This window comes from Pseudomonas sp. V98_8, assembly GCF_029967975.1.
Classification (GTDB): Bacteria; Pseudomonadota; Gammaproteobacteria; order Pseudomonadales; family Pseudomonadaceae; genus Aquipseudomonas; species Aquipseudomonas umsongensis.
Genome location: NZ_JASCAE010000041.1, coordinates 1 through 55,519, shown reverse-complemented (window position 1 = coordinate 55,519; position 55,519 = coordinate 1). Strand labels below are relative to the sequence as shown.

At 60.2% G+C, this 55,519-nt stretch carries 57 protein-coding genes and 2 pseudogenes (1 of these 59 cut by a window edge); 28 read left to right on the top strand and 31 right to left on the bottom strand.

The window, feature by feature from the left end; translation table 11 throughout:
• On the bottom strand, positions 1 to 73 hold the start of the coding sequence (locus QLG10_RS11995) for a saccharopine dehydrogenase family protein (protein ID WP_020801089.1). The gene continues 1,172 nt to the left of window position 1, outside the view; the window shows 73 of its 1,245 coding nt (coding positions 1–73); its start codon is at positions 71 to 73; its stop codon lies off the left edge, out of view.
• A 27-nt stretch (positions 74 to 100) separates the two neighbouring features.
• On the bottom strand, positions 101 to 1,198 hold the full coding sequence (locus QLG10_RS11990) for a carboxynorspermidine decarboxylase (protein WP_033044664.1): 1,098 nt from the start codon (positions 1,196 to 1,198) through the stop codon (positions 101 to 103).
• Between the two features lie 270 nt (positions 1,199 to 1,468).
• On the opposite strand from QLG10_RS11990, the gene QLG10_RS11985 reads away from it, so the two are divergent.
• Together QLG10_RS11985 and QLG10_RS11980 are read left to right on the top strand one after the other, a co-directional pair.
• The gene (locus QLG10_RS11985) at positions 1,469 to 2,215 is read left to right on the top strand and encodes a hypothetical protein (RefSeq protein ID WP_110751304.1); all 747 of its coding nucleotides are present in this window, start codon (positions 1,469 to 1,471) and stop codon (positions 2,213 to 2,215) included.
• Between the two features lie 180 nt (positions 2,216 to 2,395).
• Positions 2,396 to 2,602 carry a hypothetical protein gene (locus tag QLG10_RS11980; protein ID WP_110751303.1) on the top strand — a complete coding sequence of 69 codons (207 nt, stop codon included), beginning with the start codon at positions 2,396 to 2,398 and terminating at the stop codon, positions 2,600 to 2,602.
• A 424-nt stretch (positions 2,603 to 3,026) separates the two neighbouring features.
• Here the strand turns inward: QLG10_RS11980 and QLG10_RS11975 are convergent.
• The 5 genes and pseudogenes from QLG10_RS11975 to QLG10_RS11955 form a co-directional block, all read right to left on the bottom strand.
• Positions 3,027 to 3,314, bottom strand: a pseudogene (locus tag QLG10_RS11975) (nucleotidyltransferase family protein); the annotation flags it as partial.
• 24 nt (positions 3,315 to 3,338) lie between these two features.
• Complete coding sequence (locus QLG10_RS11970) at positions 3,339 to 4,388, bottom strand: nitronate monooxygenase (protein ID WP_282487392.1); 1,050 nt, start codon at positions 4,386 to 4,388, stop codon at positions 3,339 to 3,341.
• Between the two features lie 34 nt (positions 4,389 to 4,422).
• Positions 4,423 to 4,812: a tautomerase family protein gene (locus QLG10_RS11965; protein ID WP_282487391.1), complete on the bottom strand. Its 390-nt coding sequence runs from the start codon at positions 4,810 to 4,812 to the stop codon at positions 4,423 to 4,425.
• A gap of 128 nt (positions 4,813 to 4,940) precedes the next feature.
• Positions 4,941 to 6,458 (bottom strand): CoA-acylating methylmalonate-semialdehyde dehydrogenase, encoded by a 1,518-nt coding sequence (locus QLG10_RS11960; RefSeq protein ID WP_110751295.1) that lies wholly within the window; start codon positions 6,456 to 6,458, stop codon positions 4,941 to 4,943.
• 133 nt (positions 6,459 to 6,591) lie between these two features.
• On the bottom strand, positions 6,592 to 7,257 hold the full coding sequence (locus QLG10_RS11955) for an MOSC domain-containing protein (RefSeq protein ID WP_248677172.1): 666 nt from the start codon (positions 7,255 to 7,257) through the stop codon (positions 6,592 to 6,594).
• A 115-nt stretch (positions 7,258 to 7,372) separates the two neighbouring features.
• Between QLG10_RS11955 and QLG10_RS11950 the strand changes: the two genes are divergently transcribed.
• Positions 7,373 to 8,260, top strand: a complete 888-nt coding sequence (locus QLG10_RS11950; RefSeq protein ID WP_033043782.1) for a LysR family transcriptional regulator — start codon at positions 7,373 to 7,375, stop codon at positions 8,258 to 8,260.
• 111 nt (positions 8,261 to 8,371) lie between these two features.
• Here QLG10_RS11950 and QLG10_RS11945 read toward each other — a convergent pair whose 3' ends face one another.
• The 5 genes from QLG10_RS11945 to QLG10_RS11925 form a co-directional block, all read right to left on the bottom strand.
• Entirely contained in the window at positions 8,372 to 9,391 is a 1,020-nt protein-coding gene (locus tag QLG10_RS11945; RefSeq protein WP_248677173.1) for a nitronate monooxygenase, read from the bottom strand.
• Positions 9,392 to 9,394: 3 nt separating this feature from the next.
• Positions 9,395 to 9,949 carry a cytochrome b/b6 domain-containing protein gene (locus tag QLG10_RS11940; protein ID WP_110751289.1) on the bottom strand — a complete coding sequence of 185 codons (555 nt, stop codon included), beginning with the start codon at positions 9,947 to 9,949 and terminating at the stop codon, positions 9,395 to 9,397.
• Positions 9,950 to 10,003: 54 nt separating this feature from the next.
• Positions 10,004 to 11,677: a cation acetate symporter gene (locus tag QLG10_RS11935; RefSeq protein WP_188264040.1), complete on the bottom strand. Its 1,674-nt coding sequence runs from the start codon at positions 11,675 to 11,677 to the stop codon at positions 10,004 to 10,006.
• Positions 11,674 to 11,988 carry a DUF485 domain-containing protein gene (locus tag QLG10_RS11930; RefSeq protein WP_110751285.1) on the bottom strand — a complete coding sequence of 105 codons (315 nt, stop codon included), beginning with the start codon at positions 11,986 to 11,988 and terminating at the stop codon, positions 11,674 to 11,676. Before QLG10_RS11930 ends, QLG10_RS11935 begins: the two co-directional genes overlap by 4 nt.
• Before the next feature lie 129 nt (positions 11,989 to 12,117).
• Positions 12,118 to 13,368: an MFS transporter gene (locus QLG10_RS11925; protein ID WP_282487389.1), complete on the bottom strand. Its 1,251-nt coding sequence runs from the start codon at positions 13,366 to 13,368 to the stop codon at positions 12,118 to 12,120.
• A 217-nt stretch (positions 13,369 to 13,585) separates the two neighbouring features.
• Between QLG10_RS11925 and QLG10_RS11920 the strand changes: the two genes are divergently transcribed.
• Positions 13,586 to 14,614 (top strand): D-cysteine desulfhydrase family protein, encoded by a 1,029-nt coding sequence (locus QLG10_RS11920; RefSeq protein WP_282487388.1) that lies wholly within the window; start codon positions 13,586 to 13,588, stop codon positions 14,612 to 14,614.
• 218 nt (positions 14,615 to 14,832) lie between these two features.
• On the opposite strand, the gene QLG10_RS11915 is transcribed toward QLG10_RS11920, so the two are convergent.
• Complete coding sequence (locus QLG10_RS11915) at positions 14,833 to 15,294, bottom strand: hypothetical protein (protein WP_282487387.1); 462 nt, start codon at positions 15,292 to 15,294, stop codon at positions 14,833 to 14,835.
• A gap of 308 nt (positions 15,295 to 15,602) precedes the next feature.
• Between QLG10_RS11915 and QLG10_RS11910 the strand changes: the two genes are divergently transcribed.
• The 7 genes from QLG10_RS11910 (at position 15,603) to QLG10_RS11880 (ending at position 20,335) form a co-directional block, all read left to right on the top strand.
• Positions 15,603 to 16,283: a DUF3313 domain-containing protein gene (locus tag QLG10_RS11910; protein WP_188264042.1), complete on the top strand. Its 681-nt coding sequence runs from the start codon at positions 15,603 to 15,605 to the stop codon at positions 16,281 to 16,283.
• A gap of 322 nt (positions 16,284 to 16,605) precedes the next feature.
• The gene (locus tag QLG10_RS11905; RefSeq protein WP_282487386.1) at positions 16,606 to 17,421 is read left to right on the top strand and encodes a winged helix-turn-helix domain-containing protein; all 816 of its coding nucleotides are present in this window, start codon (positions 16,606 to 16,608) and stop codon (positions 17,419 to 17,421) included.
• Positions 17,418 to 17,900, top strand: coding sequence for a hypothetical protein (locus QLG10_RS11900; RefSeq protein WP_282487385.1), 483 nt, complete (start codon positions 17,418 to 17,420; stop codon positions 17,898 to 17,900). The genes QLG10_RS11905 and QLG10_RS11900 overlap by 4 nt, the downstream gene beginning before the upstream one ends.
• Before the next feature lie 109 nt (positions 17,901 to 18,009).
• Positions 18,010 to 18,270 carry a hypothetical protein gene (locus QLG10_RS11895; protein ID WP_282487384.1) on the top strand — a complete coding sequence of 87 codons (261 nt, stop codon included), beginning with the start codon at positions 18,010 to 18,012 and terminating at the stop codon, positions 18,268 to 18,270.
• Positions 18,271 to 18,393: 123 nt separating this feature from the next.
• The gene (locus QLG10_RS11890) at positions 18,394 to 18,729 is read left to right on the top strand and encodes a hypothetical protein (RefSeq protein WP_110751269.1); all 336 of its coding nucleotides are present in this window, start codon (positions 18,394 to 18,396) and stop codon (positions 18,727 to 18,729) included.
• Positions 18,726 to 19,544 carry a helix-turn-helix domain-containing protein gene (locus tag QLG10_RS11885; protein WP_282487382.1) on the top strand — a complete coding sequence of 273 codons (819 nt, stop codon included), beginning with the start codon at positions 18,726 to 18,728 and terminating at the stop codon, positions 19,542 to 19,544. The genes QLG10_RS11890 and QLG10_RS11885 overlap by 4 nt, the downstream gene beginning before the upstream one ends.
• A gap of 290 nt (positions 19,545 to 19,834) precedes the next feature.
• Positions 19,835 to 20,335 carry a porin family protein gene (locus QLG10_RS11880; protein WP_282487381.1) on the top strand — a complete coding sequence of 167 codons (501 nt, stop codon included), beginning with the start codon at positions 19,835 to 19,837 and terminating at the stop codon, positions 20,333 to 20,335.
• Positions 20,336 to 20,433: 98 nt separating this feature from the next.
• Here QLG10_RS11880 and QLG10_RS11875 read toward each other — a convergent pair whose 3' ends face one another.
• Both QLG10_RS11875 and QLG10_RS11870 read right to left on the bottom strand, forming a co-directional pair.
• A complete protein-coding gene (locus tag QLG10_RS11875) occupies positions 20,434 to 20,772 on the bottom strand; it encodes a hypothetical protein (protein WP_110751263.1) in 339 nt (112 codons plus the stop codon).
• Positions 20,773 to 20,888: 116 nt separating this feature from the next.
• Positions 20,889 to 21,407 carry a helix-turn-helix domain-containing protein gene (locus tag QLG10_RS11870; RefSeq protein WP_110751261.1) on the bottom strand — a complete coding sequence of 173 codons (519 nt, stop codon included), beginning with the start codon at positions 21,405 to 21,407 and terminating at the stop codon, positions 20,889 to 20,891.
• 99 nt (positions 21,408 to 21,506) lie between these two features.
• Here QLG10_RS11870 and QLG10_RS11865 point away from each other — a divergent pair, with 99 nt between their 5' ends.
• Both QLG10_RS11865 and QLG10_RS11860 read left to right on the top strand, forming a co-directional pair.
• Positions 21,507 to 22,130 carry an isochorismatase family cysteine hydrolase gene (locus tag QLG10_RS11865; RefSeq protein WP_110751259.1) on the top strand — a complete coding sequence of 208 codons (624 nt, stop codon included), beginning with the start codon at positions 21,507 to 21,509 and terminating at the stop codon, positions 22,128 to 22,130.
• Positions 22,131 to 22,138: 8 nt separating this feature from the next.
• Entirely contained in the window at positions 22,139 to 23,704 is a 1,566-nt protein-coding gene (locus tag QLG10_RS11860) for an aldehyde dehydrogenase (NADP(+)) (RefSeq protein ID WP_248677179.1), read from the top strand.
• Positions 23,705 to 23,711: 7 nt separating this feature from the next.
• On the opposite strand, the gene QLG10_RS11855 is transcribed toward QLG10_RS11860, so the two are convergent.
• On the bottom strand, positions 23,712 to 24,779 hold the full coding sequence (locus tag QLG10_RS11855; protein WP_110751465.1) for a GGDEF domain-containing protein: 1,068 nt from the start codon (positions 24,777 to 24,779) through the stop codon (positions 23,712 to 23,714).
• A 349-nt stretch (positions 24,780 to 25,128) separates the two neighbouring features.
• Between QLG10_RS11855 and QLG10_RS11850 the strand changes: the two genes are divergently transcribed.
• The gene (locus tag QLG10_RS11850) at positions 25,129 to 26,754 is read left to right on the top strand and encodes a methyl-accepting chemotaxis protein (protein WP_282487380.1); all 1,626 of its coding nucleotides are present in this window, start codon (positions 25,129 to 25,131) and stop codon (positions 26,752 to 26,754) included.
• A 254-nt stretch (positions 26,755 to 27,008) separates the two neighbouring features.
• Positions 27,009 to 27,095, top strand: a pseudogene (locus QLG10_RS29620) (helix-turn-helix domain-containing protein); the annotation flags it as partial.
• 84 nt (positions 27,096 to 27,179) lie between these two features.
• Here QLG10_RS29620 and QLG10_RS11845 read toward each other — a convergent pair.
• Both QLG10_RS11845 and QLG10_RS11840 read right to left on the bottom strand, forming a co-directional pair.
• Positions 27,180 to 27,377 (bottom strand): YbdD/YjiX family protein, encoded by a 198-nt coding sequence (locus tag QLG10_RS11845; RefSeq protein ID WP_046042517.1) that lies wholly within the window; start codon positions 27,375 to 27,377, stop codon positions 27,180 to 27,182.
• Positions 27,367 to 29,436, bottom strand: coding sequence for a carbon starvation CstA family protein (locus QLG10_RS11840; RefSeq protein WP_282487379.1), 2,070 nt, complete (start codon positions 29,434 to 29,436; stop codon positions 27,367 to 27,369). Before QLG10_RS11840 ends, QLG10_RS11845 begins: the two co-directional genes overlap by 11 nt.
• A gap of 386 nt (positions 29,437 to 29,822) precedes the next feature.
• Between QLG10_RS11840 and QLG10_RS11835 the strand changes: the two genes are divergently transcribed.
• The 3 genes from QLG10_RS11835 (at position 29,823) to QLG10_RS11825 (ending at position 32,324) form a co-directional block, all read left to right on the top strand.
• Positions 29,823 to 31,190: a cache domain-containing protein gene (locus QLG10_RS11835; protein ID WP_110751251.1), complete on the top strand. Its 1,368-nt coding sequence runs from the start codon at positions 29,823 to 29,825 to the stop codon at positions 31,188 to 31,190.
• A gap of 28 nt (positions 31,191 to 31,218) precedes the next feature.
• Positions 31,219 to 31,851, top strand: a complete 633-nt coding sequence (locus QLG10_RS11830; RefSeq protein WP_020801265.1) for a response regulator transcription factor — start codon at positions 31,219 to 31,221, stop codon at positions 31,849 to 31,851.
• A gap of 110 nt (positions 31,852 to 31,961) precedes the next feature.
• Positions 31,962 to 32,324, top strand: a complete 363-nt coding sequence (locus tag QLG10_RS11825; RefSeq protein WP_282487378.1) for a hypothetical protein — start codon at positions 31,962 to 31,964, stop codon at positions 32,322 to 32,324.
• A gap of 71 nt (positions 32,325 to 32,395) precedes the next feature.
• Here QLG10_RS11825 and QLG10_RS11820 read toward each other — a convergent pair whose 3' ends face one another.
• From QLG10_RS11820 to QLG10_RS11805, 4 genes are all read right to left on the bottom strand, one after another.
• Positions 32,396 to 32,611, bottom strand: coding sequence for a TOBE domain-containing protein (locus QLG10_RS11820; RefSeq protein WP_007904463.1), 216 nt, complete (start codon positions 32,609 to 32,611; stop codon positions 32,396 to 32,398).
• A 482-nt stretch (positions 32,612 to 33,093) separates the two neighbouring features.
• Positions 33,094 to 34,440, bottom strand: a complete 1,347-nt coding sequence (locus QLG10_RS11815) for a glutamine synthetase family protein (protein WP_282487377.1) — start codon at positions 34,438 to 34,440, stop codon at positions 33,094 to 33,096.
• Between the two features lie 23 nt (positions 34,441 to 34,463).
• A complete protein-coding gene (locus QLG10_RS11810; protein WP_020800970.1) occupies positions 34,464 to 35,018 on the bottom strand; it encodes an XRE family transcriptional regulator in 555 nt (184 codons plus the stop codon).
• Positions 35,019 to 35,043: 25 nt separating this feature from the next.
• Positions 35,044 to 36,333, bottom strand: a complete 1,290-nt coding sequence (locus QLG10_RS11805; protein ID WP_282487376.1) for an FAD-binding oxidoreductase — start codon at positions 36,331 to 36,333, stop codon at positions 35,044 to 35,046.
• Between the two features lie 353 nt (positions 36,334 to 36,686).
• Here QLG10_RS11805 and purU point away from each other — a divergent pair, with 353 nt between their 5' ends.
• Genes purU through QLG10_RS11775 form a run of 6 tightly spaced genes read left to right on the top strand, consistent with a single transcriptional unit; the run spans position 36,687 to position 43,446 of the window.
• Complete coding sequence (gene purU / locus QLG10_RS11800; RefSeq protein WP_110751243.1) at positions 36,687 to 37,553, top strand: formyltetrahydrofolate deformylase; 867 nt, start codon at positions 36,687 to 36,689, stop codon at positions 37,551 to 37,553.
• A complete protein-coding gene (folD, locus tag QLG10_RS11795; protein WP_188264049.1) occupies positions 37,550 to 38,446 on the top strand; it encodes a bifunctional methylenetetrahydrofolate dehydrogenase/methenyltetrahydrofolate cyclohydrolase FolD in 897 nt (298 codons plus the stop codon). Before purU ends, folD begins: the two co-directional genes overlap by 4 nt.
• Positions 38,428 to 39,669, top strand: a complete 1,242-nt coding sequence (locus QLG10_RS11790; protein ID WP_110751239.1) for an FAD-dependent oxidoreductase — start codon at positions 38,428 to 38,430, stop codon at positions 39,667 to 39,669. Before folD ends, QLG10_RS11790 begins: the two co-directional genes overlap by 19 nt.
• A gap of 13 nt (positions 39,670 to 39,682) precedes the next feature.
• Complete coding sequence (locus QLG10_RS11785; protein ID WP_110751237.1) at positions 39,683 to 39,982, top strand: sarcosine oxidase subunit delta; 300 nt, start codon at positions 39,683 to 39,685, stop codon at positions 39,980 to 39,982.
• Positions 39,979 to 42,876: a 2Fe-2S iron-sulfur cluster-binding protein gene (locus QLG10_RS11780; protein ID WP_282487375.1), complete on the top strand. Its 2,898-nt coding sequence runs from the start codon at positions 39,979 to 39,981 to the stop codon at positions 42,874 to 42,876. The genes QLG10_RS11785 and QLG10_RS11780 overlap by 4 nt, the downstream gene beginning before the upstream one ends.
• A 3-nt stretch (positions 42,877 to 42,879) precedes the next feature.
• On the top strand, positions 42,880 to 43,446 hold the full coding sequence (locus QLG10_RS11775) for a sarcosine oxidase (RefSeq protein ID WP_282487374.1): 567 nt from the start codon (positions 42,880 to 42,882) through the stop codon (positions 43,444 to 43,446).
• A 221-nt stretch (positions 43,447 to 43,667) separates the two neighbouring features.
• Here the strand turns inward: QLG10_RS11775 and QLG10_RS11770 are convergent, their stop codons facing one another.
• Positions 43,668 to 44,489 (bottom strand): helix-turn-helix transcriptional regulator, encoded by an 822-nt coding sequence (locus QLG10_RS11770; protein WP_282487426.1) that lies wholly within the window; start codon positions 44,487 to 44,489, stop codon positions 43,668 to 43,670.
• Positions 44,490 to 44,584: 95 nt separating this feature from the next.
• On the opposite strand from QLG10_RS11770, the gene QLG10_RS11765 reads away from it, so the two are divergent.
• Positions 44,585 to 45,802 (top strand): MFS transporter, encoded by a 1,218-nt coding sequence (locus QLG10_RS11765; RefSeq protein ID WP_110751229.1) that lies wholly within the window; start codon positions 44,585 to 44,587, stop codon positions 45,800 to 45,802.
• Here the strand turns inward: QLG10_RS11765 and QLG10_RS11760 are convergent.
• Positions 45,799 to 46,536: a DUF72 domain-containing protein gene (locus QLG10_RS11760; RefSeq protein WP_282487373.1), complete on the bottom strand. Its 738-nt coding sequence runs from the start codon at positions 46,534 to 46,536 to the stop codon at positions 45,799 to 45,801. The genes QLG10_RS11765 and QLG10_RS11760 overlap by 4 nt on opposite strands.
• A gap of 192 nt (positions 46,537 to 46,728) precedes the next feature.
• On the opposite strand from QLG10_RS11760, the gene QLG10_RS11755 reads away from it, so the two are divergent.
• Positions 46,729 to 47,379 (top strand): glycosyltransferase family A protein, encoded by a 651-nt coding sequence (locus tag QLG10_RS11755; protein WP_188264054.1) that lies wholly within the window; start codon positions 46,729 to 46,731, stop codon positions 47,377 to 47,379.
• On the opposite strand, the gene QLG10_RS11750 is transcribed toward QLG10_RS11755, so the two are convergent.
• From QLG10_RS11750 to QLG10_RS11740, 3 genes are read right to left on the bottom strand one after another with little or no spacing between them, the layout of a single operon-like run.
• Positions 47,365 to 47,979: an SAM-dependent methyltransferase gene (locus tag QLG10_RS11750; RefSeq protein WP_282487372.1), complete on the bottom strand. Its 615-nt coding sequence runs from the start codon at positions 47,977 to 47,979 to the stop codon at positions 47,365 to 47,367. The two genes, QLG10_RS11755 and QLG10_RS11750, sit on opposite strands and share 15 nt — an antisense overlap.
• Positions 47,976 to 48,746 (bottom strand): PIG-L deacetylase family protein, encoded by a 771-nt coding sequence (locus QLG10_RS11745; protein ID WP_282487371.1) that lies wholly within the window; start codon positions 48,744 to 48,746, stop codon positions 47,976 to 47,978. Before QLG10_RS11745 ends, QLG10_RS11750 begins: the two co-directional genes overlap by 4 nt.
• Positions 48,743 to 49,771, bottom strand: coding sequence for an acyl-CoA dehydrogenase (locus QLG10_RS11740; protein ID WP_282487370.1), 1,029 nt, complete (start codon positions 49,769 to 49,771; stop codon positions 48,743 to 48,745). The genes QLG10_RS11745 and QLG10_RS11740 overlap by 4 nt, the downstream gene beginning before the upstream one ends.
• Positions 49,772 to 49,979: 208 nt before the next feature.
• On the opposite strand from QLG10_RS11740, the gene QLG10_RS11735 reads away from it, so the two are divergent.
• Complete coding sequence (locus tag QLG10_RS11735; protein ID WP_110751219.1) at positions 49,980 to 50,504, top strand: cupin; 525 nt, start codon at positions 49,980 to 49,982, stop codon at positions 50,502 to 50,504.
• 82 nt (positions 50,505 to 50,586) lie between these two features.
• On the top strand, positions 50,587 to 50,742 hold the full coding sequence (locus tag QLG10_RS11730) for a hypothetical protein (protein WP_282487369.1): 156 nt from the start codon (positions 50,587 to 50,589) through the stop codon (positions 50,740 to 50,742).
• Positions 50,743 to 50,754: 12 nt separating this feature from the next.
• Here the strand turns inward: QLG10_RS11730 and QLG10_RS11725 are convergent, their stop codons facing one another.
• The 4 genes from QLG10_RS11725 to QLG10_RS11710 form a co-directional block, all read right to left on the bottom strand.
• Positions 50,755 to 51,699: a class I SAM-dependent methyltransferase gene (locus QLG10_RS11725; RefSeq protein WP_282487368.1), complete on the bottom strand. Its 945-nt coding sequence runs from the start codon at positions 51,697 to 51,699 to the stop codon at positions 50,755 to 50,757.
• A gap of 17 nt (positions 51,700 to 51,716) precedes the next feature.
• A complete protein-coding gene (locus QLG10_RS11720) occupies positions 51,717 to 53,099 on the bottom strand; it encodes an iron-containing redox enzyme family protein (protein WP_282487367.1) in 1,383 nt (460 codons plus the stop codon).
• A gap of 48 nt (positions 53,100 to 53,147) precedes the next feature.
• Positions 53,148 to 53,357, bottom strand: coding sequence for a hypothetical protein (locus QLG10_RS11715; RefSeq protein WP_248677195.1), 210 nt, complete (start codon positions 53,355 to 53,357; stop codon positions 53,148 to 53,150).
• Between the two features lie 177 nt (positions 53,358 to 53,534).
• A complete protein-coding gene (locus QLG10_RS11710; RefSeq protein ID WP_282487366.1) occupies positions 53,535 to 55,211 on the bottom strand; it encodes an MFS transporter in 1,677 nt (558 codons plus the stop codon).
• Positions 55,212 to 55,519 lie beyond the last annotated feature (308 nt).

Here is a 55,519-nt window from a genome sequence, read left to right as displayed (position 1 = left end):
TGTGCTGCGCGCACTTGTGGGCCACCACCTTGGCGACACCTCCTGCACCAATGATAAGTACGTTCTTCTTCAATTTTTCTCTCTCTCCTTCTCAGCCAGCTTACGAGAGGCTGGACATATAGTCGTTGTAACCGAATTCACGAACCACCTCGACAGTACCGTCGAGTTGTTTCACTACGATGGACGGCATTTTCAGGCCGTTGAACCAGTTTTTCTTGACCATGGTGTAGCCCGCGGCGTCGACGAACGACAGGCGGTCGCCGATGGCCAGCGGACGATCGAACTGGTACTCACCGAAAATATCGCCGGCCAGGCAGGATTTGCCGCACACCATGTAGGTGTGCTCACCCGCGCTCGGGGCCAGCTTGGCGTTCAGGCGGTAGATCAGCAGGTCGAGCATGTGGGCTTCGATAGAGCTGTCCACGACCGCCAGGTGCTTGCCGTTGTAGAGCGTGTCAAGCACGGTGACTTCCAGCGACGCACTCTGGGTGATCGCCGCTTCGCCCGGTTCCAGGTAGACCTGCACGCCGTACTTTTGCGAGAACGCCTTGAGGCGCGCGCAGAACTCATCCAGCGCGTAGCCTTCGCCGGTGAAGTGAATACCGCCACCGAGGCTGACCCACTCGACCTTGTGCAGCAGATGACCGAAACGCTCTTCGATGGTGCACAGCATGTCGTCGAACAGGCCGAAGTCACCGTTCTCGCAGTTGTTGTGGAACATGAAGCCGGAAATCTGCTCGATGACCTGCTCGATCTTCACCGGGTCCCACTCACCCAGGCGGCTGAACGGCCGTGCCGGGTCGGCCAACAGGTAATCGGAGCTGCTCACCTGCGGATTGACCCGCAGGCCACGGACCTTGCCTTCAGACGCTTGCGTGTAGCGCTGCAACTGGCCGATGGAGTTGAAGATGATCTTGTCGCAGTTGTCGAGCATCTCCTCGATTTCGTCATCGGCCCAGGCGACGCTGTAGGCGTGAGTCTCGCCAGCGAACTTCTGCCGACCGAGCTTGAGTTCGTAGAGCGACGACGACGTAGTGCCATCCATGTATTGCTGCATCAGGTCAAACACCGACCAGGTGGCGAAGCACTTGAGTGCCAGCAGGGCCTTGGCCCCGGACTGCTCGCGCACGTAGGCAATCTTTTCCATGTTGCCCAGCAGCTTTTGCTTATCGATGAGGTAGTACGGCGTTTTGATCATTTCGAGGCCTCCGGCAAGGCCAGCCAAAAAAAGGATGCGCATTGTGCCCGCACTGGCCACATATCGAAAGAGCAGAAGTGCAGTTCGTCGGACAAGGATCCGCACCGCAACCCCGCAAAGTCGCACTCACGTACGACAAAAAGATGACACCAAGGCCAATTGCCATCTTTTTCGAGAACTCGCCGACGACCGGTCTTACGTTGTACCAAAACCGACTATTGTTGTTAGTGACAGGTCCGTCACGGACCCTGGTGCGCTGATGGAGTTCTCATGAATAGAACCAGTCTTGCTGCTGTTGTCACCTCCCTCCTGGCGGGCGCCGCCCCGTCATTCGCTAGCGCAACACCTTCTGAAAACCCTGTTTTTTCCGCCGGCCTGCTGGGAAGCTACAGCGAGCTGGAGTTTACAGGCCGCAGGACCAGCAGTTCCGAGCATATCCCCGAAGCAGGACTGTTCCTCAACTTCGGCAACAAGATGACGGGCCGGGGCGGCCTTGTGTATCAGGCAGAAATCACCGGGCAGTACTCCGAAGAAAAGCATCAACGCGTCACCGATGGCCAGGCCGACCTGGACCTGGGGTGGAGAATCGCCCTGGATGCCGACAATTTTTTCGACGTTTTGATCGGAGCAGGCTATAAGTGGAACCGTTATGACCCGGATTTTCACAAGTACGACATCAATCTCACCAGTCGCACTCCCTTCGCTAAAGTCGCAGCCGGCTACAACCACGCCTTCAGTACCTCAACCTTGCGCCTGGAAGCCGGCGTTCGCAAGGTCGTCAACGGAAATGCGCAGCTGGAAATCCACAACGTGGACAGCGAGGAACAGGACCTCAAGGACACCACCAATCCATTTGTCGAATTGAGCTGGCTGTTCAACCAGGAGGGATCGATTCCGGTGATTGCCAGCCTTTACTACAACCGCTTCAAATACGACCTGGACGGTCAATTTCAGCTAACCGACTTCGACAAGCAGACCCGGGACGAGTACGGCGTAAAGCTCGGCATCGTGTTTTAACCGAGGCCCATAACCTTTCGTCGTAAATGAAATCGCCACAGGTAATCCTGGCCTTCTCTGGCGTGGGGATTGCACCGGCCCGCGTTAGCCATCGCGAACGACATAAAACTGACGCGATGGCCATCCAATCAACGCTAAAGGACTCCAGCAAAACGCTTGGTCAGTCACCGGAGATGTAACGTGTCAACTCTCAACGAAATCGCAGCGAACCACGCGAGAATGGCTAAGGAAAAGGAACAAGAGTCGACCGGACTGAGCGAGCGACAAGCGCATATTGTGGGAAGCATTGAAATCTCCTCCCCCGTCGAGCAACCGCATGTGCCTTTGCACCTTGTCGCGGCAGCCCAGGACAATAACCTCGTCCAGGTATCGGCCTTTTTAGCCTGACGGCACTCGATGGGAGAAACCACCCAGGCTATTTTTGCTGGATTCTTTTGGCGTACATATCCATTGCTGCGGTAACGGCTGCTTATGGTTTCGCGGTTTCTGCAGGAGCGAGCTCGCTCGCGAAAAACCTGAGGGCTCCCCGGGGTGTCAGGCTTCCCGCGTCATCGTTGACCTCCATCGCGACGGTGCGACGATTCGACATGCTCGCTCCTACAGGGGTCGTCGCGATGGGCCATCGTGGTTTAACGGGGCGCTCGCGATCAAAAGCAAAGCGAGGCGGCCTGATTTCAAGCGAACACGTTGATCGTTCCCACGCTCCGCCAGGGACGCCCCGCGTTCCGCTGACGACGCATGACCTGAGCAGTGCGCAACAGTGACGCAGAGCGTGGGAACCATCATCGATCACAACGCGGACAGGCACGCCTTACACAACCTTCAACCATGGCCAGCGAACCTGATAACTCTTCGCCTTCTGCTCGAACAAGTCAGGCCTGGGGTTTGCCGGATTGATGCGCAACACACCATCGTCCAAGTCCTCCAGGCCGTAGGGGGCGTAGACCTCGCCGGTGACAACATCCAGATCAATACAAGTACCCGCCACCAGGTAGCGATCAATCCCGTCCCTGGCCGATTCAAGCCTGAAATAAGTCCCGCCAAAGCGCTGACTGTACCAAAGGTGCACGCGCCCCTGGTTCTTGAACTCGACGTTGACCCCAAAACCATGACAAGCCCGCACTCAGGATTGCATCTCGGCCGCGAGCAGCTTCACCAACGCTGCGGCCGGCAACTCCCGAGCCAATGGTGCCCCCTGTCCAGCCCATTGCACGGCAAAATCGCTATTGGTCCGGGCCGCCGCCGCGGCGTTGAGCGCCTTGTTGGCGTCATAGGTGAGTGGGTAGTCCGGCAATTCGATGCCTGCCCCTTCGAGGCTGGTGAAGTTGCGATTGACCATGCCCCGGGCCGGGCGGCCGGAAATGACGCTGGTGACGTGCGTCTGATGCGCGCGCGGGCCTTTGAGCGCTTCGCGATAGGCAGCGTTCGCCGACGATTCCGTGCAGAGAATGAATGCAGTGCCCAACTGCGCGGCACTGGCGCCCAACTGCATGACGGCGTTAATGCCTGCACCGTCCATGATGCCGCCCGCGGCAATCACTGGCAGACGACAGGCATCGACCAGTACACGCACCAAAGCGCAGGTGCCCATCTGCAAATCCTGCCGCGGATCGAAGACCCCGCGATGCCCACCCGCCTCGTAACCCTGTGCCACCAGTGCATGCACGCCCGCGTCCTGCGCCGCCAACGCTTCGGCAAGGCTGGTCACGGAACACAACAGCAGGATGCCAGCGGCCTTGAGTGCATCGATGGCTGGTCGTGGCGGCAGGCCAAAATGGAAGCTGACCACCGCCGGCCTTTCTTCCAGCAGCATCTGCAGCATGTCGGCATCTTCGACGAACGAAGTGTAGATTTCCCGCAGCGACACCGGTGGCTCGGCACCAAACTCGGCGAAAAAACCTGCCAGAAATTGTAACCACCGGGATTCTCGGAAGGTGTCCCGGACAGCCGGCTGGTGGCAGAACACATTCACGTTGAAGGGTTTGTCGGTATGCGTCGCGGTCTCACGCAGCATCGCCCGCGCCTGCTCGACGTTGCTCGCGCCAATGCCGATGGAACCCAGCCCGCCAGCATTGGACACCGCCGCCGCAAGCCGGGAGGTGGAGACGCCCACCATCGGCGCCTGAATGATCGGCAATTGGATGTTCAATAGGGACAACAGTGGATTGGACATGGCAGCACCTGGGCCTGATGAATGAAAGTGAACGCTAGAGCTCTGCAGTCAGAAATTGCGCGCGGCCACGACCGAACGACCAGTCCGCGTCGGTGTTCTCCACCAGTGAAACAATCAGGTCGTCCGGCGACAGGCCGCACTCGGCGTGCAACTGCTCGGCCAGCAAGCGGTAGAACGCGACTTTTTGCTGCTGGGCGCGCGGGCGCGAAATCAGCGTCAGCAACACCACATTGTCCGATCGCGAGTAACCCAATCCCGTGTCGTGCAGTACCAACCCCCCCGGCCGGTGTTGCGTCACGCTCTGGTAGCGATCACTGGCAGGCACCTCGAATGCCTGGACCATGGCCTGATGCGCCACCTCCAGCAAAGTGCGCAACTGTTCGTCGCTACGGCCTTGAATGATGTCGAACTTGAGCAATGGCATCGCGGTTTACCTTGGGCAAGAAAATGGGAGCGAGCCGCCGTTGAGAAAAGGCAGAGCCGCTCCCTGGGACAATGGACAGCGTGCAAGCCCGCGCCTGCACACCCTCCAACCCGAAAGCGCGTGAAGGCCTACTTGGAGGTCGGCATGGCAAACTCGGCGCCCTTGGCAATGCTGTTCGGCCAGCGCTGCATGACCGATTTCTGTTTGGTGTAGAAACGCACGCCCTCTTCGCCATAGGCGTGCATGTCACCGAACAGCGAGCGCTTCCAGCCACCGAAACCGTGCCACGCCATCGGCACCGGAATCGGCACGTTGATGCCGACCATGCCCACCTGGATGCGAGTCGCGAATTCACGGGCGATATGGCCGTCGCGGGTGTAGCACGCGGTGCCGTTGCCGAATTCGTGGGCATTGACCAGATCGACCGCCTCGGCGAAATCCTTGACCCGCATGCACGCCAGCACCGGACCGAAGATTTCCTCCTGGTAGATCTTCATCTCGGGGGTGACATGGTCGAATATTGTGCCACCGAGCCAGAAGCCCCCGGCGCAATCGGCGCCGGCCTGCGAGCCATCGAAGTCACGGCCGTCGACCAGCATCTCGGCGCCTTCAGCGATGCCTTGCTCGATGTAGCCGGTGATGCGCTGGTGCGCCACGCGCGAAACGATCGGGCCCATTTCGGCGGCCAGGTTCATGCCCTCGAGGATCTTCAGTGTGCGGGTGCGTTCCACCAGTTTGGGGAGGACCTTGTCGGCCACATCACCGACAAACACTGCCACCGAGATCGCCATGCAGCGCTCGCCGGCAGAACCGAATGCCGCACCGATCAGCGCATCGACCACCTGCTCGACGTCGGCGTCGGGCATCACCACCATGTGGTTTTTCGCCCCACCCAACGCCTGCACACGCTTGCCGTGGCGAGCGCCGGTCTCGTAGATGTAGTTGGCGATTGGCGTGGAGCCGACAAAACTCACGGCCTTGACTTCAGGGTGGTCGAGCAGCGCGTCCACGGCTTCCTTGTCGCCCTGCACCACGTTGAATACGCCGTCGGGCAGCCCGGCCTCCTTGAACAACTCGGCAATCAGTAACGCCGGCGATGGGTCGATCGGGCTGGGCTTGAGCACGAAGGTGTTGCCGCAGGCGATGGCCACCGGAAACATCCACATCGGCACCATCACCGGGAAGTTGAAGGGCGTGATACCGGCCACCACGCCCAGGGACTGGCGCAGGGTCCAGTTATCGATGTTGGTCGAGACTTGCTCGGTGTAGTCGCCCTTGAGCAATTGCGGGATGCCGCAAGCGAACTCGACAACCTCGATGCCGCGCGTCACTTCGCCCTGGGCATCGGTGAAGACCTTGCCATGTTCGGTGGTGATCATCCGGGCCAGGGTGTCGCGGTGCTCGTTGAGCAGCGCGAGGAACTTGAACAGAATGCGCGCGCGGCGCAGCGGCGGTGTCGCCGACCAGGCGGGAAAGGCGGCGGCGGCCGACTGCACCGCGGCGTCGACGTCCGCGGCGCAGGCCAGGGCCACCTTGCCGATCACCCCACCGGTGGCGGGGTTGGTGACGTGCTGCGAGCGACTGGAAGTGCCGGGTGTCAGGCGACCGTGAATGTAGTGTGCGATGTCTGCAGGCTGGGTGCTCATGGCGGGTTGTCCCCTGGTGGTGGATAGGAGCCATCTCTTGTTGTTGTCAGGCCGGGGCGGTTGAGCGCTCCCGACATGGCCACGTTAGGCCCGCCGATAAATCATGTAAAATGATGATTAATGATCTTATGGATCATATTTTATGAAGCAGCCATTTCGCCCGCTCGCCCAGGCGGCGCTTCCAGTCCGCGGCCAGGCCGACGCTGTCCGCCAGCGCGAGCAAATCGTCGATCAGCGGCCGGTGCGCCAATTGCACCTGCCAGAACTGGTCGATGGAAAACCGTTCGTTATGCCGTTCCAGCAATTCAATGCGGTCCCCCGCTTGCAGCCAGCCCGGCTCGAGCACCCGGTAATACCAGCCGGTGATTCGTTCCCGGGCGACGAACATCGACATGTGCTCGGCATCAAACCGATGGTTGATCTTCCAGCACGGACTGCGCGGCTGGGAGACCTGCAACAGGCTGCTGCCGATGCGGAACACGTCGCCGATGTGCACGTTGAGTTCCGAAAGCCCGAATGCGCAAATGTTCTCCCCCAGGCTCCCCACAACCAGTTGCGCGGCACTGGGGGCAAAGGCCTGCGCCAGACGCTGGTAGTTCTGCGCCGCATACTGATGCACGGCTTTTTCCGGCCCGCCGTGCACCCGGGTGTCGCCGTGCTGGTCGCCGACGATCCCATGTAACTCCACGCGCACCGGGCCTGCCTGGCGTTGCTTGAAGATGCCCGTGCGCTGCCCTTCAGGCTGCAATAGCGCCAGGCCTCCAGCGAAGACATGGTCGATTGTCGAAATCAGTGTCATGGGCCGACCTTCACTCATCAGGGGGTTTTAGTCACTTTACTAATCACCAGAAATGGCCGTAAAGTGATCGTTAAGCATGTCAGCGATCACTTCTACTGATAGATGGTGACAACAAATGGAAATGCGCCAACTGAAGATTTTCTGCGCCGTGGCCGAACTGGGCAGCTTCACCGCCGCCGCGTTGCAGGTGAATACCGTGCAGTCCAACGTCACCATGCGCGTGAAGGAACTGGAAGCCGAACTCAATCGCGAACTGTTCATCCGCAAGAAATCAGGCGTGGTACTCACCTCGGCGGGCGAGACCTTTCTCGGTTATGCGCGGCGCATCCTGCAACTCACCGACGAGAGCCGCAGCGCCCTGATGGACACCGGCAGCCCGAGCGGCCTGCTCAGGCTCGGCTCGATGGAGACCACCGCTGCCATTCGCTTGCCGCAAGTGCTGACCCGCTACCGCGAGCAGTATCCCGACGTGCAGTTGTCGTTGCTCACCGGCACCACGGTCGAGTTGATCAAGGCCATTGAAGCCCATCGCCTCGACGGTGCCTTCGTCGGCGGCTTTCACCAGAACTCGGCGCTGGCCCAGGAAGAGGTGTTCTGCGAAGAGTTGGTATTGGTCAGCAGCAGCCAGTTCGAAACGTTGCCGGCGCTGATCGAGAAAATGCCCCAGCAGACCGTGCTGGTGTTCCGCACCGGCTGTTTCTATCGTTCGACCCTGGAGAACTGGTTCTACCAAGTGGGTCTTGTGCCCAACCAGATCATGGAACTGGGCACGCTCGACGGCATCCTGTCGTGCGTGGCGGCGGGCATGGGCGTGACCCTGTTGCCCAAGGCCATCGCAGAAAACTGCAGCGTGCGCCATGCCATCCGCTGCCACACCCTGCCGGCGGAATTCGCCAATGTCTCCACGGTGTTCATCCGCCGCAACGACACGATGATCACCTCGGCGATGAGCGCGTTCATCGGCCTGGCGCAACAACAGATCGCCCGGCCGGCGGTGGCTTGAACTACATCGGCAACCACTGTGGGAGCGAGCCTGCTCGCGAAAGCGGTGGTTCAGTCGACATCCATTCTGGATGTGCTGTCGCCTTCGCGAGCAGGCTCGCTCCCACAAGGTTCACTGCCAGCCGAGTGTCCTTCTCTGCTCGTTCAGGAACCGTCCTGTCGCAGCGTAGTCCGTGACCTTTCTCTCGGTTACAGACAACTGATCCAGCCCGCACGCCAGCTCCGCCACCCGCTCGGCAGCCGGCACGACACTGTGGATCTTGCCCACCCCCTGCCCCGCATACAGCGACAGCTTCTGCGCCATCCGAGGCTTGTCAATCGCCCGGGCCCCGCCGCCGATAAAGCGCAGCAGGTTCCACTTGTCCCGATTGGGAATCACCCGGTGCGGCGTGCCGTAGGTCCAGCCGAACGAATAGCCGGTGCGGTACTCCGTGTCATCGGTAGTCGCCTCGATGATCTTCTGTTTGTACAGCGGATGGGCGTTGGACTCATCGGTGGCAATGAACGCCGTGCCCACCACCACCCCTGACGCGCCGAGCGACATCAGTGCGCGCACATCATCGCCGTGGACGATACCGCCGGCCGCCAGCACCGGCTTGCCCTCGGCGACGGCCAGGATCGAGGTCAACAACGGCATGATGCCGATCGTGCCGCGATTGAGGTGCCCACCGCTTTCACTGCCCTGGGCAATGATGATGTCCGCACCCTGGGCGATGGCGATGCGGGCCAGCTCCACCGACCCCGCTTGCACCATCACCAACAGCCCGGCGTCTTTCGCCCGGGGAATCATGTCGGCGGCATATTTCTCGGCATAGAACAGCGACAACAATTTGGGCTTCTGCTTGAGGACCACCTGGAACTGCGCTTCGAACACATCCGGCCCGCCGAACTGCGGCACCAGGTTCACCCCGAACGGCTGGTCGGTCAGTGCCCGTGTTTCCTCGATCCAGCGACGCAAGGCCAAAGGCGGCAGCCGCAACCCGCCGAGCACGCCCATGCCCCCGGCGTTGGCCACGGCCCCGACCAGTTTCGGGCCGGATATGGCGGCCATGCCGCCGAGAAATATCGGGTAGTTCACGCCGCAGAGCCGGGTGACGACATTACCCGAAAAAACCGTTTTGTCCTGTTTCATGACTCACAGCTCCACATGTTTGCCAAGCATCCGCTTGAGCGTGTTGTTCTTCAGGAGAAAGTGATTCTTCACCGCGCCGAACACATGCAATGCGAGCCCGGCGAGGAACGCCGAGGCGCCAATGTCAAACAACACATCGACCACATGCTTCAAGGTCGGGTTGGCCGGCAGGATGCTCGGAATCCACAACCCGCCGGGCAGTTCGACGACCTCGCCGGCAGCGGCCCGTGAAGCCCATACCGCGATCGGCAACAGCACCATCGCCAGGGCCAGCGACACCGCCACCGAGCGGCTGATGATCACTTCGATCGGGTTCGGCGTGCCTACCGGCAGCGGATGATAGGAGGTGATCCGCGCCCAGAACCGGTAGGACGAGACGAGGAACAGAATCAGCCCCAGCAGGTTTTGTACCCTGCCAAGCGCCAGTTGCTGCGCCTCGCTGGAGGCGTGGTCGTTCAACAGTTGCAGGCCGAAAATCGCCAGCAGCGAAAACGCCACGACCCAGTGCAGGGCAACGGTGATGGGTGAAAATCTCAGGCCATTGTCTCGTAGTTGCATGGCTGACTCCTTTTGCAGAATGCGCAGATCAGGAAAGGATGGACCGCGAAGGTCTTAGTGGTTGACCGCCTGCGCGGCGCCGAGCCCGGTCTGGGCGCGGATCAACTGATCATCGAAACGCTCGCGCTCGAGCACCGCGCCACGGCTGCGGTCAGTCACCGAGCCCAGCCAGGTGAACAGGAATGCCACGTTCATCGAGATGATCGCCGGGTAGTCATAGGGGAAGATCGCCTCGGCATTGCCCAGCACCTTGACCCACACCGCCGGCGAGAGAATGACCAGGCCCACCGCACTCACCAGCCCGGCGACACCGCCGATCAGCGCGCCCCGGGTGGTCAGCCCTTTCCAGTACATCGAGAGCACCAGGATCGGGAAGTTGACCGAGGCCGCCACGCCGAACGTCAGTGCAACCAGAAAGGCAATGTTCTGATCCTTGAACAGAATCCCCAGCACCACCGCGACGATGCCGATGCCCACCGAGGCAATGCGCGAAACGCGGCGTTCGTCCTTGGCTTCGGCCTTACCCTTCCTGACCACCATCACGTACAAGTCGTGGGAGATCGCTGATGTGCCCGCCATGGTCAGCCCCGACACCACCGCCAGGATCGTCGCGAACGCCACGGCGGAAATGAAGCCCAGCAACAGGTCGCCACCCACGGCTTTGGCCAGGTGCATCACCGGCATGTTACTGCCGCCGATCAGCTTGCCCGCCAGATTGCCGGACTCGTAGAAGGCCGGGTCTTGCCCGACGATCACGATGGCCGCCAGGCCCAGCACGCCCACGATCAGGTAGAAAAAGCCGATGAAGCCCGTGGCGACGAACACCGATTTGCGCGCCTGCCTGGCGTCCGGCACGGTGAAGAAGCGCATCAGGATATGCGGCAGCCCTGCGGTGCCAAATACCAGCCCAAGCGCCAATGAGATCAGCGACAGCGGGTCGGCCACCAGTTTGCTCGGCAGCAGGATCCGCTCGCCATCACGGTGCGCGGCCACGGCTTTTTCAAACAACAGGTCGAAGGAAAAGCCGAACTTGCTCAGCGCCAGGAATGCCAGCAGCGTCCCGCCCACCAGTAGCAAACCGGCCTTGATGATCTGCACCCAGGTGGTGGCGACCATGCCGCCGAAGGTGACGTAGACCGCCATCAACAGCCCCACGGCAACCACCGCATAGTTGTAGGGCAGTCCGAACAGCAGCTGGATCAACTGCCCTGCTCCCACCATCTGGACCACCAGGTAAAAGCACACCACCGTCAACGAACCGAAGGCTGTCATCGTGCGGATGCGGTTTTGATCGAGGCGGAACGAAGCGATATCGGAGATGGTGATGCGCCCCAGATTGCGGATGCGCTCGGCGAACAGAAACAACAGCAAGGGCCAGGCGACAAAGAAGCTGATCGAGTACAGCACGCCATCGAAGCCGTTGAAGAAGATCATGCTGGTGACCCCCAGCAACGCCGCCGCCGACATGTAGTCACCGGCCAGTGCCAGGCCGTTCTGGAAACCGCTGATGCCGCCACCGGCGGTGTAGAAATCATCCATGGATCGAGTTTTCGAGGCGGCCCAATACGTGATGCCCAGGGTGGTCACGACAAAGACCAGGAACATGCTGATGGCGGTGATGTTGATCGGTTGTTTTTCGACGCCCTGGATAATGTCACCGGCCATGGCGCGAGCCGCGAATACGCACAGCAGTACGGGAAGCATGAGGTTCATGAGGATGCGTTTCATACGATGGCCCCCGCGCGGATTTCTGCGCTCAGGTCATCGAATTCACCATTGGCGCGATGGATGTACAGCCCGGTGAACAACCAGGCCCCGACGATGAACACGGCACCTAAAGGCCAACCGATGCTGATGATGCTGGTCGCGGAAAGTTTCGTCGCCAGCAACTGGGGGGCGAAAGCGGCGACGAGGATGAACGAGAAGTACGGGACAAGGGTTGCCGCGGTCAGACTGGCGACGAACCTTCGCTGCCGCGAGACCAGCTCCTTGTACCGGGGATGGTTGCGGATTCTGGCTGATTCGGTTGCATGGTTCACGTTGACTCCGTGTAGCAGTGGTAGCGTTATTGTTGTTCCACAGCCTCAGATTCAGACTCGATCCGCCACTGGCTGCGGTATCTGTGCCCTTTAAACCTATGCCCGGCACATGATCATGTAAAATGATCATTAATGATCCGGTTGATCGCTTTTGGTGAATCTACTACTTTGGATTTCTGCGCCACTTCTCACCCAGCCATTGATTCCGGCGCACAACACCAGCAGCGCGGCGGTCACCAGGAACACGTGGTGCAACCCGAAATGGGCGCCGATCTGGCCACCGATCAGGGGCCCGATCACCTGCCCGGAGAACTGCGCCGATTGCAGATAGCCAAGGATTTTCCCGCTGTCGTGATCCTCCACCGATTGCCGGATCAGCTTGGCAATCGCCGGCAGCAGCCCGGCTATGGTCATGCCCATCAGGCCGCGCAACACTGCCAGTTGCCACCACTGCGTAACGAATGCCTGGGGCACCATGACGATTGCCGTCAACACCAGGCATCCGATGATCACATTCCAGCTGCCGACCCGATCGGCCAGTGCCCCCAGCCTGGCAGCGGTCAGAATGCTGCCCAGCGCTGAACAGGCCATTACCACGCCGGCAATCTGCGCCTGATCATCAAAGGCCACGCCCAGATGACCGATGTAGACAGTGATGATCGGCTCGATAGACATGTTGGCCAGCAGCACCATCATTGCCGTCATCAGCAGTGCGCCAATGATCGGCCATCGAGAACCGGCACCTTCGACCGGGATTTTTTTGGCGCGTCGGGCCCCGTCCGAACTACGATCGAACGACTCACGAATCAGCACGATGGTGGTGATCGCCGCCACGGCGATCATCGCGCCGCCAACAAAGAAAGTGCCACGGATACCTACCCACTGCGGGAGGAATCCACCTACCAGCGGCCCGATCAAATTGCCGGACAACGCCCCCGTCGACAGCACGCCCAGTGCCCAACCGGCCTTTTCCCGTGGCACCTGGGAACCGATCATCACGATCGAAGCCGAGGCATATCCGCCGATGAGCCCGGCGATCAGGCGCAGCGCCACCAGATCGGTAACGTCCCGCGCCAGCCCGATCAGCGACATCACGATCGCCATGCCGATGGCCGCGCGGACCAGCATCGGTTTACGCCCAAAACGATCAGCCAAGCGGCCCCAGAGCGGTGCAGTGATCGCCGTGCCAAAGAATGTCGCGCCGAACGCTACCGCGGACCACTGCACCACATCGGCCTGCTCAGTGACGCCCAGTTGCTGCACATAGAGCGGCAGGAACGGCAACAGCATGCTCAGGCTCACCAATGTGGTGAACGAGCCGAATACACAAACAGCCAGGTTGCGACGCCAATAGACAAGATTGCGCTCGGCATAATTCATGGGACCAGGTACTCCGCAGGCGAATGGGCAGACCTTATCTCGCGCGAAGATATCTCGTGAAACGATTTATCAAGATCGCTGGCATCTGTATCAGAGATGCAACCGTTCATTACATGGTGTATCAACTGTAATTCCTTGCCGGTGGTATATCTTCGAACCAGAGCTTTTTACAGTGGTCGATGGCGTTCAAATTCCTTCACTCCACGAGCGAACCTTCATGCCCCACGACTTGAATCATCTTGATGCCGCGCTGGCCGCCTACCCACGGGTGGCCCTGCTCGAAGGCCCGACGCCGATCCAGAAACTGTCCCGCTTGAGCGACTTGCCCGAACTCAATGGCTGTCAGCTCTACGTCAAGCGCGACGACCTGACCGGTCTTGGCGGCGGTGGCAACAAACTGCGCAAACTGGAGTTCCTGCTCGGCGAAGCCTTGGCCGAAGGCGCCGACACACTGGTGACCTGGGGCGGTTTGCAATCCAATCACGCACGACTGACCGCGGCCGTGGCGGCCCGTCATGGCCTCGCCTGCGAGCTGATCCTGACACCCTCGGCCGTGCGCACCGATGACGACTTTTGCCACAACGGCAATGTGCTGCTGGATGCCTTGTTTGGCGCGAAGGTCCATCGGCTGGCTCGGGGTGTCTTGCCCGATGCCTACGCGACGCAGTTGGTCGACACGCTCAAGGGCCAAGGCAAGAAGCCTTTTGTGATGCCCCTCGGCGGGTCCAGCCCTCGGGGCAGCCTGGGTTATGCCGCCTGCGCAGGCGAGATCCTGCGCCAGGCGCAGGCGCTGGGGGTGCATTTCGAGCACATCATCGTGCCCAATGGCAGCGCCGGCACGCACTCAGGTTTATTGGCCGGCGTCACCTTGGCTGGCGCCTCGACGCAAATCCTCGGCTACTCGGTGCTGGCGACGGAGGAACAGGCCGCGACCACGACCCTGGAAAAAGCCCGACAGGTCCTGCAGCTGCTTGACCGTTCCACGACGCTGGCCGACCACTCGATTCGCGTGGATGGCAGCCAACGCGGCGATGCCTATGGCGCGCCGACCGAAGCAATGCTCGAAGCGGTACGCCTGCTGGCGTCCCAGGAAGGCTTGCTCACCGATCCCGTCTACGGCGGCAAGGCTTTCGCCGGACTGCTCGCCGCGGTACGCCGGGGTGATTACCCGGCGGGGAGCAATCTGCTGTTTGTGATGACTGGCGGCATGCCGGGGCTGTTTGCCTACCGACGCGCCTTCGAGTGAGGGTTGCGTCGCAGGGTTTCGACATTCAGGTACAACCGTAAAAACCAGGTCGGCTGTCAGGCCGCCTTCGCGGGCAAGCCTCGCTCCTACAGGTTTTTCCCAAGTGACGCACCGCATGGACGAAACCATAAGTGGCCGTTATCGCAGCAATGGATACGCACGCAAAAAAACCTCCCCAGGAAAATCCCAGGGAGGTTATTGACCGATGCAACTCGCAATCAGCTCTTCGCCTTGCTCATCTGGGTAAACAATTCCGTAGGCACTTTCTTGCCATTGGAGATGAACTGGTTGGTGCGGAATTTGTAGACCTCGCCTTCGGAGAGGAAACCGTCGTTGTTGGTGTCCATGGCCTTGAACTCTTCGCCGCCCTGCGGGGCCACGGTCAGCAGTTCCTTGAGCGAAACGCGGCCGTCGTGGTCGGTGTCGGTACGGGCGAACGAAGCATCGCCGCACTTGCCTTCACCGCACTTGCCTTCGCCGGCCTTGGTCACTTTGGCGCCGGCTTCTTCAGCGCCACACTTGCCTTCGCCACACTTGCCTTCACTGGTTTTTTCCGCCGAGGCCAGTTGATACCCCTGAGGCAGCGCGTCGGCGGCAAAGGCGTTCGAAGCGAGGTTGAGGCTGCCGGCCAGTGCAACAGCGATCAGGCCAATACGGGATTTGTTCGACATACGGGACATGGTGATACTCCGGATACTGTGGGCGGCCGAGCCGCGTGGGTCATTGCCAAAAGGGCGATAAGCCGAGGTGCGAGGCGCGGTTGCTTTCTCGCTTAGGCAGGGCTATTTGACGGCAACCGTGTATCCGGGGTGTATCCGGTTGCAGGGGCATTTGTAAGCCAGTCTGCGTTCGAGGGGGCTGGATACACAGCGATACATAGGCCCCGCCAGCCACTCACGTTTGAGAGTTGTTGACGGTTATTGATTCGGATTATCCGGCCACGGCAGGCAATCTGATCGATAACTTTCATCACTTGAGAACAGAACACATGAACATGTCGAATGGATGGATTGCCGGTATTGCCTTGAGCTGCGTGTTTCAGGTCGGTTGTGTCTCCAAAGTGGCGCAGCCGAATCAATACTCCGGCTTCCTCCCCAATTACGAGGGGCTGCAAGAGCAGACTACGCCGAGTGAACAGAAGGTACTGCGCTGGATGGCGCCAGGGTTTGATCCACACGCCTACTCCACGGTGGTGTTCGAGCAGGTAGCGCTGTACCCGGCGCCGAAACCGACCGAGCGCGTCAACCTGAAAACTCTGCAAGACGTACAGACTGCAGCCAGCAATAGTGTCAAGTCTGCCTTGAGCCCCTACTACACCATTGTCTCAAAGGTGCCACGCGCACCGGCCGATTCACGGACGCTGATCCTGCAAGCGGCAATCACCCACGTCAGCGCCAACAACGAAGGCATGCATTGGTATGAAGCCGTACCGATCGCCGCCATTGTCGGGGCGACACAAGCTGCCACCGGCCATCGCGATCAGACCGCCGAACTGTACCTGGAAGCCGACCTGGTAGATGCCAGAACCGGTTTGCCGGTCGCCAAGGTGGTTCGCAAGGTGTTCGGTGAAACCGTGAAAAATGCCAGCCAGCCAATTGTCGCCAATGATTTCAAGGTTGCATTCAAGGACATGACGAACGACATGCAAGCACTGCTGTCAGGGCAGTAACAACTCGCTCGAAACCCCATTGCGACGTTGAATGGCCTGCCATCCACTGTCACGGGATTGCTATGCGATGCAATCGAGCATGGGGTTTCGCAATACCGTTTAACTCGCAGTAACAGACCTTCCAATACCCCTGCCTTGCATTTTTCGGATAGCGCAGATCGCGCGCTTCGAGCATCATCACCGCCCCCGATTGAGCCTCCGTGGATTACCCGCGCTTGCCCGCTCATTGCCGTTCACTCCCCGACAAGAACGCACTGCGTCAAATCCGGCCTGTCAAAACCGTCTCTATACTCAGCCCGAACCACCTGAACGGAGGATACCCATGCGCTACGCCTTCAAATTGAAAAACGGTGCCATGGCCCTTTTCGATCCAGATACCGCTTTGCTTACCATCACCACAACCCATGGAGAAGTTCAAAGCTCTACCATCGGTAGAGCCGAATCGCGTCTACTGGACCTGCTGCTGATGGACCCCGGCCAGACCAAAAGCCGCGAGGAAATCATCGATTACACCTGGAATGACCGCGTCGTCGCCTCCGGCAGTTTGAACCAGGCCGTTTTCTCTCTTAGAAACCTGCTCAATGACAGTCGAGATTACGAAATAGTGATGACGGTTCCGCGAAGAGGTTATTGCTTCAACCGTCTCTATGTAATGGATGCACAGGCCGAGCTGCCGACACCTTCAGATGCAGCGGAACCTGTGCCCGCCCTTGAAGCGTTGGCGCCACAAAAACAAGGGCCTCTGCCGGTGCCTGCAGAGAAAACCGGAACATCAACTTACATTACAAAATTCCAGTTGATCGGCTATGTCCTGACCTTGGGAGTGTGTGCCTACACCGGCTTCCACTCCGGCTTCGACACACCGAAAGTTGAAGTTTCCAGCGCAAAACACAATGAGCTGGCCATCCATGCCGTAGGCCACAGTGTTGCGGAGGCAGAGGAACTGAGGGATCTTTCGATCGCACAAGTCAAACAACTTTCGCTCAATTTAAAAGGCGACGTTTGGCTAAACCTGTTTAAATCCAACTATTCCGTTTCGTGCATTCGCCCAGACCTGAGCACTGCAAACCTGCAATTGAATAGTGAGCAAAAAGACCTTGCACTGATGATTCGGCAATGCTTGGAAGTCACCCTATGAAGTCAATGACACCTTCAACCGCACATTGGATAGTGCTTGCGATCATTAACGCCGCCTGTATTTTTTCCTTGTTGTACTCGCCTTCTTACTACATGGAAAATATCAGTTATCAAACCATAACCCGACAATGGCTGGAGGATTCGAATCAGCTCAACACTGAAGAGTATCTGACAATCGGCCACGGTCGGCTGACACAAACCACCCTGGAAAGCTTGAACGGAAAAATACGTAACGCGACTATTTCGGCGCAGGTTATCCGGGAAAGCAATCATCACGTCCAGATAAAAATCAATAACGTCAAACTGAGCCAGGACAACGAATTATTCGCCATCGAAAAAACTCCGGATCTGTTTTTCAGGCGTCAATTCATTCTTCAGGAAGGCACTATCCTAAACTACGAATTACTCCCTACCACCGACAAAAACAGCGTGTGTTTTTATGTGCATGATGTCGGCCGCCTGCGCTGCATGAATCACTGAGGCACCTCAGCAAATCACACCATAACAAAAATAATAATTAGTGATTTGAATCTAGCACCCTCCCCCCATCAAGATCCCGCCTTTATCGTGTTCGCGAGCCGTCAAATCAATGATGACCAAGATCCTGGCACTTCTATCTCTAGCTGCCTTACCTTTTCATTCAATGGCGCACAATGAATACGCCATCGGCAGCACGGAAATCGAGCTCTACGAAATAGAACTGAGCCCGAACGAAAAAATAAAGTTGAAACACTTGAAAATCCATTCTGAAAATGAGCGCAATGAAGGTGACAGCGCGGTTGATGACCCATTGCCTCCCTCACAAAACAATGACAACGAGAGCGATGAACTTTCGCTGACTCCCGTTTGAAAATATGAATTTTTGACTTCAACAAACATCGTCAGCACAGGACTATCCGAAGGCAAAGCCGTGACAGTGATACGGCAGACACACTGCTCTGCCTGAAAAATCATCAACAAGGAAAGCACCTCAATGCTGCTTAAAAACCTCGCAAGCGTATCCTTTGGTGTATTGCTTTCTCTCAAGGCCTGGGCCGACGACAAGGAACACTACAAGGCCGACCTGACGCGCATTGAAAGCAACGAAAACAAGCTGATCGAAGAACAATCAAGCTACAAGATTTGTACCGAATATCGCGTGGATGATTTCTTTGCCTTTAATGCCTCAGCCCTTGGCCCGTCAAACCAGTCAGCCATCTTTGGCTCGAAAATAGCGCCGTGCAAACTTCAGAGCCTGGTGGAGTTATCCACGAGCGACACGTACGTTTTTGCTGCGGCACTGGAGCTCATGCGGGAGTCCTCGACGTGACGAGCATCGCCCCCTCAAAGCACGAATCACGCAAGCGTGCGGATAAACTCATGCAGGATTGCAGGCGCCAATGCAGTCGAACGCACTTTGATTCAGCTGTCACGCTGATCGGTTTTGTGCCTCATGACTGTGTCACCTTGGCCATATCCCAATCTACGATTAGTCGGCCCACTGTCAACAACCGTGAATTGCGGCCTAACGAAATAATCGTGTTGTACAGCGGCGAGTTTGTACGCTACACCTGCGAGCCACATGAAACCTTGTTTACCCTGACCACAAATGTAGAACATTACCAACAGTGCGTCGCAAACCATTCATTGATCGATGTCCTGGCAAACCGACAGGCATACCGCTTCCAGGTTGCCAATTTCAAATTAGTGCAATCCGCCATTGACGTTTTCAATGCTTACTTGACCTCCCCCCATGAATCTCCGTTGAAACAGCGCAACCGCCATGAACACTCATTTAATGAAGATGCATTGCTGGTTGCCCTGATACGAGCCCTGACACCCGTTGGCCGTTGCGCACTAAGGCCCCCGACCAGAAGGAAGATCGCGACAGAGGCAATTGAGTACATTCATCAAAACCCAAACAAGCCATTGAACATGAAGGTGCTGGTAAAACAACTGCAAACCACCACTCGCAGCCTGCATCATGGTTTCGTTGAAACATTCGGCACTTCGCCGATCGCCTACATCAGAAACCTGAGACTCGCCCATGTCCGCCGAGACTTGATCCGCAACACCTGGCCTACAGTTACCGAAACAGCAATGCATTGGAATTTTCATCATCTGAGCCGATTTTCCAAGGCGTAGCAGGACGCTTATGGCGAGACGCCCTCAGAAACGTCCAGGCGTAACCGAACAATGCTGGCAGCGCCAAAAAATAACAATCAATGATTTTTAACTTACTCACTGAGTGGCCAGGATGGCTTCGGTCTACTCAAGGGGATAAGCATGCGCTATCGATTAAGTACGCTGCCACTCAAACAGAAAATCATCCTGTGCCTTGCCGCTTATTTATGTGGCGTCGCGTTGGCCTGGATGATTGACGCCTATTAACGCCGTGCATCACCACCCATAACCCGTATAAGGACCCACCTCACATGCTACTTCGAAATCTTGGCTTCGTATCGCTGCTTTCGTTACTGTCTTTTCAGGCGCTCGCCGATGACAAAGGTTTATACCTGGGCGCCGGCGTCAGCAATATTGAAACCGACAAAACCCATTTGAGCGATGACGACTCCAGCTACAAGGTTTTCGCAGGTTATCGTCTCAACAGCTATCTGGCCTTTGAGGGCGCCTTCGTGGATCTCGGCCAGTTCGAGGACAAGGAACTTGATTTTGACGGTAAATCCGTCCAGGCCAGTGCCCATGTTGGCTTTCCGGTAGGAGATCGGGTGCGTATCTTCGGCAGTGTCGGTGCACATGCCTGGGATGCGGACGGCAATGCTGCCGACGATGATACGGGCGTCGATCTGACCTACGGTGCCGGCGTTGAATGCGATGTATTTCGCAATATCGGTATCCGCGCGGAATATGAAGTACTGGAAGTCGGCAACATCAACCTGAATCAAACTACGGCCTCTGCTTTCGTTCTCTTCTAACACCCACTTCAATTGAGCGGCCATGTGGGTCGCTCAACCTTAATGTCATCGAAGGTATTGGCTTCCCACTACTGGTCGTGCCCACGCCACGGGGCTTTTCAAAGGCACTCCTGGGCCGCACGTTCGAGTCGTGATGGCCCGAATGTCGAGGCCAGCAACGTGCGTTCGTACAGGAACACCTTGCCGCCGTTCGAGACCTTGTACGCCTCGAGCACATCGTCGGCGGCGACTTTGCTCGAAACGACGATTCGATAGCTGCGCTGGGTTTGCGAGATCGTCGCGCTCAGCGCGTTTTCCTGCAGTTTCGGCAAGACACAGTGGGCGTAATCCGCCGGTGCCTTTTTCGTTTGCAGCGTCAGCGTCGGGTCATTGGGGGCCGAGGCGCACCCCGACAGCAGCAAGGGGGCGATCAGCGCCAGTCGAGTCAACATCTTCATCACAGGGTTCCACAAGCGTTTTCAATGCACGCCATGTTCCTTGTTTGCCGGCCACAACAGAACTTGTGATGGATGATGATCACTATCAGTGCAACGAATAGTAAAAGACGTCGCCTTTACTCTGCGGATTTGGCCACCGGCTTGCGCTTGAAGGCCTCGCGTCGTTCCTGGCGTTCCAGGGCATAGGCTGCACTCGGCTCGCTGACCAGCTCGTCGCGCCGCAACAATTCACCGCAATGCTCGCACAGCGGCCCCAGCCCGGCAGGCTGCCCGCAACGCTGGTGGGTGTAGCGCACGGCCAAGCCCTCCTGTGGCGACTTGCACCAGGTTTCACCCCAGGCACGTAATGCCAGGACCACGGAATAAAACGCCTGCCCCTTCGCAGTGAGGTGGTACTCGTAGCGTGGTGGCCGCTCGCTGTAGGCGCGGCGTTCGACCATTTCGTCAGCCTCCAGGCTCTTCAGGCGAGCCGCGACCATCTGCGGGGTACCGCCCGTCTGCGCCTGGATCTCATCGTAGCGATGATTGCGCATGAACAACTCGCGCAACACCAGCACGGTCCAGCGATCGCCGACGACGTCCTCGGCCCGGGCAATCGGACACAAGGTTTCAGGACTAGTCTTTTTTAGCGCCATACGGGCTTGCCTCTTTCCAAGTAACTATGATTATCATATCAACACGCTGCCAAAGCAAGCCAATGGCATCGCTCAGCCCATTTCACTGGAGCACTCATCATGTCCAACACGCCTTACCCGCTGGCTCGAACCGCCTACCTGCTGGTCGATCCCTACAACGATTTTCTGTCTGAAGGCGGCAAGATCTTCCCCCTGCTCGAACCGATCGCGCGGCAAGTCGGCCTGCTCGACAATCTGCGCACACTCGACCGAACGGTCCGCGCCCTCGACATTCCGGTGTTCATCGTACCGCACCGGCGCTGGGAACAAGGTGACTACGAGAACTGGGACCACCCAAGTCCTACTCAATGCAAGATCCAGCACATGCACCATTTCGCGCGCGGCGAATGGGGTGGTGAATGGCATCCTGATTTCGCGCCCCAGCCAGGCGATATCGTCGTCCAGGAGCATTGGGGATCGAGCGGCTTTGCCAACACCGACCTGGATTTTCGCCTGAAGCAGAAAGGCATCACCCACGTGATCATCGTCGGCCTGCTGGCCAATACCTGTATCGAGGCCACCGCCCGTTACGCTCAGGAACTGGGCTACCACGTCACCCTGGTGCGCGACGCCACCGCCGCTTTCAAACCGGAAATGATGCACGCCGCCCATGAATTGAATGGCCCGACCTTCGCCCATTCGATTGTGACGACCGAGCAACTGATCGCCACCCTCAAGCCGTGAGCACGCCCATGAAACTGACTGGAAACCTGTTACTCGGCGCCAACGAAGTCCCCGCCAGCGCGGGGACGATGAAAGCGCTCAACCCTGCCACCCATCAACTGATCGAGCCGAATTTCGCCTTCGGTGGCGCAGTCGAAGTGGACAGGGCCGCAAACCTTGCCGACGCCGCCTTTGACCACTACAGCCATACCTCGCTCGCCGAGCGTGCGGCATTGCTGGAGCGCATCGCCGACAATCTTGATGTGGTCGCCCAGCCGCTTGCGGCACGGGCCGCGCTGGAAACCGGCCTGCCCGAAGCGCAGCTGCTGGGTGAAGCGGCCAAGGCCGCCACCCAGTTCCGCCAATTCGCCGAAGTGGTGCGCAGGGGCCGCTTCCTCCAGGTGGCCATTGATCCGGCCCAACCCGAGCGCCAGCCACGCCCGCGCATGGATCATCGCCTGCAAAGTATCGCCCTCGGCCCGGTGGCGGTGTTTGGCGCAAGCAATTTCCCCATCAGCTATTCGGTGGCCGGAGGCGACACCGCCGCGGCGTTGGCGGCGGGCGCGACGGTGATCGTCAAGGCCCACAACGCACACCCGGGTGCCTCGGAAATCCAGGCACGGGCCATCTGCCAGGCGGTGCAAGACAGTGGCCTGCCTGAAGGCGTGTTCTCGATGGTGCGCGGCGCCGGCAACGCGATCGGCGAAGCCCTGGTCGATCACCCGTTGATCAAGGCGGTGACCTTCACCGGCTCCGAACAAGGCGGCATGGCGTTGTATCGCCGGGCGCAACTACGCCCTGAGCCGATCCCGGTGTTCACCGAGATGGCCAGCGTCAACCCCACGTTCATCCTGCCCCAGGCACTGGCCGAGCGTGGTGCACAGATCGGCGACGGTTTTGTCGAGCGCATGCTGGTCAACGTCGGGCAAGCGTGCCTAAAACCGGCGATCCTGATTGCCATCGCAGGGCCCGGATTCGAACCCTTGCGCGCTGCCATGATCGATCGTGTGGGGATGGCACCGGCACGTCCGATGCTGACGCCTGGCATCCACGGGTCTTACTTGAACGGTCTTGACAAGCTGCAAGGCGCCGGTGCCACGCCTGTCGCCGAAGGCTCGCCCGCTACGGGGGCGCTTGATGGCCAGGCCGCCTTGCTTGAGGTTGACGGCCAGCGTTTTCTTAGCGAAACGGCCCTGGCCCAGGAGGTATTCGGCCCGGCAGCCCTGCTGGTGAAGGTCGAGGATGAGGCGCAAATGTTCGCGGTCGCCCGTGCCCTTCGCGGTCAGCTCAGTGCCGCCATGCACCTTGAAGAGGAGGACCTGGGACTGGCCCGTCGCTTGCTGCCGATCCTGGAACGGCGCACCGGACGGATTGTCGTCAATGCCTTCGCCCACCCGCAGGAGGTGTCTTTCGCCAGCGTGCACGGCGGCCCCTTCCCGGCCTCGTCGGACAGCCGTTTTACCTCGGTGGGCATGACCTCCATCGAGCGCTTCCTTCGGCCGGTGTGCTATCAGGGCTTCCCCGATGCGCTGCTGCCGGAGGCACTGCGCGACGGCAATCCGCTTGGTGTGCCGCGCAGCGTCGAGGGTCGATAATCCAGCTCTAAGGCTGCGATACCGCGCTGTCCCGCAGGGCATGCACCTGGTTGCGTCCGTTGCGTTTCGCCTGGTACAGCCCGTCATCGGCGCGTGTCAGCAGGGTTTCCAGGTTGTCACCGGTCTGTGCGAGGGCCACACCGAAGGATGCGGTCACGGTGTCCAGCACGGTGTCGGTGCCACGCGCCTTGATGCGCAAGGACTGGACCTTCAGGCGCAGGTGCTCGGCGAAGGCGCAGGCACTGCCCAGGTCGGCGCAATCGGGCAGGACCACGCAGAACTCTTCGCCACCGTAGCGCGCGGCGAAAGCAGTGGCTGGCAACGCGCCGCGCAGCACCTGGGCGACATGCTGCAGGACTCGGTCGCCCAGCGGGTGACCGTACTGATCATTGAATTGCTTGAAGTGGTCGATATCCAGGATCACCAGGGCCACCCCGCCGGAAGCCTTGCCCAGCGCCTGCTCCAGCAGGCGGGTGAACGCCGTGCGGTTGAGCAGTTCGGTCAAGCCATCGAGGGTCGCGGCCAGTTGCGCGCGTTGCAGTTTGTCGCGCAGGGTCTTGATTTCATCCTGCGCCGAGTGCAGTTGCGCGAGGAAGTGCTCCTGCTGGCTCTGCATCAAACGGGTGCTCTGCTGCAGCTCGCTCAAGATACCCGGCAGGCGGTCGCTGGCCGGTTCGTCGAGCAGCTCCAGGCACTGCCCAAGACGGTTCTGGAACGTGAGACTGCCCTGCACGCTGCGCGAGACGTCGCGCTCCATGCCATCGACCAGGTTGATGACCTGATGCTGCTCTGCGCGGGCATCCTCGAGCTCATCACGAATGATGTACTGGCGGAACAGCCGGGTCGCAGCCTCTGGCGGGCAACCGTCGAAGTCTCTGACCACCCGGTCCAGGTGGCGAATGAGTTCCGGGTCCTGACCCTTGCTGTAGGTGTACCAGAGTGCGTAGTGCACGGGATTGGGCGGGATGTTATGGCGAACCATCAGGGGCACGGCCTGCTTGAGCAGGACCGCCGCCTCGCGGGAGTCTTCCGGATACAGCGCTAGGATATTCGCACGCGTTTCTGATGAGCTCATGTCGTCACTGTGGTCGTTTATCATTGGCGTTTCGGACTGTGCGCTGAGCATACCGATACGCCTGAAAAACGGCTATCCCGGTTTGCCTGCAATCCCGGTTTTGTTGCGATCAGCAGCCGCACACCACGGTCCCTCACAGGCCAGTGTTCCCGGTTACCCGCAAGCTGCCTGTGTGAAAAATCCTTCGGCGCGCTCTGTCAGATCGCTCTAATTCGTCAATTCCTGCCGGTAACACCGTGCTTTTCCTGGCTGCCCCAGCACACGATATCAATGTGCCATGTGCACAGGATGGAGCATAACGCTCAACTTCAATTGCTGACTGGACAAGTCGACTGAGGAATACCGGATTATGGAAAGCTGGAAAATCAGGACTCACCTTCTACTGCTGACTACCGCTTTATTACTGGGATTATTGTGCGTCGGCGGCCTTGGACTCCTGGGCATGCAATCGGCGGTGCGCAGCCTGGAAACCGTCTATCTCGATCGAGTCGTGCCCTTGCGGGACCTGAAGAAAATCGCCGACCTGTATGCAGTGAACATCGTTGATGCCACCCACAAGGCACGTAATGGCAACTTTACCAAAACGGACTCGCTGAGCCGGATCGATCAGGCACAGAAAGAAATCGATCTGACGTGGCAAGCCTACAAATCGACGCAACTGATTGCCGCAGAAACCCGCCTGATCGCGCAGATCGATCCACTGATGGCCGCCACCCGCGGTCCGTTGCAAAGTTTGCTGGGCATTCTGCGCCAGAACGACGACGTGGGTCTGGCGCGTTTCTCGATCGAGCAGTTGTACCCGCTGTTCGACCCCTTGTCGGACAAGTTTGCCGAATTGATCGAGGTTCAACTGCTGGAAGCCAGGAACCAGTTTGAGCAAAACCATATCGCCTACACCGCCAATCTCCGGCTCTGCTTGTTGATTCTCCTGTTGGCGACGCTGGCCGGCGCGGCCTATTCATGGTTCTTTTCCAGACAGCTGGGCCTGCAGCTCGGCGCCGAACCTGCTGAGCTGGCCGCTATCAGCTCGAACATCGCCCATGGAAAACTGGCTCGCACCCAGGATGATCGGCAGGAACCTTCAACCGGTGTCTTGCATTCCGTCCAGGCGATGCGTCATAGCTTGAGCGACATGATCGGCAAGATTGGCCAGGCCTCCGAACAGATCGAAGTGGCCACGCTACAACTGTCCGCGTCCTCGGAACAGGGTCTGAGCAGTGCCGCCCTGCAAAGTGAAACTGCTTCATCGATGGCCGCCACGGTGGAAGAGCTTTCCGTGAGTATCAATCACATCGCCGACAATGCCTGCCAGGCCCAGAGCACCGCGCACAAAGCCGGTGAAATCACCGACGAAGGCATGGCGGTGATGCATGCGTCTATCGAGGAAATGCAACAGATTGCCGATCTGGTGGCCCAGAGTTCGGTGGACATCGATCAACTGGCGATTCAGTCGAACAATATCAGTCTGATTGTCAGTGTGATTCGCGGCATTGCCGAGCAGACCAATCTCCTCGCCCTCAATGCCGCCATCGAAGCGGCACGCGCCGGTGAACAGGGTCGCGGCTTCGCCGTGGTCGCCGATGAGGTGCGCAGCCTTGCCGCGCGCACCGCCCAGTCCACTACGGAAATCGTGACCTTGGTCAATGCCATACAAAACGGCATGGTCAAAGCGAAGGACAGCATGGCTGCCGGTTGTGAGCGTGTGACCCAAGGCCAGAAACTGGTCGCAAGCGCCGGGCAATCCATGGGGCGGATCAAGGGGGCGCTGGATGAATCCATTGCAGCCGTGAGCTTCATTTCCCTGTCATTGCAGGAACAGCGCGCAGCGAGTGATCAGGTCGCCAGCAATGTGGAAAAAGTCGCGCAAAGCGTGGAAGAGAATGCAACGGCCCAGGGCGCAATCGTGCGAACGACCCAGGAGCTCAAGGCGATGTCCGAAAGACTGGGGACTATGTTGCAGCGGTTCAGTCTGTAGCTGACGCTCACCTGAGTTGTGTTGTGTTGTGTTGTGTTGTGTTGTGTTGGCCGAGTACATATCCATTGCTGCGGTAACGGCCACCTATGGTTTCGCCCTTACGGCGACTCCCTTTTTCAAACGCCGGAGTGCCGGCCCAGCAAAAAGGAAGCAAAAGGCTTTGCCGGTATGACTCACCCACATAGGTAACAAAACAGTTCAAGCACATAGGTAACAGTTTTTAACTGGCACTGGTCGATTCCGAGGATTTGACCATGCCGTGGCGAGAGCTCAAACCTATGGACCTGAAAGTGATGTTCATTGCCGACTATCTGTCCGGTCGACTTAATTTCAGCCACCTTCGCGAGCAAGCTCCCACATCTGAACTGAACACGCGAAATCCCAAGTAAAAAACCCGGCTGGTTAGGCCGGGTTTTTTCATTCATTCAACAACACTTCGGTCCGGCCTTGCTGCCGTAGCGAGCCTCCTGGCGTTCCCGAAAGAACGCCTCATAGTCCATCACCGGCTTGTCCGGGTGCTTGTTTTGCATGTGCTCGACGTAGTTGTCGTAATCGGGCATGCCCACCATCAGGCGCGCGGCCTGACCGAGGTATTTGCCCAGGCGACTCAGGTCATTGAACATGATCAGGCATCGGCAGCGCGTGGAACGGTGCTTCCTTGTCCGTACGTTCCTTGGTGCCCCAGGCGGCGACACCGACCTTGAGTGCGAAGAACAGGATGCTGAACACGACGAACAGGAACAGCGCGGTCAACGTGGCGTTGGTGTAGGCGTTGAAGATCACGTGCTGCATCTGGTCAATGCTCTTGGCCGGGGCCAGCACCTGACCATTGGCCAACGCATCGCTGTACTTCTTCGCCAGGGCCAGGAAGCCGATGGCCGGGTTGGCGTCGAACAACTTGATGAAGCCGGCGGTGGTGGTGCAGATCAGCAACCACACGGCGGGCAGCAAGGTGACCCAAACGTAGCGCTGGCGTTTCATCTTGATCAGCACCACGGTGCCGAGCATCAGCGCGATACCGGCCAGCATCTGGTTGGAAATGCCGAACAGCGGCCACAAGGTGTTGATGCCGCCCAGCGGATCGATCACGCCCTGGTACAGCAGGTAGCCCCACATGGCCACGCAGCCGGCGGTGGCGATCAGGTTGGCGGTCCAGGACTCGGTGCGCTTGAGCGATGGCACGAAGGAGCCGAGCAAATCCTGAAGCATGAAACGCCCGGCGCGAGTACCGGCGTCCACCGCGGTCAGGATGAACAGCGCTTCGAACAGGATCGCGAAGTGGTACCAGAACGCCATGGTGTTTTCACCCGGCAGCACGTGGTGCAGGATCTGCGCGATACCCACGGCCAGGGTCGGCGCACCGCCGGCACGGGCCAGGATGGTGGTTTCACCGATGTCCTTGGCCACCGCTTGCAGGGCTTCGGGAGTAATCGCAAAGCCCCAGCTGCTGACGGTCTGAGCAACCGAAACCGCATCGGAACCCACAATGGCCGCAGGGCTGTTCATGGCGAAGTACACGCCCGGATCGATCACCGAGGCAGCCACCATGGCCATGATCGCCACGAAGGATTCCATCAGCATGCCGCCGTAACCGATATACCGGGCATGACCTTCACTGGCGAGCAATTTTGGCGTGGTGCCAGAAGCGATCAGCGAGTGGAAACCCGATACCGCGCCACAGGCGATGGTGATGAACAGGAACGGGAACATACCGCCCTTCCACACCGGTCCCGTGCCATCGACGAATTGGGTCAGTGCCGGCATTCTCAGCTCGGGCATGGTCACCAGGATACCGATGGCCAAGGCGACGATGGTGCCGATTTTCAGGAACGTGGAGAGGTAATCACGGGGTGCCAGGATCAGCCAGACCGGCAGAACGGCAGCCACGAAACCGTAACCGATCAGCATCCAGGTGATCTGCACGCCGGTGAAGGTAAAGGCCTTGGCCCACACCGGGTCAGCGGCAATCTGCCCGCCCAGCCAGATCGAACCCAGCAGCAGTAACACGCCGATGATCGAGATTTCCCCGATGCGCCCTGGACGGATGTAGCGCATGTAGATGCCCATGAACATCGCGATCGGGATGGTCGCCATCACCGTGAACATGCCCCACGGGCTCTCGGCCAGGGCCTTGACCACGATCAGCGCCAGCACCGCGAGGATGATGATCATGATCAGGAAGCAGCCGAACAGCGCAATGGTCCCGGGGATGCGGCCCATTTCTTCGCGGACCATGTCGCCCAGCGAACGACCATTACGGCGGGTGGACATGAACAGGACCATGAAGTCCTGCACGGCACCGGCCAGCACCACGCCGGCAATCAGCCACAGCGTGCCAGGCAGGTAGCCCATCTGCGCCGCCAATACCGGACCGACCAGCGGTCCCGCGCCGGCGATGGCCGCGAAGTGGTGACCGAAGAGTACATGCTTGTTGGTCGGCACGAAGTCCAGACCATCGTTGTTGAGCACAGCGGGCGTGGCGCGATTGGGGTCCAGTTGCATCACTTTGTTGGCGATGAACAGGCCGTAGTAGCGGTATGCAACGAGGTAGATGGCGACGGCTGCAACGACGATCCACAGGGCGTTGATCGCTTCGCCGCGGCGCAGGGCCACGACACTCAGCGCAATCGCTCCCAGGACAGCCACGGCAAACCAGGCGAGGTGTTTAGCCAGACGGGGCATAGAGGGTCTCCTGCCGACAGCTCGTGACTGCGGCGGTAATTTTTATAATTGTGTCCGCTGTGCGGAGCTGGGCCAATATCCGCGCATGTCGTCCACAAATAAATCCGCGTTACTACGTACGCGCCGTCTACGTAGTTCTACGTAGAACACACTGATCTGCTATTGAAAATTCGGCCCCTTGTGGGAGCGAGCCTGCTCGCGAAAGCGATCCGTCAGACGACATGGATGTTGAATGACCGATTGTTTTCGCGAGCAGGCTCGCTCCCACAGGGGATTGCGTTTCAATGGGCGGGCATCCCCGCCATCAGTCATTCCGTCCAGCAACGCTACAGTCCTGGGGTATCTTTGGCATATGATGCCGGCCCCTCGCGCGGGCAGGAGCAACCATGCAGCTCAAACACAAGATCGTCGCCCTCGGCATTTTGCCGCTGGTGCTGGCCATTGCGGTCATTTGCGCACTGGTGATTTCCCTCAATCGCCAGCTGGGTGATCAACAGGCGCAGCTGATCGAAGACAGCATCCTGATGAGCAAGCGCGCGGAACTGAAAAACTACGTCGAAATGGCGAAAAGCCTGATCGAGCCGCTGTACGACAATGGCCAGGGTGACGCACGCGCCCAGCAACAGGTGCTGGAGGAACTGCGCAAGCTCAGCTTTGGCATCAATGGCTATTTCTTCGTCTACGACCATGAAGGTCGCAGCCTGATGCACGCGCGCCAGTCGGAGCTGGTGGGCAAATACCTGTGGGACATGAAAGACCCACACGGCCTGCCGGTGATCCAGGCGCTGCTCAAGAGTGCGCAATCGGGCGAAGGTTTCCAACGCTACGCCTGGAACAAACCCTCCTCCGGCCAGGTGACCGACAAACTGGCCTACGTGGTCATGCTCGATCGCTGGGGCTGGATGCTCGGTACAGGCATTTACCTTGAAGATGTCGAGCGCGCCACCCAGCAAGCCCGAGCCGAAGTGGCCCAGGGCATCCGCAAGACCATGATGGCGATTGCGGTGGTTGCGCTGGTGGCAGTGCTGTTTGTCTTCGCCACCGGCATGACCCTCAATGTCAGCGAACATCGCTTGGCGGACAAGAAACTGCAGCGCCTGACCCAGCGGATTGTCAGCCTGCAGGAGGAGGAGCGCTCGAGGGTGTCCCGCGAGCTGCACGACGGCATCAGCCAGGTGCTGGTCTCGATCAAGTTTCAGTTCGAACTCGCCAGCCACTTGCTGGAAAGCGGGCAAACCCACGACAAGGGCTTGGGCGCGTTGAGGGATGCCACCGCGCGCCTGGGTGATGCGATCGGCGAAGTGCGCAGCCTCTCCCACGACTTGCGCTCATCGTTGCTCGATACCCTCGGCCTGTCGGCGGCAATCGGTCAACTGGCCGCTGAGTTCGAACAGCGTAGCGGCCTTACCGTGACCTATGACGACAATGAGTTCGACTGCCAACTGGTCGACGGCGCAGCAGTCTCGTTGTTTCGCATCGTCCAGGAAGGCCTGACCAATATCGAGCGCCACGCCCGGGCCAGGCACGTATCCATTACGCTGCGCGGCTGCGAACAATCGGTGCGGCTGACGGTGGTCGACGACGGAGTTGGTTTCAACGTCGCCCAGGTCGAACGTCGCCACGTCGGCATTGGCTTGCGTAATATTCGTGAACGCGTCGAACATTTTGGTGGCCGCTTCGAACTGATCTCGACGCCCGGACGCAGTGAGCTGGATGTTCTGCTACCGATGAAGCTGCCCGCCAGCAAACGCTGATGCCCCAAAATCAAGAGTGAAGCCTGCAATGAACCTGCCCTCCCCGATCCGCGTCGCCTTGGTCGACGATCACGCCCTGGTCCGCGACGGAATAAAGGCGCTGCTGTCCGTCATGGCCCCCCTGGAAGTGGTGGGCGAAGCCGAAAGTGGCGCCGAGGCCATCGAGATGGTCGGGCGCTGCCAGCCCGACCTGCTGCTGGTCGACATCAGCCTGCCGGACATCAACGGCCTGGAACTGACCCGCGTGCTGCGCAGCCAGTACCCGTCGCTAAAGGTATTGGTGCTGAGCATGTACGACAACTATGAGTACGTGAGTGAATCACTGCGCTCGGGCGCCAGCGGCTACGTGTTGAAAAATGCCCCATCACGGGAAATCATCGCGGCCATCGAAGCCATCTCCAGCGGGGGGACCTTCTACAGCGCCGACATCGCCCAGCGACTGATCGCTGACAAAAACACCGACAACGAACTGACCCCCCGTGAAAGCCAGGTTTTGTCGAAGATGGCGCAAGGGCTGAACAACAAGGAAATGGCGCGGGAACTGGATATCAGCGTGCGCACGGTGGAGACGCACCGCTTGAGCATTCGGCGCAAGCTCAACATCGACAAACCGGCGGCGCTGGTCAAATACGCGATCGATCACGGACTTATTTCGCGTTAACGATCATTGACTGCGTCAATAGTCACCATTAACTCAATGAAGTTCTCTTAAAAACTCCACGGCGTAACATCAGCTCCATACCAACCAACAACACCCCGGAGCACACGATCATGAAACGCCAAACCCTCCTCAGCATCGCTTTCTCGCTTTTCGTAGTTAACGCTTTTGCCGCTACCTCTGTTCAGCCTGTCGTGGCTGAAGGTGGCTCGGATCGTCTGATTGAAAGCCGGGTGGCCGAGGGTGGTTCGGATCGCTTGATCGAGAATCGTGTGGCCGCCGATGGTTCGGATCGTTTGCAAGGCAACACCGTCGCCGCCGATGGCTCTGACCGCCTGCAAGGCAACACCGTCGCCGCCGATGGCTCCGACCGCCTGCAAGGCAACACCGTCGCTGCCGATGGCTCGGATCGCCTGCAAGGCAACACTGTCGCCGCCGATGGCTCTGACCGCCTGCAAGGCAACACCGTCGCCTGAACCCATCGCTTCACCGCACCCACAAAAAGCCCGGCCTGATCAGCCGGGCTTTTTTATGCCTGCACCTGGGCTCACAACTTGGCAATCGACACTTCGGTGGATTTCACGAAGGCAATCACTTCACTCCCCACCTTCAATTCAAGGTCGCGCACCGAACGAGTGGTAATCACCGAGGTGACGATGCCCGATGCCGTTTGCACGTCGATTTCCGAGACCACTTCGCCTTCCAGTATTTCCTTGATGACGCCCTTGAACTGATTGCGGACGTTGATCGCTTTGATGGTCATGTTGAGGCTTCCTGTCTGGTGTCTTGCCCTTGTGAATGAAGGGGCAGGCCTCCAAGGTGCACTGGCTTCGAATGATTTAAAAGGAATATATAATTATCTATTTATATCCTTTATGAATATCAATCTCACCCAACGCCTGGACTGAACCGGATTGACTCTGTAGGAGCGAGCATGCTCGCGAGAAACCAGAGAGCACCGCGGGGCATCAGGTTTCCCGCGTCATCGTTGACGTCCATCGTCGGAACGCCGCCCGGACCATACTCGCTCCTACAATGACACCAAATTTCAGGCAAAAAAAATCCCGGGCAGCTGATGGACGCCCGGGACTTAAAAATGCATAAACCGTGGTGGTGAACGCGGGGCGGATATTACGCAATGTTTCGCCCTGTAACAAGATATTTTGATTAACCGTATAGTTACTAAAATCTCTAACCTGTTAAATATCCAGATATTTTTTACGGTTAACCTCGAAACAACCTTAACTACAGGAACCAGCGATACTCCCGTGCACTGATGTCGTTCAGGAACGCCAGGTGGTCCTGGCGCTTGTTCTCGCAGTACACATCGACGAATTCCGCGCCCAAACCTTCTCGCAGTTTTTGATGGCCTTGCATGGCTCGCACGGCCTCGAGCATTTCCAGCGGAAAGTCGATGCCGCTGTTGCGGTCGTCGTTGAGTGGGGCGATCGGCTCGCGCTCCTGTTCAAGGCCTTGTTCCAGGCCCACCAGGATCGCGGCGAGCACCAGATACGGGTTGGCATCGGCGCCAGCGAGGCGATGTTCGACCCGCAGGTTCCTGGCGTCAGACTCCGGCACCCGCAGGCATGCGTCTCGATCCTCGAAACCCCAACTGGCGCGCGAGGCGACGTTCACCGTGGCGCTCAAGCGGCGCATCGCGTTGTGGTTTGGCGCGAAAATCGGCATGCAGTGCGGCAACACATCCAGGCAACCGGCCACCGCATGGCGCAACGCGCGTTGCCCGTTCGCCGCCAGCAGGTTGTTGCCGGCCTTGTCGTAAAGGCTCACGTGCACATGCATGCCGCTGCCGGGGTGCTGCAGGTAAGGCTTGGCCATGAAACTGGCGCGGTAGTTGTGCTTGAGTGCCACGCCTCGCGTGCTGCGGCAGAACAACGCAGCCCAGTCGGCAGCGCGCAGACCATCGTCCAGATGACCGAAATTGATCTCGAACTGACCGGGGCCCAATTCGGCGGTGATCACCGTGGCATCGATGCCTTGTGCACGTGCGGTCTCGACCATTTCGTCGAGCACCGGGGCAAATCGCGAGAGGCGTTCGATGTGCATGTTCGGCTGATCGTCCGCATCGCCGGTCAGCGGGTCGCGAGCAAACTGCGGCAAGCCATCGCGCAACTGACTGTCGAACAGGTAGAACTCCAGCTCAAACGCCACCACCGGAAAAATGCCTTTGCGGCCAAGCCGCGCCAACACCTGCGCCAGGACTTCACGGGGTTCGAACACGATCGGTTTTTCCGTGCCATCGGAGGTGATCAGCATCTGCCCCAGCGGTTGCTTCTCCCAACTCACCAACTTGAGCGTGCCCGGTACCAGGCGACGCAGCGCGTCCGGATCGCCATCGTTGAAGCAGTAGTCGCCAATCTTGAACAGCCCGCCCTGGGTGCCGAGTAACACGCAGTTTTGCGGCAACTTGAGGGCGCTGCCAGCGGCGACTTTTTCGAGCATTTCAATCGGGTAGCGCTTGCCGTAGAAATGCCCCGGAATGTCCAGGGATATCAGGTCGACGAAGCGCACATCGGGGTAGCGCTGGCGAAACCCACGCACTTCGGCCAACAGATCAGAGCACACAGCATCCATCGTTTTGTTCCTTGTTGTTTTTATCAGGTGTAGACCCAAAGTACGCGGGTCATTTGGTCTGAGAGGTTGCCGTAGCGGCAGTGGGCATGACTGGCCAGTTGAAAACTGTCGCCAGCGTGCAGGGTCACCGGTTCGTTCTGGTCGAGCCACAGGGTCAGTTCCCCTTCCAGCACATAGCCGCCCTGCTCCGAGCTGTCCTTCATGTGCCGGTCGCCGCTGCTGGCACCGGGCTCCAGCTGGCTTTCGAGCATGGAAAAGGACGCACGCATCTTTGGCGAGACCATGATGTCGGTGATGCCATCGGCGTAATACAACGTGCGGCGCTCATCCGGCCGGGTCACCCACGGCAGGGCCATGGGTTTGGGCAGGCTATAGAAATAGGTGGTCGGCACGCCGAGGGTCTCGCTGATGGCGGTCAGGTCCGCCACCGTCGGGCGGGACAAGCCGCGTTCGACCTGGGATAGAAAACCCACGGAGCGTCCGATCTTGTCGGCCAGATCCTTCAAGGTGTACTTCTTGTGCTTGCGCAGGTCCTGGATCAGGATCGCCAACGCCGAAATCTCTTCTTGCATGTCCATCTAAAGGCTTCCAGAAGTGGCCGATTCAAATGCTGTCGCGCAGCCTGTACCAGGCTTTGCCGATGGCTTCCAGCGGTGCTGCCATGTATTTACCGCCGGGAAAACTGGGGTTGGTCAAACCCTGGTACAGCGCCAGCTCATCCGGCTGGCCGAGAATAGCGTCAGACACCGCCCGTGCCCCAGCCAGGGTCGGCAGAACGCCGTGCCCGGAATAGCCCTGCAACCAATACAAGTCACCGCGTCGACCGATGTCGGGCGTGCGTTTGAGCGTCAGGTCGATGTGACCGCCCCAGGCAAAATCCAATTCAATGCCTTTCAATTGCGGGAACACCCTTTCCAGGCACGGCCGTGTGGCGCCGGCGATGTCCTTGGGCATGCCCCCCAGATAGGTGCAACCGCCGCCGAACAGCAGCCGGTTGTCTGGCGTGCGGCGGAAATAGTCGAGCACGAACTGGTTGTCGGTGACACAGACATTGCTGGGTAGCAGCGCCGTTGCCTGGGCCTCGGACATCGGCGCCGTGGCCACCTGATAGGTACCAACGGGCAGTACGCAACTCGATAGCTGCGGATCAAGCCGGTCAAGATAGGCATTGCAGGCCAAGACCAACACATCGGCGCGAATACGTCCGCGTTCAGTCGTCACCACGTAGCCGTTTGCGTCCTCGCGATAATTCAACGCCATACTTTGTTCGTGAATCACACCACCGGCCTGCTCGATCGCGGCGGCCAGTCCCAGTGCCAGTTTCAGCGGGTTCAAATGCCCACCTTCGGGGTCGTACAAACCGGCCTGGTAACGCTCGCTGGCCACCCATTCGGGCAACTGGGCGCGCTCGATGAAGCGCAAACCGTCATGTCCCCATTTGTGGCTGGCCTCGTGCTGCCATTGGGTCAACAGGCTGACCCGCCGAGGCATCACCGAAGTCCAGAGGTGTCCGGGCCGGTAGTCGCAATCGAAACCATGGCGCCGGGGCAATTCGCGCATCTCTTTTGCCGCCCAGCGCATGCCGTCCCACAAGCGCCGCGCTCGCTCATGGCCCAGTGCGGCTTCCAGCGGAGGCATGTCGCAGGACCAACCGAGAATCGCCTGGCCGCCATTACGTCCCGACGCGGCCCAGGCGACCCGGCTGGCCTCCAGCAGTGTCACGCGCTTGCCGGCCAGGGCCAGACGCAGTGCGGTGTGCAAACCGCTGAAGCCGGCACCGATGATCAGCACGTCGGTGTCCTGCTCGCCCTCCAACGCCGCTCGATTGACCAGGCGATCGGCGCATGTATGGGCGTAATAGCTGGCGACATGTTGGGTTGATTGCTGAAACATACCGGCTCCATGAAATTTTATAGTTTTAATTTCATGAAAAAATACATGTTAAATTTCATGCGTGCAAGCGGTGTGGCCAGAGTGGTTGTGAGGAGCCTGACGCCCCGCGGTGTTCTCGGGTTTTTCGCGAGCATGCTCGCTCCTCCAGGGCACGTCGGGTTGCCCAATAAAATTCCCACTAGTTAAAAAACTTTCACAAAACCTCTGGACGCGCCGCCTGCATTTCCCCTATAAAGCCTACAACAGGAATATTTTATTCCTGACAAGAAACCGCGCTCATGGAATGAGCCTCGCTGTCCGCTGACATTTTTTCGCTATGCGATGAGCTGCCGCCATCATCCCGAGGACGTGTCATGCAACACGAAAAAAACCATTTCATCATCAAGATCACCTGTCCCGCGGTGTCCGGCATTGTCGCGGCCGTCACCACCTACCTGGCGGACAACAGTTGCTACATCGGGGAGATGGCGCAATTCGACGACGATTTCAGCGGGCGCTTTTTCATGCGCGCGGTGTTTCGTTTCAACGATGGCCACGCAGGGGATATCCAGCAGATCAAGGACGGTTTCAGTGACGTCGCCCAGGCCTTCGACATGCACTGGGAACTGCATGACACCCGCGAACCGATGCGCGTGCTGCTGATGGTGAGCAAGTTCGACCACTGCCTGACCGACCTGCTCTACCGCTACCACAAGGGCGAGATGGACATGACCATCACCGCCATCGTCTCCAACCACCTCGACCTGCGGCCCATGGCCGAGCGCGAGGGCATTCGCTTCATCTACTTGCCAGTCACCAAGGACACCAAGGCCCGCCAGGAAGCCGAGCTGATGAAGGTGGTCGACGACACTGGCACCGAGCTGGTGGTACTGGCGCGCTACATGCAGATCCTCTCCGACGACCTGTGCCGGCAACTGTCCGGTCGGGCAATCAACATCCACCATTCGTTCCTGCCCGGTTTCAAGGGCGCCAAGCCGTATCACCAGGCGTACCAGCGCGGCGTGAAGCTGATCGGCGCCACCGCCCACTATGTCACCAGCGATCTGGATGAGGGCCCGATCATCGAACAGGAGGTGCAGCGCGTCGATCACGTCTACCTGCCGGATGACCTCGTGGCCACCGGGCGTGACACCGAGACCGTGGCCCTGTCCAAGGCGGTCAAGTACCACCTGGAGCATCGGGTTTTCCTCAACCAGGACAGAACGGTGATCTTCCGGTGAACACACCCCGATTGATTGACGGCAAAGCCGCCGCCGCCCGGGTGCTGATCGAGGTTCGCAAGGACGTCGAGCGCCTGCGCGCGCAAGACATCCAGCCGGCCCTGGCGGTGATCCTGGTCGGCAGCGACCCGGCCAGCCAAGTGTATGTGCGCAACAAGATTCTGCGCGCAGAAGAGGTCGGCATCCGCTCCCTGGAACATCGGCTGGGCACAGACACCAGCACCGAACAGTTGCTCGACCTGATCGCCAGGCTGAATGCCGATGGCTCGATCCACGGCATTCTCCTGCAATTGCCGCTACCCGCCCAGGTCGATGAACTGCGGGCACTGCAGGCGATCGATCCTGGCAAGGACGTCGACGGTTTCCACAGCGAAAACGTGGGGGGCCTCAGCCAGGGGCGCCCGGTACTCGCGCCCTGCACACCCAGTGGCTGCCTGTACCTGCTGGAGCAGACCTGCGGCGATCTGCGCGGCAAGCATGCAGTGGTGATCGGCCGATCGAACATCGTCGGCAAACCCATGGCGGCGCTATTGCTCAAGGCCGACTGCTCGGTGACGGTCTTGCATTCACACAGCCCCGATCCGCAGGCGCTCTGCCGTCAGGCAGACATCGTGATTGCCGCCGTGGGTCGTCCGCGATTGATCGATGCCAGTTGGCTCAAGCCAGGTGCAGTGGTGATCGATGTCGGCATCAATCGTATCGACGACGCCGGTCGCAGCCGCCTGGTCGGCGATGTCGACTTCGACAGCGCCCTGCCCCGGGTCGCGGCGATCACCCCGGTACCCGGTGGTGTCGGACCGATGACCATTGCCTTCCTGATGAAAAACACCGTGACCGCAGCCCTTATGCAACAGCACAGCCTATCGGAGGCCGTATGCCATTCAATCTCTTGAAGTACGGGCTGAGTTCCGAGTACCCGGTGGAAGTGGACCTGCCGCCGCCGCGTGAATTGAAATCAAGCTATGACGTGGTGATCATCGGTGCCGGTGGCCATGGCCTGGCCACCGCTTATTACCTCGCCAGGTATCACGGCATTACCAACATCGCCGTGCTGGAGAAGTCCTACCTGGGCGGTGGCAACACCGCGCGCAATACCGCAGTCATTCGCTCCAACTACCTCACCAGCGAAGGCGTGCGTTTCTATGCCGAATCGGTGCGGATGTTCCAGGGCCTGTCCAACGAATTCGACTTCAACATCATGTACTCCGAACGCGGCCAACTGACCCTGGCCCACACCGATGCCACCGTGCGATCGTTCCGCCAACGGGCCGAGGTCAACAAGCACTTCGGCGGTCGCACTGAAATGATCGACCGCCAGCAGATCCGCGAACTGGTGCCCAGCCTCAACCTCGACCCCGGCCACCTGCCGGTGATCGCCGGCCTCTGGCACATCGACGGCGCCACCGCGCGCCACGATGCCGTGGCCTGGGGCTACGCCAAGCAAGCGGCCAAGCGCGGGGTGGAAATCCATCAGCTCACCGAGGTGCAGGACCTGATCATCGAGAATGGCGCCATCACCGCCGTGAAGACCAACCGCGGCACCATCAAGTGCGGCTGCACGGTGCAGGCGATTGCCGGGCACAGCTCACTGCTGATGGCCAAGGCCGGGATTCGTTCGCCGATCCAGACCTTCCCGCTGCAAGCCATGGTCACCCAGCCCTTCAAACCCTTCCTCGATCCGCTGGTGAGTTCGTCGGCGCTGCACTGCTACGTGCAACAGACCAGCCGCGGCGAAGTGGTGTTCGGCGGCGGCTCCGATCCGTACCCGCTGTTCAACACCCGATCGACCCTGGACCTGAAGGAAAGCCTGCTGGCCCACGCCATCGAAATGTTCCCGTTCCTGGCCAACGCCAAGCTGATGCGCCAGTGGGCCGGGATCACCGACATGACGCCGGACTACAGCCCGATCATGGGCCTGTCGCCGGTGAAGAATTACTACCTGGACGCCGGTTGGGGCACCTGGGGCTTCAAGGCCACGCCTGTCTGCGGCAAGACCATGGCTGAACTGGTGGCCAGCGGCGGCAAGGTGCCGGAGTTGATCAAGCCCTTCGGCCTGGAGCGCTTCTCGACCTTCCGGCAAGTCAACGAAATGGGCGCCACGGCGGCCAGTCACTGAGGCAGAGCGGACCATGAAAATCATCAATTGCCCGCTCAACGGGCCACGCAATATCAGCGAATTCACTTATGGCGGCGAATTCAAGCCGATGCCCGATGCACTGCGCTGCAGCGATGCCGAGTGGGCCGACTACGTGTTCAACACCGACAACCTCGCCGGCGTGGTGCGCGAATGGTGGATGCACACGCCGTCGAGCTACTGGTTTCTCGCCGAACGCCACACCGTCACCGACGACATCCTGCGCACTTTCGACCCTAAAGAACTTTTCACTGCCCGCGTCGACTTCAACGCCGCCAAGGAGATCGCCGGATGAACCGCCTACCCGCCCCGATGGGCCTGCTGATCGACCGTAACCAGCCGCTCGATTTCAGTTTCGACGGCCAACCCTATCAGGGCTTGCAGGGCGACAGCATCGCCAGCGCCCTGCTCGCCAACGGACGCTTCCTGATTTCCCGCTCGTTCAAGTACCACCGCCCACGTGGCCCGTTGACCATGGCCGGGCAGGACGCCAACAGCCTGGTGCAATTGCCCCGGGAACCCAACGTACTGGCCGATGCCCATGCGCTGGTTGCCGGCTTGCAGGTGACGGCACAGAACGTCAACGGCTCGCTGGACAACGACCGGGATGCTTATCTGGGCAAGTTCTCCAGATTCATGCCGGTGGGCTTCTATTACCGCTCGTTCTACAAGCCCCGGGGCATGTGGAAAGTCTGGGAACCGATCATTCGCAAGAAGGCCGGCCTGGGCGTACTCGACCTGACGTTCAAGCCCGAGTACTACGACAAGGCCTACCTGTTCACCGACCTGGCCGTGGTGGGCGCCGGTCCCGCCGGACTGCACGCGGCCCTGACCGCGGCCAATGCCGGGGCCAAGGTATTGCTCATCGAGCAACAGCCGGTCCTCGGCGGTTCGCTGACCTATGCCCGCTTCGACATCGCCGGCATTCGCGCCGACGCCTTGCGCCGCGAACTGCTCGCGGCGGTGCAACAGCACGCCAATATTCGCATCCTCACCGAGGCGACCTGCAACGCCTGGTTCGCCGACAATTACCTACCGGTGATTCAAGGAAAACGCATGTACAAGGTGCGCGCCCGACAGTGCCTGGTGTGCAGTGGGGCGTTCGACCAGCCGGTAGTGTTTCGCAACAACGACTTGCCCGGCGTGATGCTGACCAGCGCCGCGCAGCGCCTGATGAAGCTGTACGCGGTAAAGCCGGGCAAGCGCGCGGTGGTGCTGACCGGCAACGATGACGGTTACCTCGCCGCGCTGGACTTGTTTGATCAAGGCGTGGAAGTCGCCGCGGTGGTGGACATGCGCCAAGGCCCGGGCGACGTGGCCCTACTGGGCGCGCTGGCGCAACGCAAGATTGCCTGCCAACTCAAGAGTACCGTGTATGAAGCGCTGCATGAAAAAGGCCTGCGCCATGTCAATGGCGTCGACGTGCGCAAGATCACCGCCCAGGGCCAGGTCGCCGAGAGCGGGCAACGCCTGGATTGTGACCTGTTGTGCATGTCCGCCGGCTATATGCCGGTCTATCAACTGCTGTGCCAGGCGGGTGGCAAGCTGGCCTACGACGATCAGCGCGCCGAATTCACCCTCAGCGGACTGCCGCAGAACCTTGCGGTCGCGGGCTCGGTCAATGGCCGTCACCGCCTCGACAACGTGATCGCCGACGGCGTCAACGCCGGTGCCGACGCCGCCGCTGCGCTGGGGCTGGCAGTCGGTGTGCACCGGGCGCCCTTGGGCAGCGAGGTGCGGGTCAACTTCAACTGGCCGATCTTCCCCCACCCCAAAGGCAAGGATTTCGTCGATTTCGACGAGGACCTGCAAGTGGCGGATATCGTCATTGCCACGCGCATCGGTTATCGCGACGTGCAACTGGTCAAGCGTTATTCCACCGTGGGCATGGGCCCCTCGCAAGGGCGTCACTCGGCCCTGCCGACCGCGCGCCTGGTGGCCTGGGCGACCCAGCGCAACATCAGCGAAACCGGCGTGACCACCGCGCGCCCGCCCTTTGTCGCGGAAAAACTGGCCCACGTGGCCGGTCGCGCGTTCGATCCGTATCGACAGACACCCATGCATGCCCGGCACCTGCAAGCCGGCGCGAAGATGATGCCGGCAGGTATCTGGCAGCGTCCGGCCTACTACGGCAATGCCCGGGACCGCGAGGCATGCATGCAGGCCGAAGCGCTGCATGTGCGCAACAAGGTCGGGATCATCGACGTCTCGACCTTGGGCGGCCTGGATGTGCGCGGCCCGGACGCCGCCGAACTGCTCAACCGGATGTACACCTTCGCCTTCCTCAAGCAGCCGATCGGTCGCTCCCGTTATGCGCTGATGACCAATGAACAGGGGGTGGTGATCGACGATGGCGTGTGCGCGCGTTTCGCCGACAATCACTTCTACGTCACCGCCACCACCAGCGGCGTGGATCGCATCTACCAGCAGATGCTCAAGTGGAACGCGCAATGGCGCCTGGACGTGGATGTCGCCAACGTCACGGCGGCGATCTGTGCAGTCAATGTCGCCGGTCCCGACTCGCGCAAAGTGCTGGAGAAGGTCTGCACCGACCTCAACCTTAGCGCTCAAGCGTTTCCCTACCTGGGCGTGCGTCAAGGCACCGTGGCCGGGATCAAGGCTCGGCTGTTGCGAGTCGGTTTTGTCGGCGAACTGGGTTATGAAATCCACGTGCCGGCGCGCCATGGCCTCACGCTGTGGGACGCGCTGATGGAAGCCGGCAAGGCCCATGACATTCGCCCTTTCGGCGTGGAGACCCAGCGTTTGCTGCGCCTGGAAAAAGGCCATGTGATCATCAGCCAGGACACCGATGGCATGACCCATCCCATGGAAATCGACATGGGCTGGGCCGTCAATCGCAACAAGCCGTTCTTCGTCGGGCGGCGCTCGGTGGACATCCTCGAAGCCCAGCCGCAAACACGCAAATTGGTGGGTTTCACCTTGCCCAAGGGCAGCGAGCAACCGCTGGAAGGTCATCTGGTGCTCAACGGCCCGGACATCAGCGGCAACGTCACGTCCTGCGAGTACTCGGCGAGCCTGGGCAAGATCATTGGCCTGGCGTACGCCGGCATCGACCAAAGCACACCGGGGCAACGGATTGCCATCCGTGTCGAAGGTGGGCGCGTGGTCCATGCCGATGTGGTGCCGTTACCCTTTTTCGACCCTTCCAACCTGCGCCAGGAGCTTTGAGCCATGACCAGCCTGAGACAACAACACAGCGCCGGGCAGCCGGCCCTTGCCCTCCTGCCCACCTGTGCGCTGACGGACCTGACCGACCTGCCCCGGGTCGGATTTCGCGGTGCCGACAGTGCGCCCTATTTGCAGCGTCGGGGCTTCGTGCTGCCGGACGCGCCCAACCACGCCGTCACCCAGGTTGACGGCAGCTACGCCGTGCGTCTGTCCCAGACCGAATACCTGCTGCTGGGCAGTGCGCAAGACCAGGGCCAACGCATCGCCGACGAAGAGGCCCGCTGGGAGTTGGACCATCAAGCCAACTACCTGCTGCCACGCCAGGACAGCCATGCCTGGTTCCAGCTGAGCGGTGAACAATTGCCCGAGGTCATGGCCAAACTCTGCGGCGTCGACATGGCCCCCCAGGTGTTCGGCCCCGGTGCCGTGGCGCAAACCTCGGCGGCGCGCATCAACGTGATCGTGATCAACGCCACGTCGGCGCAACAGCCGCGCTTGTTCATACTCTGCGACCGGGCATCGAAGGCTTACTTTCACGAGGCGTTGCTGGATGCGATGCAAGCGTTTTAGGGGTTACCTGACGATGGTGAACCACGCTCCTGCAGGGACCGGGTACATCAGCAATAAACGGGGCCGCTGTCAGACCGCAAATAGAGCGTTCGCATTCCCCTGTAGGAGCTGCCGCAGGCTGCGATCTTTTGATCTTGCTTTCAAAAATCAAAGTCAAAAGATCGCAGCCTGCGGCAGCTCCTACAGGTGCGGGGAGTCAGGTGGCCCGCGTTAGCTCGCTCCTACCTGAAAAAATGACTGGGGGTCTTGCCGAACTGTTTCTTGAACATGCTGGTGAAGGCACTGGGGCTGTCGTAGCCCAGTTCCCCGGCGATGTCGATGATCTTCTCGCCCACGGCGATGCGCTCCAGGGCCAGCAGCAACCGCGCCTGCTGGCGCCATTGGCCGAAGGTCATCCCGGTGTCCTTGCGGAACAGGCGCTGGATGGTTTTCTCGTCGAGGTCCAGGCGTGCGCTCCAGTGCGCCAGGGTCGAGCCATCGCCGGGATCGCGTTGCAACGCTGAACACACCACCTTGATCCGTGGGTCCGAGGGCTGAGGCAGGTGAAGCGGCAAGGTGGGCAAGATCCTCAGTTCATCGAGGATCAGGCGCATCACCCGAGCTTCGCGCGAGTCCGCGTCGTAGGGTGCGGTGATAGCCACCGAGACCTTGATCAACTCACTGAGCAACGCCGAAATACTCACCGCCCTGGGTTCGTTGGGCATGTCCGCAAACGCCTCGGGACGCACGAACAGGCTGCGCATCTTCAACGGACCGACGCAGCGAATCGAGTGAACGTGCCTGCTCGGCATCCATATCCCGCGACTGGGCGGCACCGTCCACTGGCTCAATCCCGAGTGCACCACCATCACGCCTTCGATGGCGTAGATCAATTGGTGAGCCTGATGGGAATGCGCTTCGATCACCCAGTTTTCCGGGTAGTCGGTAGCGCTGCTGCTCACATCGCAGGATCGGTCGTCGATCTCTCTGAGGAATTCTTCCAGCGACTTGATCATGATGCCCTTTTTGCGATAGTCGATTCCCGAATTGCGTGAGACAGGCAGTCGGGCGGTCCCTAGGATAACGCCGAACCCTGAAATGGGCAGCGCTTTTGTGCCTGGCACCGAGCCCCGTCTTACGTTTTTTCTGGAAGGATCCCATGTCCATCAGTACCACTACTTCCCCCACGGCCACAGCTTCAGTGGCCAGCCAGGCCAGCCCGTTGGTGATGCGCGTCATCGGTGCCTGTGCCCTCGCGCACTTGATCAACGACCTGATCCAGGCCGTGCTGCCGTCGATCTACCCGATGCTCAAGGCAACGTATGGCCTGACGTTCACCCAGGTCGGCCTGATCACCCTGACTTTTCAACTGACCGCCTCGCTGCTGCAACCCTGGGTCGGTTACTACACCGATCGCCACCCCAAGCCGTGGCTGTTGCCGGCCGGTATGGTCTGTACCCTGATCGGCATCCTGATGCTGGCAATGGTCGGCAGCTTCGGGGCGATTCTCGTGGCCTCGGCGCTGGTGGGCATTGGCTCGTCGACCTTTCACCCAGAGACTTCCCGCGTCGCGCGCCTGGCCTCGGGTGGTCGCTACGGCCTGGCCCAGTCGACCTTCCAGGTCGGGGGTAACGCCGGCAGCGCTTTTGGTCCGCTGCTGGCAGCGGCCATCGTCATCCCTTATGGCCAGGGCAACGTCGCCTGGTTCGGGCTGTTCGCGGTATTCGCCATCCTCGTGCAATACGGGCTGAGCCGCTGGTACCGCCACCATCTGAACCTGTTCAAGCTCAAGCAGGGCACCAAGGCAACCCATGGCTTGTCGAGGCAACGGGTGAGTTTTGCCCTGGTGGTCCTGGCATTGCTGGTGTTCTCCAAGTACTTCTACATGGCCAGCTTCACCAGCTACTTCACGTTTTACCTGATCGAGAAGTTCGACCTGTCGGTGGCCAGCTCGCAACTGTACCTGTTCCTGTTTCTCGGCGCCGTGGCAGCCGGCACCTTCTTCGGTGGGCCGATCGGTGACCGGATCGGGCGCAAGCAAGTGATCTGGTTCTCGATCCTCGGAGCGGCGCCCTTCACCCTCGCCCTGCCCCACGTCGACCTGTTCTGGACCGGCGTGCTGAGCATGATCATCGGCTTCATCCTCGCCTCGGCCTTCTCGGCCATCGTGGTCTTCGCCCAGGAACTGGTGCCCGGCAACGTCGGCATGATCGCCGGGGTATTCTTCGGCCTGATGTTCGGTTTTGGCGGCATCGGCGCCGCGCTACTCGGGCACCTGGCGGATATCCACGGCATCGAATACGTGTATACGCTGTGTTCGTTCCTGCCGCTGCTGGGCATCCTGACGATCCTGTTGCCGTCTACCAAAGGGGTCTAGTGCGGATCCAGGCATTGCGCCAACGTCAAGGCATTGCCCAGTGCCGCGCCGCTGGCGGTGTTGTCAAAGATGCACCAGGCTGATTGTCCTTCGGCAGTGGCTGTTTGCAGCTCGACCGCCAGGCGTTCCAGGCGTGGCAATTCATAAGGGCTGTAGTAGATGCGCGGCGATCCATGCAGGCGCCAGTATTTGAGCCCCGGCCATCCCCGTGGCGTCGAGTCAGTGCTGATACGCGAAGGGTCCACCGCGGCCTGTGCAATCTGATAGCGCACCAACAATGCCTCGGCACCGGTCCAGGACTCGTGTCGGGGCTCGAACACCACAGGTCCTGGAAAACACCGCCTGAGGCTGATGAAAAATGCTTCGGCGACCGACTCGTCAAACGCCAGCGACGGCGGTAGCTGCACCAGCAGGCAGCCCAGGCGATCGCCCAGGCCGGAGCATTGCAGCACGAACTCATCGAGCGCCTGATCACAGGCCTGCAGGCGCTGCACATGGCTGATCAGCTTGGGCACCTTGACACTGAAACGAAAGCCGACCGGCGTGCTGGCCGCCCAGCGCTGGTAGGTTTGCTGGCGATGCGGGCGATAGAACGAGCTGTTGATCTCGGCGCAGTTCAGTCGCGCCGCATAGCGCTGCAAGTGGGTACCTTCAGCCGTAAAGGCCGCTGAATGTTCCCTGCCCAGGCTCCAGCCGGCACACCCGGTGAAAATCGTCCGTTCGTTCACGCCCATTGCCTCTACCAGTGCTTATGACTAAGGGCGCAGCGCAGATGCGGCGGTTCATTCTTTCATCGGCGGCACCTGATCGATGGTTGCCCGCCATGGATGATTGCCTTTGTGCGCAAACAGTTGCAACCAATGGCCATTGATCCCGGTCGACATCGAAAAGCCAGGTTACAGTGAACGTCCCATGGAGAGCTGCAGATGATAGGAGTGATTGTCCCGGTGCATAACGAGGAACAGCGCCTTGAGGAATGCATCGAGTCGCTGCTGGCGGCGGCTTTTCACCAGGATCTGGACCGTGAAGAAGTCAGGATCCTGATCGTCCTGGATGACTGCACGGACACTTCCATGGACATTGCCCAGGCCTACGACGTATGGACGTTGAGCTGCACTCACCGCAACGTCGGAAAAACCCGTGCGCAAGGCGCCGAACACCTGCTGGCGGCGGATGCACGCTGGCTGGCCTTCACCGACGCCGACAGCGTCGTGCCCGATTCCTGGCTGGTTGAGCAGATCAGGTTCAACGCCGATGCGGTCTGCGGCCTGGTCAAGGTCAACGACTGGTCTGAACATTCGGAGGGAGTGCGCGAGCGCTATCACGCCAATTACCGCCCCGTTGAGGGCCATCGGCATATCCATGGGGCCAACCTCGGCGTCTCTTCTGCGGCGTATCGCAAGGCGGGCGGATTCCAGGCCTTGCCCGCCCACGAAGACGTGCAACTGGTCGCCGACCTGGAACGCAGCGGCGCGCGCATCATGTGGACGGCCGGCAACCCGGTCACCACTAGCGCTCGCCAGCATTGCCGGTGCCGGGAAGGCTTTGGCGACTACCTGAAGTCACTGGCCGGGTAACGACTGGCAGGTTTCGGCAAGGTCGATCGAGGTTGCTGTTCGGCTCCAGTATTCGAGCAGGAAATCCGCTTCCTCATGGCGCACCAGACGATGCAGATGCAGGCGTTCGCCAAGCGCCGCATGAACATCGTGACCGTCCTGCGAACACCCTTCGATCGGATGCAACCAGTGACAGGCCAGTACGCCGCCCGCCGGGCCGAGGCTGCGCAAGGTGTTTTCGATGACCTGGTGCCAGTCGTCCACATCGAGGAAATACCCCACTTCGCTGAGCACGATGAGGTCAAAGTCACCGTCCGGCCATTGCCGGGGAATACCCGCCTGCTCGACGCGGACATGGTGCAGGCCCCTCAAGCGCTGGCGCGCCAGCTCGACCGCCTTCGCGTTCAGGTCCTGGCACAGCAACGCGTCGCAGCGTCCGGCCAACTGTACACTGAGTTCACCGTTGGCACAGGCTGGCTCGAACACACGTTGATAGCGCTGGCGCGGCAGGCTGGCCAGCGTCAGCTCGCGCTTGCGCTTTTCGTACCAGCGGGTCCGAAAGGACCAGGGGTCATCGCTGGCTCCGAACAGTTGCTCGAAGTAGTCGGGGGATACGCTCATAAAAACACCAGTTCAAAAGGCTGCAGCAATCGTTCGAGGGTTTCACCGCTCAACACCGCGGGTGTCTGACCGTCGCGGCTGACCTGCGACGCATGGGCCGCGATGGCCTGGCGCTTGCGCGCCAACACGTGTGGGGCCAGCAGGTATTTGTGCGCCCGCGCCCAAGGGACTCGGGCATCATTGGGACGCGCCCAATGCCATGCCCAGACCGGTACTTCAATCAGGCAAGCCTGGTGGCGGGCTACCGCGCAGGCGGTCGCGCGGCCGGTCGCCTCATGATCGCAGTGTCCGTCCCGGCGCCAGGTGGTGAACACACGATCGCCCGGGCGAATCAATGCCGCCAGCCGCTCGACCAACCAAGCCTCGTGCGTTTCTACAGAGCTGTCGGGTAACGCCAGACGTTGCCAGTCCAGCGCATCGACATCGAGCCCCATGCGGGCGAGCGCGTGGGTACTTTCCATCGGGCGCTGCCGTCGCAGGCGTGTCGGCGTCCAGTGCCGCGATTGCGGGTGGCTGGCTTCACCATCCGTGACCGCAATCATCAGGACATCGGCCTCGTTGCCCTGCATCCCCGCCAGGATACCGGCGCAACCGAGGACTTCATCATCAGGATGCGGGGCGACGACGACCAGGCGCTGCCCCACAGGCACCAGTTGCCGATGAGTGATGGTTGGCACTTGCGCCAAACAGTCACTGGCCTGCCATTCGGCCAGCGTTGTCCCCGCACCCTGAATCAGGTTTTCTTGAGTAGCCGGCCCGGCGATCACAGCGCCCACCCATCGAGCGGCTGCGCGGCGACCTGCTGCCCAAGCTGCGCCAGGTCCTTTTCGGCATGGCTCTGGCGCAGGAAGACCGGCAGGTCGGCGGCGAGCCTGGCGAAATGGCTGTCACGACACAATGGCGTGGCACCCAGCCCGCGCCCGACATGTGCAAGGACGCTGTCGACGGCCGCTTCGACCTGGGCACGCAGTCGGCGGACAGGAAGTTGCGCCGAGCGCCGGGGGTTTTCATCGATCCAGAGGGCCGTTTCCCGAAGCGCAGCCCCGGCGCAGCACAATGCCGCATCGACGGCCCCCAGATGCGCCTGGGCATGGGCGTCGCAGTACGGCTGCGTACAGTGTTGGCGAAGGTAATCGGCAAGCGCACAAGCGGCGCCGTACCAGCACGCGGCAATCCCGGCGCCACCGTGCCAGAAGCCGGGCCTGTCGACGTATTGCCCAGGCAAACCGACACAACGGCCCAGCGCACCCTCGAACAGCACGTCGACGCTGGCCGTACGGCCCATGCCAACTGCTTGCCAGCCATCGTCGAGTCGCCTGATCGCCGGCTGCTGCAACGTGACCGCCACCAACTGCGGTTGCATCTGCTCATCCCACGCTGTCACCAGCGCCCGATCGAGTATCGCCGCGCCAGAACACCAGGCCTTGCGGCCCTGCAAGTAAACGGTTCCGGCCTGACGGTCGACAATATTAAGCCGGGCAAAGGCCGGTTCGGCCGCCCAAGTGCCCCATGTGCCCGCAGCCGGTGGCGCGTCGGGCTCGAGCTCGGTCATGATTGCCAGCGCATCGGTATGACCTTCGAACAGTTTGGCCAGTGCCAGATCGCTGGCCGAGACGGCGGCCAGGGTGCGCCAGCGATCTAGGGTTCGGCCTTGCCCGGGCAGAGGCAGGTCGGTAAATCCATCGCTGACGAGCTGTTGCATCAGCGGTTGCAGTGCGGCGTCCGCGGAGCTTGTCGCAGGCCGACAGGCGAACCGTTGCAGCAGGCGTTCGAGGGTTAATGCGTTGCTCATGGCCCTTTCTCCCTGATCACGACTGAGTGCTCCTGATCTTCAGCGCTTGAAATTCAGCGCTTGAAGTTCTGAGCCAGGCCGCCTTCAGGAGTTCACTGCACCTGCACCTGCGGTTTTTTAGAACCACCCATACCCAGGCAATGTCACTCAACAATAGGTCGCTGCAATAGCCTGCCTTTAAAGCGCCGGGCAAAGACGGAGGTCACAGATGAACAGGTCGAAGGCGGATGCTCCCGCGCAACAATTGATGTTCCAACGCAATGGCTGGGTGCCGAACAACCCTCGCCTGCCGGTGCTGGTCTATCCCAAAGCCATCGCTGTCCAGGGCGACGATCCGGCGGCCCTGTTCGAACAGACCTTCAGCGCCAACGGCTGGCCACCACAATGGCGCTACGGCATTTATGACTTCCATCACTATCACACCGAAGGCCATGAGGTGCTTGGGATAGCCAGCGGTCATGCCCGCCTGATGTTGGGCGGACCTGGCGGCCAAGTGCTGCAGGTCAGTGCCGGGGATGTGCTGCTGTTGCCGGCGGGCACCGGGCATTGCAACCTCGATTGCAGCGACGACTTCCTGGTGGTCGGCGCCTATCCGCCGGGCCAGCATGCCGACATTTGCCGCGAAGCGCCGAGCGCTGCGCAGCTGCAAGACATCGACGCGCTGCCGTTCCCCGACCAGGATCCGGTGCAGGGTGCACACGGTGCGGTGAGCGAGTATTGGTGCAAAGGCTGACTTGCGGCAGGCATGGCCAGTGAAAATCTCGAACTCGTAGCGAAGGCCCCGATCCAATGAGTACACACTGGAGGCCAGCATCATGAACAACGATGACCGCATCACCCCTGCCGACACCCCGCCCACCGAAGAGGATGACGCCCTTGCGCCCCCTCCCCCCGAAACCACCGAGGAGGAAGCCGAGGACCTCAGGCGCAAAATTGCCGAGATCGAACGCAAGGTAGCGGATGGCAATTGAACCGGCGGTGAATCAACAGCGCCGGGTCACGGTCAACGCCACCACGGCAATGCGCTCCACCCGTTCATAGCCGGGCTTGAGCAGTTCCTCGCCGAACACGTCAGGGTCCAGCTCTCGATAGGTCCAGCTGAACTTGTCGTCGCCCAGTAGCGGCTGGATGGATTCGAGAAAAGGATCCGTCCCGGCCACCATCGCCACTCCTGTATACAGCAGCAGGCTGCCGGCTTTGTCCAGGCGCGGCAGCGATTCACGCACGATGCGTACCGACAAGGCTTCCCCCAGCGCCCCACCGCCATGACGATACGCCCGTTGCTGGCTGTCGTTCATGTAGGGCGGGTTGGCGATGATCAGGTCGAACAGCCCTTCGACACTGCCTAGCACGTCGCTGTGGTAAGCGCTCACATTGCTGGTTTGGGCCAGCTCGGCATTCACCGCCGACAAGCGCAACGCCCGTGGATTGATATCCACCGCCAGCACGTCGGCGTCCGGGCGGGCGCGGGCGACGACCAGCGCTCCGATGCCGCTTCCGCAACCAATGTCCACCGCGCGCCGTACGGGCTCGGAGCGCTGCTGCAAATGCGCTTCGATCAATTGCGCGAAGCGGTAGCTGTCGGGCCCGAAAAACACCGCATCGCTCTGCGTCGTCGGGTACGCCGAGTGGGCAATCAAAAAGGACCCAAGGCTTGACCAACGTACCGTGCTACGCCACAGCGAGCCCTCTTTTTCGACGATGGCCGCCTGCTCCAGGTCAGCCAGTTCCTGCGCTGGAAACAGCGTGTGCTCGAAAGGCATCGACCAGCCGAACACGTCACGCCGGTCCGTGGCCAAGGGCGGTGCAAAGCGTTGGCATACGCGCTCATGGGTCAAGGGCGTCGGGGTGATGAAACGGTAGTCCTGGGCAGCCAGGCGCTTGCCGAGCTCCAGCAAAGTACGATCGGCAATCTGTTGTTCTGACATGCATGACACTCCTGGAATCAGCGCAAACGGGCCACGCATTCAATGAAACGGCGGGTTGCGTAGAGCCCGGCGGGACGACAATGGCGCTGTGCAGAGAGCCAAGGAATCAGCAGTTGCAATTGCTGTCGCGGTGACTGGTCGTGCAGGGCGTCTTGCAAGGCCTTGAGCTCGGTATCGTTCGCCCAGGCGTCATCGGCGAAGGCATCATCGGACGGCACCCGGCGTATCGCCCGTTGCTGTTGCGGCGCTTGCCAGTCACCGGCGATCCAGTCGTGCAGCAGCTGTTTTTCGTAGCCACTGAACACGCCGAACATGGCCGCCGTGTCGCCCTCGATCAATTGCCAGAAGCGGCTTTCCCCGGGTGGGCCGTGCCGTTTTATCCAGCCCTTGCGTTGCAGGGCCCCGAGAAAATCTTCGGTCTGGCCAGGGGTTGCCAGCCATTGATTGACGGTCTGGCCTTCGATCTGGCAGTAATCGGAATGCATGTGCTGTCCATAGGTGCGTTTGCGCTCGAGCATGGCAATCACTTCCTGCTGCAGATCGAAACCTGCAATCACCGCCGTCGAGCCCGGCCCCAGGTCATTGAGTCGATAGCCGACGGCAACGCGCCGATAGAACTCGTCCCGCCCCTGCTCCATGGGCATCAGGTCGAGCAGCGCTTCAATAGCCTTGCGCCCGTGACCGCTGCTGATGTTGTCGATGGTGACGTGCAGGGTGAAATAGTACGGATCGATCCCCAGCTCACGCAGTTCATAGGCACTGATCAGCAAGTGCAGCGGCAGTTGTTCGTAGCCGAGGTTGTAGCCGATCACCTCCGGCATGAACATCGCGCAGCACTGCCCCAGTGCCAGCTGGATTGCGCCTTGGCGAAAATGTTCGTCGAGCAGCCCCTGCCTGTCGCCACAGTCGTGGGCGGCTAGCAGCTTGCGATAGATGACTACGTGATTCTGCCGCGCATCGCCATTGCCCAATTCTTCCAGATAGGTGCTCAGCAGCCCGTCATAGCGCATGTCCTGCCAATGCTCCAGCACCCCGGCCAGCCATGCACCGTCGACTTCCTTGGTCGGGGCAACACGTTGCAGGAAATACAGGGCATGGGCTTTGCTCGAGAAATACCGACGCGCCCCGCCCTGCTTGCGCGCCTCGAGATAGAGGGCATAGTCACGCGCCACATCGGCACAATGTTGTTCCGTCCATGACGACAACTGGCCTGGTTCTTCAGGCAGATCACAGGGGAGTTCGGCGGCGAGGGCCAGTTGCTCGCGCAGGAACTGTTCGCCCCGCGTGGCTGCTTGCGGGTCGTTGCTGTACAGCAAACCATAGAGTTCACGGTAAGGGCCATCGACGCCGGCATCCGAAAGCGCCGAAGGCGAACCCGACAAGGGCGTGAATAGTGTCATTGGCTGTTCTCCTGGGCAGTGCATCGGGCTATCGCCGTTCGCCTGCGTTTATCGCCTGTCGTCGGACAAAGGTGTTTGTTCATCTGCCTCGGGAAGTTTCCTGTCGCGCTCATTCCAGTCCTGCGCGCCGTCGTCATCTTCGAGGTCGGGCTGGGTCAAGGGATCGTATTTGCCCGGATCGTCCGACGCGGGTTCTACAGCACCCTGCGTCTTGTCCGGGTGTTGCCCTTTATCCTGGAAGATCGTTTCGCTGGACATGTTTCACCTCACCACGTAGTTCCGGGTTTTCCGGGCCGTACTGGTTTGAAGGTGTCGAGGGGAAAGTGTGCGTTCGAATAGACGAGCGGCATGTGCGGTGAGGAAGGAAAAAGTATTCGCGGATCTGAAAAGGAGCGGCATCGCCCGTTCCCGTGCGGGAAAGGGCGAGTGCAGGTTTCAGGTGTGATGAATCTCCCGATCCTTGGTTTCCGGCAGGAAGAACGTACCCAGGACCGCCGTCATCACTGCGATGACGATGGGGTACCACAGCCCGTAGTAGATATCGCCGGTGGCCGCGACCATGGCGAAGGCCACGGTCGGCAGGAACCCGCCGAACCAGCCGTTGCCGATGTGGTAAGGCAGCGACATCGAGGTGTAGCGAATGCGCGCCGGGAAGAGTTCCACCAGCCAGGCGGCGATCGGGCCGTAGACCATGGTTACGTAGATCACCAGGATGGTCAGCAGCAAAAGCACCATCGGGTAGTTGGTCTTGGCCGGATCGGCCTTTTCGGGGTAGCCGGCGTCCTTGAGGGCGGTGCCGAGGGTCGCGACGAAGGCGTCGTTGCGGGTCTTGAAGTCGGCAGCCGGCATGCCGGTGCCTTCGAAGCTTGGGATCACTTTGTCGCCGATGCGCACCTGCGCGACGGTGCCTGGTTCGGCCTTCTCGTTCTTGTAGGGAATGGCCCTTTTTGCCAGCACGGTCTTGGCCAAGTCGCAGGAGCTGGTGAATTTGGCCTTGCCCACCGGGTCGAACTGGAACGAACACTGGTCGGGATCGGCGACCACCGTGACCGGGTTCTTCTCCTGCGCAACGAACACGTCGGGGTTACCGTACTGGGTCAACGCATGGAAGATCGGGAAGTAGGTCACCGCTGCGAGGATACAGCCGGCCATGATGATGCCCTTGCGACCGATGCGGTCAGACAGGCTGCCGAAAATGACGAAAAATGGCGTGCCGATCAACAGCGAACCGGCAATCAGCAGGTTGGCCGTCTGCGCGTCGATCTTGAGCGTTTGCAGCAGGAAGAACAACGCGTAGAACTGCCCGGTGTACCAGACGACGGCCTGGCCGGCGGTACCGCCGAGCAACGCCATGATCACTATCTTGAGGTTCTCCCAGCGGGCGAACGATTCAGTCAGCGGCGCCTTGGAGGACTTGCCTTCGGCCTTCATCTTCAGGAACACCGGCGACTCGCTGAGCTGCAAGCGGATGTAGACCGAGATGATCAACAGCAGGATCGACAGCAGGAAGGGAATCCGCCAGCCCCAGGCTTCGAACGCCTCGGTGCCCAGGACGGTGCGGCAGGCGAGAATGACCAGCAACGACAGGAACAGGCCAAGGGTGGCGGTGGTCTGGATCCACGAGGTGAAATAACCGCGCCTGCCTTTGGGTGCATGTTCGGCCACGTAAGTCGCTGCACCGCCATATTCGCCACCCAGGGCCAGGCCTTGCAACAGGCGCAGGGTGATCAGGATGATCGGCGCCGCCACGCCAATGGTCGCGTAACCGGGCAAAAAGCCCACGACGGCGGTAGAGATACCCATGATCACAATAGTGATCAGGAAGGTGTGCTTGCGCCCGATCATGTCGCCCAGACGGCCGAACACGATGGCGCCGAAGGGGCGTACGGCGAAGCCTGCGGCGAACGCGAGCAAGGCAAAGATGAAGGACGTTGTCTCGTTGACGCCAGCGAAGAAGTGCTTGGCGATAATCGCGGCGAGAGAGCCGTAGAGATAGAAGTCGTACCATTCGAACACGGTGCCCAGGGACGAGGCGAAAATGACCTTGCGCTCCTCCTTGGTGATCCCGTGGTTGGGCGCGCTGCCCGTGGTTGTGTTGTCGATTGCGGCCATGAGTCTTCTCCGTCTTGCTCTTGTTATAGGCCGGAGTACCCCACTGTCTTTTTGCCGCACCCAGGCCCTAGGGCTGATGTCATCGGATTACGGATTGCGCAAAGCATGCACACAGGCTGACGGCCTCGCATCGCTGCAAGGTTTCTAGAAGCATAATCGGCTTCTTGCAGATATCCACTCGCCATCACGGGCAAACGGGAGAACGAGCTGTCGTGAGCCTGCGAAGGAGGCACCGTGCAGTGGGAAGCTTTTGGATGCGGGCAGAGGATATTCAGAATGCAATCAGCCGCGCTCGTGCAATGCACGAG

Coding starts and splice junctions, on each gene's coding strand:
- QLG10_RS11790 (WP_110751239.1), top strand. CDS start 38,428: ATGCCATTCAATCTCTTGAAGTACGGGCTGAGTTCCGAGTACCCGGTG.
- QLG10_RS11775 (WP_282487374.1), top strand. CDS start 42,880: ATGACCAGCCTGAGACAACAACACAGCGCCGGGCAGCCGGCCCTTGCC.
- QLG10_RS11955 (WP_248677172.1), bottom strand. CDS start 7,257: ATGACACTGATTTCGACAATCGACCATGTCTTCGCTGGAGGCCTGGCG.
- QLG10_RS11960 (WP_110751295.1), bottom strand. CDS start 6,458: ATGAGCACCCAGCCTGCAGACATCGCACACTACATTCACGGTCGCCTG.
- QLG10_RS11825 (WP_282487378.1), top strand. CDS start 31,962: ATGAAACGCCAAACCCTCCTCAGCATCGCTTTCTCGCTTTTCGTAGTT.
- purU (WP_110751243.1), top strand. CDS start 36,687: ATGCAACACGAAAAAAACCATTTCATCATCAAGATCACCTGTCCCGCG.
- QLG10_RS11805 (WP_282487376.1), bottom strand. CDS start 36,333: ATGTTTCAGCAATCAACCCAACATGTCGCCAGCTATTACGCCCATACA.
- QLG10_RS11845 (WP_046042517.1), bottom strand. CDS start 27,377: ATGTTCAATGACCTGAGTCGCCTGGGCAAATACCTCGGTCAGGCCGCG.
- QLG10_RS11900 (WP_282487385.1), top strand. CDS start 17,418: ATGAAGTCAATGACACCTTCAACCGCACATTGGATAGTGCTTGCGATC.
- QLG10_RS11880 (WP_282487381.1), top strand. CDS start 19,835: ATGCTACTTCGAAATCTTGGCTTCGTATCGCTGCTTTCGTTACTGTCT.
- QLG10_RS11950 (WP_033043782.1), top strand. CDS start 7,373: ATGGAAATGCGCCAACTGAAGATTTTCTGCGCCGTGGCCGAACTGGGC.
- QLG10_RS11725 (WP_282487368.1), bottom strand. CDS start 51,699: ATGTCAGAACAACAGATTGCCGATCGTACTTTGCTGGAGCTCGGCAAG.
- QLG10_RS11935 (WP_188264040.1), bottom strand. CDS start 11,677: ATGAAACGCATCCTCATGAACCTCATGCTTCCCGTACTGCTGTGCGTA.
- QLG10_RS11720 (WP_282487367.1), bottom strand. CDS start 53,099: ATGACACTATTCACGCCCTTGTCGGGTTCGCCTTCGGCGCTTTCGGAT.
- QLG10_RS11740 (WP_282487370.1), bottom strand. CDS start 49,771: ATGAGCAACGCATTAACCCTCGAACGCCTGCTGCAACGGTTCGCCTGT.
- QLG10_RS11785 (WP_110751237.1), top strand. CDS start 39,683: ATGAAAATCATCAATTGCCCGCTCAACGGGCCACGCAATATCAGCGAA.
- QLG10_RS11840 (WP_282487379.1), bottom strand. CDS start 29,436: ATGCCCCGTCTGGCTAAACACCTCGCCTGGTTTGCCGTGGCTGTCCTG.
- QLG10_RS11865 (WP_110751259.1), top strand. CDS start 21,507: ATGTCCAACACGCCTTACCCGCTGGCTCGAACCGCCTACCTGCTGGTC.
- QLG10_RS11730 (WP_282487369.1), top strand. CDS start 50,587: ATGAACAACGATGACCGCATCACCCCTGCCGACACCCCGCCCACCGAA.
- QLG10_RS11710 (WP_282487366.1), bottom strand. CDS start 55,211: ATGGCCGCAATCGACAACACAACCACGGGCAGCGCGCCCAACCACGGG.
- QLG10_RS11870 (WP_110751261.1), bottom strand. CDS start 21,407: ATGGCGCTAAAAAAGACTAGTCCTGAAACCTTGTGTCCGATTGCCCGG.
- QLG10_RS11850 (WP_282487380.1), top strand. CDS start 25,129: ATGGAAAGCTGGAAAATCAGGACTCACCTTCTACTGCTGACTACCGCT.
- QLG10_RS11860 (WP_248677179.1), top strand. CDS start 22,139: ATGAAACTGACTGGAAACCTGTTACTCGGCGCCAACGAAGTCCCCGCC.
- QLG10_RS11735 (WP_110751219.1), top strand. CDS start 49,980: ATGAACAGGTCGAAGGCGGATGCTCCCGCGCAACAATTGATGTTCCAA.
- QLG10_RS11985 (WP_110751304.1), top strand. CDS start 1,469: ATGAATAGAACCAGTCTTGCTGCTGTTGTCACCTCCCTCCTGGCGGGC.
- QLG10_RS11965 (WP_282487391.1), bottom strand. CDS start 4,812: ATGCCATTGCTCAAGTTCGACATCATTCAAGGCCGTAGCGACGAACAG.
- QLG10_RS11910 (WP_188264042.1), top strand. CDS start 15,603: ATGAACATGTCGAATGGATGGATTGCCGGTATTGCCTTGAGCTGCGTG.
- QLG10_RS11715 (WP_248677195.1), bottom strand. CDS start 53,357: ATGTCCAGCGAAACGATCTTCCAGGATAAAGGGCAACACCCGGACAAG.
- QLG10_RS11815 (WP_282487377.1), bottom strand. CDS start 34,440: ATGGATGCTGTGTGCTCTGATCTGTTGGCCGAAGTGCGTGGGTTTCGC.
- QLG10_RS11925 (WP_282487389.1), bottom strand. CDS start 13,368: ATGAATTATGCCGAGCGCAATCTTGTCTATTGGCGTCGCAACCTGGCT.
- QLG10_RS11835 (WP_110751251.1), top strand. CDS start 29,823: ATGCAGCTCAAACACAAGATCGTCGCCCTCGGCATTTTGCCGCTGGTG.
- QLG10_RS11895 (WP_282487384.1), top strand. CDS start 18,010: ATGATGACCAAGATCCTGGCACTTCTATCTCTAGCTGCCTTACCTTTT.
- QLG10_RS11940 (WP_110751289.1), bottom strand. CDS start 9,949: ATGCAACTACGAGACAATGGCCTGAGATTTTCACCCATCACCGTTGCC.
- QLG10_RS11830 (WP_020801265.1), top strand. CDS start 31,219: ATGAACCTGCCCTCCCCGATCCGCGTCGCCTTGGTCGACGATCACGCC.
- QLG10_RS11755 (WP_188264054.1), top strand. CDS start 46,729: ATGATAGGAGTGATTGTCCCGGTGCATAACGAGGAACAGCGCCTTGAG.
- QLG10_RS11920 (WP_282487388.1), top strand. CDS start 13,586: ATGCCCCACGACTTGAATCATCTTGATGCCGCGCTGGCCGCCTACCCA.
- QLG10_RS11765 (WP_110751229.1), top strand. CDS start 44,585: ATGTCCATCAGTACCACTACTTCCCCCACGGCCACAGCTTCAGTGGCC.
- QLG10_RS11810 (WP_020800970.1), bottom strand. CDS start 35,018: ATGGACATGCAAGAAGAGATTTCGGCGTTGGCGATCCTGATCCAGGAC.
- QLG10_RS11990 (WP_033044664.1), bottom strand. CDS start 1,198: ATGATCAAAACGCCGTACTACCTCATCGATAAGCAAAAGCTGCTGGGC.
- QLG10_RS11820 (WP_007904463.1), bottom strand. CDS start 32,611: ATGACCATCAAAGCGATCAACGTCCGCAATCAGTTCAAGGGCGTCATC.
- QLG10_RS11905 (WP_282487386.1), top strand. CDS start 16,606: ATGCGCTACGCCTTCAAATTGAAAAACGGTGCCATGGCCCTTTTCGAT.
- QLG10_RS11750 (WP_282487372.1), bottom strand. CDS start 47,979: ATGAGCGTATCCCCCGACTACTTCGAGCAACTGTTCGGAGCCAGCGAT.
- QLG10_RS11945 (WP_248677173.1), bottom strand. CDS start 9,391: ATGAAACAGGACAAAACGGTTTTTTCGGGTAATGTCGTCACCCGGCTC.
- QLG10_RS11780 (WP_282487375.1), top strand. CDS start 39,979: ATGAACCGCCTACCCGCCCCGATGGGCCTGCTGATCGACCGTAACCAG.
- QLG10_RS11970 (WP_282487392.1), bottom strand. CDS start 4,388: ATGTCCAATCCACTGTTGTCCCTATTGAACATCCAATTGCCGATCATT.
- QLG10_RS11855 (WP_110751465.1), bottom strand. CDS start 24,779: ATGAGCTCATCAGAAACGCGTGCGAATATCCTAGCGCTGTATCCGGAA.
- QLG10_RS11760 (WP_282487373.1), bottom strand. CDS start 46,536: ATGGGCGTGAACGAACGGACGATTTTCACCGGGTGTGCCGGCTGGAGC.
- QLG10_RS11875 (WP_110751263.1), bottom strand. CDS start 20,772: ATGAAGATGTTGACTCGACTGGCGCTGATCGCCCCCTTGCTGCTGTCG.
- QLG10_RS11890 (WP_110751269.1), top strand. CDS start 18,394: ATGCTGCTTAAAAACCTCGCAAGCGTATCCTTTGGTGTATTGCTTTCT.
- QLG10_RS11915 (WP_282487387.1), bottom strand. CDS start 15,294: ATGTCCCGTATGTCGAACAAATCCCGTATTGGCCTGATCGCTGTTGCA.